Source organism: Bradyrhizobium sp. 2TAF24 (assembly GCF_052115025.1).
Taxonomy (GTDB): Bacteria; Pseudomonadota; Alphaproteobacteria; order Rhizobiales; family Xanthobacteraceae; genus Bradyrhizobium_A.
In genome coordinates, this window is sequence record NZ_JBFRFW010000027.1 from 1 (window position 1) to 56,450 (window position 56,450).

At 68.0% G+C, this 56,450-nt stretch carries 51 protein-coding genes (1 of these 51 running past the window's edge); 33 read left to right on the forward strand and 18 right to left on the reverse strand.

Annotated elements, in window-relative coordinates:
* Positions 1-609 precede the first annotated feature (609 nt).
* The 6 genes from gcl to AB4Z37_RS29605 all read left to right on the forward strand — a co-directional run bounded on the left by gcl (position 610) and on the right by AB4Z37_RS29605 (position 7,960).
* Positions 610-2,370, forward strand: a complete 1,761-nt coding sequence (gene gcl / locus AB4Z37_RS29580; RefSeq protein ID WP_441520294.1) for a glyoxylate carboligase — start codon at positions 610-612, stop codon at positions 2,368-2,370.
* A gap of 165 nt (positions 2,371-2,535) precedes the next feature.
* A complete protein-coding gene (gene hyi, locus AB4Z37_RS29585; RefSeq protein ID WP_441520295.1) occupies positions 2,536-3,318 on the forward strand; it encodes a hydroxypyruvate isomerase in 783 nt (260 codons plus the stop codon).
* Positions 3,319-3,464: 146 nt separating this feature from the next.
* Positions 3,465-4,346: a 2-hydroxy-3-oxopropionate reductase gene (locus AB4Z37_RS29590; protein ID WP_441520296.1), complete on the forward strand. Its 882-nt coding sequence runs from the start codon at positions 3,465-3,467 to the stop codon at positions 4,344-4,346.
* Between the two features lie 490 nt (positions 4,347-4,836).
* Positions 4,837-6,255 (forward strand): pyruvate kinase, encoded by a 1,419-nt coding sequence (gene pyk, locus AB4Z37_RS29595; RefSeq protein ID WP_441520297.1) that lies wholly within the window; start codon positions 4,837-4,839, stop codon positions 6,253-6,255.
* A gap of 295 nt (positions 6,256-6,550) precedes the next feature.
* Positions 6,551-7,639: a rhomboid family intramembrane serine protease gene (locus AB4Z37_RS29600; RefSeq protein WP_441520298.1), complete on the forward strand. Its 1,089-nt coding sequence runs from the start codon at positions 6,551-6,553 to the stop codon at positions 7,637-7,639.
* 156 nt (positions 7,640-7,795) lie between these two features.
* Entirely contained in the window at positions 7,796-7,960 is a 165-nt protein-coding gene (locus tag AB4Z37_RS29605) for a DUF3309 family protein (RefSeq protein WP_211963388.1), read from the forward strand.
* A 71-nt stretch (positions 7,961-8,031) separates the two neighbouring features.
* Here the strand turns inward: AB4Z37_RS29605 and AB4Z37_RS29610 are convergent, their stop codons facing one another.
* On the reverse strand, positions 8,032-8,613 hold the full coding sequence (locus AB4Z37_RS29610; RefSeq protein WP_441520299.1) for a hypothetical protein: 582 nt from the start codon (positions 8,611-8,613) through the stop codon (positions 8,032-8,034).
* 48 nt (positions 8,614-8,661) lie between these two features.
* Entirely contained in the window at positions 8,662-9,507 is an 846-nt protein-coding gene (locus tag AB4Z37_RS29615) for a LysR family transcriptional regulator (RefSeq protein WP_441520300.1), read from the reverse strand.
* Positions 9,508-9,609: 102 nt separating this feature from the next.
* On the opposite strand from AB4Z37_RS29615, the gene AB4Z37_RS29620 reads away from it, so the two are divergent.
* The 3 genes from AB4Z37_RS29620 to panD all read left to right on the forward strand — a co-directional run bounded on the left by AB4Z37_RS29620 (position 9,610) and on the right by panD (position 11,526).
* Positions 9,610-10,164, forward strand: a complete 555-nt coding sequence (locus AB4Z37_RS29620) for an MFS transporter (RefSeq protein WP_441520301.1) — start codon at positions 9,610-9,612, stop codon at positions 10,162-10,164.
* Positions 10,165-10,185: 21 nt separating this feature from the next.
* Positions 10,186-11,049 (forward strand): hypothetical protein, encoded by an 864-nt coding sequence (locus tag AB4Z37_RS29625; protein WP_441520302.1) that lies wholly within the window; start codon positions 10,186-10,188, stop codon positions 11,047-11,049.
* A gap of 120 nt (positions 11,050-11,169) precedes the next feature.
* Positions 11,170-11,526, forward strand: coding sequence for an aspartate 1-decarboxylase (gene panD, locus AB4Z37_RS29630; protein ID WP_441520303.1), 357 nt, complete (start codon positions 11,170-11,172; stop codon positions 11,524-11,526).
* On the opposite strand, the gene AB4Z37_RS29635 is transcribed toward panD, so the two are convergent.
* Positions 11,523-13,085 (reverse strand): MFS transporter, encoded by a 1,563-nt coding sequence (locus AB4Z37_RS29635; RefSeq protein ID WP_441520304.1) that lies wholly within the window; start codon positions 13,083-13,085, stop codon positions 11,523-11,525. The two genes, panD and AB4Z37_RS29635, sit on opposite strands and share 4 nt — an antisense overlap.
* Positions 13,086-13,198: 113 nt before the next feature.
* Between AB4Z37_RS29635 and AB4Z37_RS29640 the strand changes: the two genes are divergently transcribed.
* Both AB4Z37_RS29640 and AB4Z37_RS29645 read left to right on the forward strand, forming a co-directional pair.
* On the forward strand, positions 13,199-14,086 hold the full coding sequence (locus tag AB4Z37_RS29640; protein WP_441520305.1) for a LysR family transcriptional regulator: 888 nt from the start codon (positions 13,199-13,201) through the stop codon (positions 14,084-14,086).
* 284 nt (positions 14,087-14,370) lie between these two features.
* Positions 14,371-14,670 carry an HU family DNA-binding protein gene (locus AB4Z37_RS29645; protein WP_441520306.1) on the forward strand — a complete coding sequence of 100 codons (300 nt, stop codon included), beginning with the start codon at positions 14,371-14,373 and terminating at the stop codon, positions 14,668-14,670.
* A gap of 85 nt (positions 14,671-14,755) precedes the next feature.
* On the opposite strand, the gene AB4Z37_RS29650 is transcribed toward AB4Z37_RS29645, so the two are convergent.
* On the reverse strand, positions 14,756-15,925 hold the full coding sequence (locus AB4Z37_RS29650) for a cytochrome P450 (protein ID WP_441520307.1): 1,170 nt from the start codon (positions 15,923-15,925) through the stop codon (positions 14,756-14,758).
* 616 nt (positions 15,926-16,541) lie between these two features.
* A complete protein-coding gene (locus AB4Z37_RS29655) occupies positions 16,542-17,390 on the reverse strand; it encodes a helix-turn-helix transcriptional regulator (RefSeq protein WP_441520308.1) in 849 nt (282 codons plus the stop codon).
* A 182-nt stretch (positions 17,391-17,572) separates the two neighbouring features.
* Here AB4Z37_RS29655 and AB4Z37_RS29660 point away from each other — a divergent pair, with 182 nt between their 5' ends.
* Genes AB4Z37_RS29660 through AB4Z37_RS29675 form a run of 4 tightly spaced genes read left to right on the forward strand, consistent with a single transcriptional unit; the run spans position 17,573 to position 22,285 of the window.
* On the forward strand, positions 17,573-18,610 hold the full coding sequence (locus tag AB4Z37_RS29660) for a branched-chain amino acid ABC transporter permease (protein WP_441520309.1): 1,038 nt from the start codon (positions 17,573-17,575) through the stop codon (positions 18,608-18,610).
* Positions 18,610-20,391, forward strand: a complete 1,782-nt coding sequence (locus AB4Z37_RS29665) for a branched-chain amino acid ABC transporter ATP-binding protein/permease (RefSeq protein WP_441520310.1) — start codon at positions 18,610-18,612, stop codon at positions 20,389-20,391. The genes AB4Z37_RS29660 and AB4Z37_RS29665 overlap by 1 nt, the downstream gene beginning before the upstream one ends.
* A complete protein-coding gene (locus AB4Z37_RS29670) occupies positions 20,388-21,110 on the forward strand; it encodes an ABC transporter ATP-binding protein (protein WP_441520311.1) in 723 nt (240 codons plus the stop codon). Before AB4Z37_RS29665 ends, AB4Z37_RS29670 begins: the two co-directional genes overlap by 4 nt.
* 26 nt (positions 21,111-21,136) lie before the next feature.
* Positions 21,137-22,285, forward strand: a complete 1,149-nt coding sequence (locus tag AB4Z37_RS29675) for an ABC transporter substrate-binding protein (protein ID WP_441520312.1) — start codon at positions 21,137-21,139, stop codon at positions 22,283-22,285.
* A 705-nt stretch (positions 22,286-22,990) separates the two neighbouring features.
* Here AB4Z37_RS29675 and AB4Z37_RS29680 read toward each other — a convergent pair.
* The 4 genes from AB4Z37_RS29680 to AB4Z37_RS29695 all read right to left on the reverse strand — a co-directional run bounded on the left by AB4Z37_RS29680 (position 22,991) and on the right by AB4Z37_RS29695 (position 25,314).
* Complete coding sequence (locus tag AB4Z37_RS29680; RefSeq protein WP_441520313.1) at positions 22,991-23,860, reverse strand: lysozyme inhibitor LprI family protein; 870 nt, start codon at positions 23,858-23,860, stop codon at positions 22,991-22,993.
* Positions 23,861-24,083: 223 nt separating this feature from the next.
* Complete coding sequence (locus AB4Z37_RS29685) at positions 24,084-24,350, reverse strand: PilZ domain-containing protein (protein ID WP_441520314.1); 267 nt, start codon at positions 24,348-24,350, stop codon at positions 24,084-24,086.
* 125 nt (positions 24,351-24,475) lie between these two features.
* Complete coding sequence (locus AB4Z37_RS29690; protein WP_441520315.1) at positions 24,476-24,697, reverse strand: hypothetical protein; 222 nt, start codon at positions 24,695-24,697, stop codon at positions 24,476-24,478.
* A gap of 41 nt (positions 24,698-24,738) precedes the next feature.
* Positions 24,739-25,314, reverse strand: a complete 576-nt coding sequence (locus tag AB4Z37_RS29695; RefSeq protein ID WP_441520316.1) for an HdeD family acid-resistance protein — start codon at positions 25,312-25,314, stop codon at positions 24,739-24,741.
* Between the two features lie 315 nt (positions 25,315-25,629).
* Between AB4Z37_RS29695 and AB4Z37_RS29700 the strand changes: the two genes are divergently transcribed.
* Both AB4Z37_RS29700 and fdhF read left to right on the forward strand, forming a co-directional pair.
* Positions 25,630-27,351 carry an NADH-ubiquinone oxidoreductase-F iron-sulfur binding region domain-containing protein gene (locus AB4Z37_RS29700; protein WP_441520317.1) on the forward strand — a complete coding sequence of 574 codons (1,722 nt, stop codon included), beginning with the start codon at positions 25,630-25,632 and terminating at the stop codon, positions 27,349-27,351.
* On the forward strand, positions 27,348-30,134 hold the full coding sequence (gene fdhF, locus AB4Z37_RS29705) for a formate dehydrogenase subunit alpha (RefSeq protein WP_441520318.1): 2,787 nt from the start codon (positions 27,348-27,350) through the stop codon (positions 30,132-30,134). The genes AB4Z37_RS29700 and fdhF overlap by 4 nt, the downstream gene beginning before the upstream one ends.
* Before the next feature lie 216 nt (positions 30,135-30,350).
* Here fdhF and AB4Z37_RS29710 read toward each other — a convergent pair whose 3' ends face one another.
* A complete protein-coding gene (locus AB4Z37_RS29710; RefSeq protein WP_441520319.1) occupies positions 30,351-31,139 on the reverse strand; it encodes a serine O-acetyltransferase in 789 nt (262 codons plus the stop codon).
* A gap of 435 nt (positions 31,140-31,574) precedes the next feature.
* Here AB4Z37_RS29710 and AB4Z37_RS29715 point away from each other — a divergent pair, with 435 nt between their 5' ends.
* Together AB4Z37_RS29715 and AB4Z37_RS29720 are read left to right on the forward strand one after the other, a co-directional pair.
* Positions 31,575-32,702: a molybdopterin-binding protein gene (locus AB4Z37_RS29715; RefSeq protein ID WP_441520320.1), complete on the forward strand. Its 1,128-nt coding sequence runs from the start codon at positions 31,575-31,577 to the stop codon at positions 32,700-32,702.
* A 2-nt stretch (positions 32,703-32,704) separates the two neighbouring features.
* The gene (locus tag AB4Z37_RS29720) at positions 32,705-34,651 is read left to right on the forward strand and encodes a molybdopterin biosynthesis protein (RefSeq protein ID WP_441520321.1); all 1,947 of its coding nucleotides are present in this window, start codon (positions 32,705-32,707) and stop codon (positions 34,649-34,651) included.
* 11 nt (positions 34,652-34,662) lie between these two features.
* On the opposite strand, the gene mobA is transcribed toward AB4Z37_RS29720, so the two are convergent.
* Positions 34,663-35,289 (reverse strand): molybdenum cofactor guanylyltransferase MobA, encoded by a 627-nt coding sequence (gene mobA / locus AB4Z37_RS29725; RefSeq protein WP_441520322.1) that lies wholly within the window; start codon positions 35,287-35,289, stop codon positions 34,663-34,665.
* Positions 35,290-35,509: 220 nt separating this feature from the next.
* Between mobA and mobB the strand changes: the two genes are divergently transcribed.
* Positions 35,510-36,043, forward strand: a complete 534-nt coding sequence (gene mobB / locus AB4Z37_RS29730) for a molybdopterin-guanine dinucleotide biosynthesis protein B (protein ID WP_441520323.1) — start codon at positions 35,510-35,512, stop codon at positions 36,041-36,043.
* Between the two features lie 4 nt (positions 36,044-36,047).
* Positions 36,048-37,304, forward strand: a complete 1,257-nt coding sequence (locus tag AB4Z37_RS29735) for a molybdopterin molybdotransferase MoeA (protein WP_441520324.1) — start codon at positions 36,048-36,050, stop codon at positions 37,302-37,304.
* A 145-nt stretch (positions 37,305-37,449) separates the two neighbouring features.
* On the opposite strand, the gene eno is transcribed toward AB4Z37_RS29735, so the two are convergent.
* Positions 37,450-38,745 carry a phosphopyruvate hydratase gene (gene eno, locus AB4Z37_RS29740; RefSeq protein WP_441520325.1) on the reverse strand — a complete coding sequence of 432 codons (1,296 nt, stop codon included), beginning with the start codon at positions 38,743-38,745 and terminating at the stop codon, positions 37,450-37,452.
* A gap of 211 nt (positions 38,746-38,956) precedes the next feature.
* Between eno and AB4Z37_RS29745 the strand changes: the two genes are divergently transcribed.
* The 5 genes from AB4Z37_RS29745 to AB4Z37_RS29765 all read left to right on the forward strand — a co-directional run bounded on the left by AB4Z37_RS29745 (position 38,957) and on the right by AB4Z37_RS29765 (position 43,752).
* Entirely contained in the window at positions 38,957-39,859 is a 903-nt protein-coding gene (locus AB4Z37_RS29745; protein WP_441520326.1) for a LysR substrate-binding domain-containing protein, read from the forward strand.
* A gap of 339 nt (positions 39,860-40,198) precedes the next feature.
* Complete coding sequence (locus tag AB4Z37_RS29750) at positions 40,199-41,035, forward strand: ABC transporter ATP-binding protein (RefSeq protein ID WP_441520327.1); 837 nt, start codon at positions 40,199-40,201, stop codon at positions 41,033-41,035.
* The gene (locus AB4Z37_RS29755; RefSeq protein WP_441520328.1) at positions 41,032-41,832 is read left to right on the forward strand and encodes an ABC transporter permease; all 801 of its coding nucleotides are present in this window, start codon (positions 41,032-41,034) and stop codon (positions 41,830-41,832) included. Before AB4Z37_RS29750 ends, AB4Z37_RS29755 begins: the two co-directional genes overlap by 4 nt.
* Positions 41,829-42,599: an ABC transporter permease gene (locus AB4Z37_RS29760; protein WP_441520329.1), complete on the forward strand. Its 771-nt coding sequence runs from the start codon at positions 41,829-41,831 to the stop codon at positions 42,597-42,599. Before AB4Z37_RS29755 ends, AB4Z37_RS29760 begins: the two co-directional genes overlap by 4 nt.
* A 169-nt stretch (positions 42,600-42,768) precedes the next feature.
* Positions 42,769-43,752, forward strand: a complete 984-nt coding sequence (locus AB4Z37_RS29765; RefSeq protein ID WP_441520330.1) for an ABC transporter substrate-binding protein — start codon at positions 42,769-42,771, stop codon at positions 43,750-43,752.
* A 187-nt stretch (positions 43,753-43,939) separates the two neighbouring features.
* Here the strand turns inward: AB4Z37_RS29765 and AB4Z37_RS29770 are convergent, their stop codons facing one another.
* The gene (locus AB4Z37_RS29770) at positions 43,940-44,869 is read right to left on the reverse strand and encodes a LysR family transcriptional regulator (protein ID WP_441520331.1); all 930 of its coding nucleotides are present in this window, start codon (positions 44,867-44,869) and stop codon (positions 43,940-43,942) included.
* 123 nt (positions 44,870-44,992) lie between these two features.
* Here AB4Z37_RS29770 and AB4Z37_RS29775 point away from each other — a divergent pair, with 123 nt between their 5' ends.
* Together AB4Z37_RS29775 and AB4Z37_RS29780 are read left to right on the forward strand one after the other, a co-directional pair.
* The gene (locus AB4Z37_RS29775; RefSeq protein WP_441520332.1) at positions 44,993-46,420 is read left to right on the forward strand and encodes an MFS transporter; all 1,428 of its coding nucleotides are present in this window, start codon (positions 44,993-44,995) and stop codon (positions 46,418-46,420) included.
* A 183-nt stretch (positions 46,421-46,603) separates the two neighbouring features.
* The gene (locus tag AB4Z37_RS29780) at positions 46,604-46,846 is read left to right on the forward strand and encodes a hypothetical protein (protein ID WP_441520333.1); all 243 of its coding nucleotides are present in this window, start codon (positions 46,604-46,606) and stop codon (positions 46,844-46,846) included.
* A gap of 60 nt (positions 46,847-46,906) precedes the next feature.
* Here AB4Z37_RS29780 and AB4Z37_RS29785 read toward each other — a convergent pair whose 3' ends face one another.
* Positions 46,907-47,884, reverse strand: coding sequence for a flavin reductase (locus AB4Z37_RS29785; RefSeq protein WP_441520334.1), 978 nt, complete (start codon positions 47,882-47,884; stop codon positions 46,907-46,909).
* Positions 47,885-48,089: 205 nt separating this feature from the next.
* On the opposite strand from AB4Z37_RS29785, the gene AB4Z37_RS29790 reads away from it, so the two are divergent.
* From AB4Z37_RS29790 to AB4Z37_RS29810, 5 genes are all read left to right on the forward strand, one after another.
* Positions 48,090-49,136, forward strand: a complete 1,047-nt coding sequence (locus AB4Z37_RS29790) for a peptidase M29 (protein WP_441520335.1) — start codon at positions 48,090-48,092, stop codon at positions 49,134-49,136.
* Between the two features lie 167 nt (positions 49,137-49,303).
* Complete coding sequence (locus tag AB4Z37_RS29795) at positions 49,304-49,867, forward strand: tautomerase family protein (protein ID WP_441520336.1); 564 nt, start codon at positions 49,304-49,306, stop codon at positions 49,865-49,867.
* A 36-nt stretch (positions 49,868-49,903) separates the two neighbouring features.
* Complete coding sequence (locus tag AB4Z37_RS29800; protein WP_441520337.1) at positions 49,904-50,905, forward strand: GlxA family transcriptional regulator; 1,002 nt, start codon at positions 49,904-49,906, stop codon at positions 50,903-50,905.
* A 126-nt stretch (positions 50,906-51,031) separates the two neighbouring features.
* On the forward strand, positions 51,032-51,487 hold the full coding sequence (locus AB4Z37_RS29805) for an SRPBCC family protein (protein WP_441520338.1): 456 nt from the start codon (positions 51,032-51,034) through the stop codon (positions 51,485-51,487).
* Positions 51,480-51,812: an ArsR/SmtB family transcription factor gene (locus AB4Z37_RS29810; protein WP_211963503.1), complete on the forward strand. Its 333-nt coding sequence runs from the start codon at positions 51,480-51,482 to the stop codon at positions 51,810-51,812. The genes AB4Z37_RS29805 and AB4Z37_RS29810 overlap by 8 nt, the downstream gene beginning before the upstream one ends.
* Positions 51,813-52,370: 558 nt before the next feature.
* Here the strand turns inward: AB4Z37_RS29810 and AB4Z37_RS29815 are convergent.
* From AB4Z37_RS29815 to AB4Z37_RS29830, 4 genes are all read right to left on the reverse strand, one after another.
* Complete coding sequence (locus AB4Z37_RS29815) at positions 52,371-53,354, reverse strand: 3-hydroxybutyryl-CoA dehydrogenase (RefSeq protein ID WP_441520339.1); 984 nt, start codon at positions 53,352-53,354, stop codon at positions 52,371-52,373.
* The gene (locus AB4Z37_RS29820) at positions 53,351-54,445 is read right to left on the reverse strand and encodes an NAD/NADP octopine/nopaline dehydrogenase family protein (protein WP_441520340.1); all 1,095 of its coding nucleotides are present in this window, start codon (positions 54,443-54,445) and stop codon (positions 53,351-53,353) included. Before AB4Z37_RS29820 ends, AB4Z37_RS29815 begins: the two co-directional genes overlap by 4 nt.
* Before the next feature lie 144 nt (positions 54,446-54,589).
* Complete coding sequence (locus AB4Z37_RS29825; RefSeq protein ID WP_441520341.1) at positions 54,590-56,116, reverse strand: class I adenylate-forming enzyme family protein; 1,527 nt, start codon at positions 56,114-56,116, stop codon at positions 54,590-54,592.
* Positions 56,117-56,435: 319 nt separating this feature from the next.
* Positions 56,436-56,450, reverse strand: partial view of an acyl-CoA dehydrogenase family protein gene (locus AB4Z37_RS29830; protein WP_441520342.1) — the end only. Its footprint extends 1,263 nt past the window's final position; only the last 15 of its 1,278 coding nucleotides appear in the window; its start codon lies beyond the right edge, outside the window — the gene reads right to left on this strand; the stop codon is at positions 56,436-56,438.

Sequence of the window (56,450 nt, forward strand, 5' to 3'; positions counted from 1 at the left end):
CTCCCGTCGTTGCTCCATCACCGACACCTTGCGCCATGGCATGGACCGACTCCCTAACAGCCTGTCCATGTATTGTGATGTGTCGGCTATGTCTCCGAACACCCGTCGGTGATGTCCCCGGACTGAACACTTGATCCGGCAATCCAGCTGACGTGTGACACAACATGAGGCCGTTGAAGCTGGATCCGTAGCAACTCGGCTGTGCCGAGTTGCGTTCTTTTGTTGGCCCAAGCCGGAAACATCCGGCTTGGGCTGTCTCGACGCTTCGCGTCGGCCCGGTGATGACGCTGAAAATGTAGCACGTCTCCGCGTCTCAGATCTTCCCCTCATCCAGAGGAGCAGGCGCAGCCTGCGTCTCGAAGGATGAGGCCCCATGCCCCGCCGGCGATCACGCTTCCGTTCCGCCACCCGCACGCGCCCTGTGATCACACCCCGGCGCAATCGCGCATTTCGTTTTTCATCGCTCCACCGCTCTAACAGCTTGATCCGCCACCGATTTCAGAATCGCTTCCACGACGCGGGAAACGCCGACGTCGCGATTGAGAAGCGCTGTGCCGCGGCGCAATGCTCTGCCCATCGAACAACAGACAACGTCGGTGAGGACAAGCCATGGCCCGGATGCGAGCGGTCGATGCAGCAGTGCGCGTGCTGGAGAAGGAAGGCATTTCGTGCGCGTTCGGCGTGCCGGGTGCCGCGATCAATCCGCTGTATTCGGCGATGAAGGCGCGCGGCAGCATCCGCCACGTGCTGGCGCGCCATGTCGAGGGCGCCTCCCACATGGCCGAGGGATACACCCGCGCCGTCGCCGGCAACATCGGCGTGTGCATTGGCACGTCGGGCCCCGCCGGCACCGACATGATCACCGGGCTTTATTCCGCCTCGGCGGATTCCATTCCGATCCTGTGCATCACCGGCCAGGCGCCGCGCGCCAAGCTCTACAAGGAAGACTTTCAGGCCGTCGACATCGAGTCGATCGCCAAGCCCGTGACCAAGTGGGCGGTGACGGTGCGCGAGCCAGCGCTGGTGCCGATGGTGCTGCAGCAGGCGTTCCACCTGATGCGCTCGGGCCGGCCGGGCCCGGTGCTGGTCGACCTGCCGATCGATGTGCAGCTCGCCGAGATCGAGTTCGACGAGGACACCTATGCGCCGCTGCCGGTCTACAAGCCGCGCGCGACACGCAAGCAGATCGAGAAGGCGCTGGACATGCTCAACGCGGCCGAGCGGCCGCTGATCGTCGCCGGCGGCGGCATCATCAATGCGGACGCGGCCGAGGAACTGGTCGAGTTCGCCGAGCTGACCGGCATCCCGGTGATCCCGACGCTGATGGGGTGGGGCGCGATCCCCGACGACCATCCGCTGATGGCCGGCATGTGCGGCCTGCAAACCAGCCACCGCTATGGCAACGCCACGCTCTTGGCCTCCGACTTCGTCATCGGCATCGGCAACCGCTGGGCCAACCGCCACACCGGCTCGGTCGAGACCTACACCAAGGGCCGCAAGTTCATCCACATCGACATCGAGCCGACCCAGATCGGCCGGGTGTTCGGCCCGGACTTCGGCATCGTCTCGGACGCGCTCGCCGCCCTCGACCTGCTGATTGAGGTGGCGCGCGAGCGCAAGGCGGCGGGCAAGCTGCGGGATCGCGGCATCTGGGCGCGCGAGTGCGCCGCGCGCAAGGCCAGCATGCCGCGCCACACGCACTACGACCAGGTGCCGCTCAAGCCGCAGCGCGTCTATGAGGAGATGAACGCCGCGTTCGGCCGCGACGTCTGCTACGTCACCGCGATCGGCCTGTCGCAGATCGCCGGCGGGCAGCTGCTCAACGTCTATCACCCCCGGCACTGGATCAATTGCGGCCAGGCCGGCCCGCTGGGATGGACGCTGCCGGCCGCGCTCGGCGTGCGCGCCGCATGTCCGGACAAGACCATCGTCGCGCTGTCCGGCGACTATGACTTCCAGTTCCTGATCGAGGAGCTCGCGGTCGGCGCGCAGCACAAGCTGCCTTACCTGCATGTGGTGGTGAACAACTCCTATCTCGGCCTCATCCGCCAGGCGCAGCGCGGCTTCAACATGGACTTCGAGGTGTCGCTGGCGTTCGAGAACGTCAACACCGACACCGGCGGCTATGGCGTCGACCATGTCGCGGTCGCCGAAGGTCTCGGCTGCAAGGCGGTGCGGGTGCGCAGCCCCAACGAGTTCAAGGATGCGTTCGCGCGTGCCGAAGCCTTGATGCGCGAGCACCAGGTGCCGGTGGTGATCGAGTTCATCCTCGAGCGCGTCACCAACATTCCGATGGGCGTGGAGATCGACGCCATCAACGAGTTCGAGGAAGCCCCGCTCACCGAACGCGTGCTCACGCCGGCGGAATGAAATGCCTCGTCCTGAGGAGCGGCCGTCTGGCCGCGACTCGAAGGACGAGGCCCCCGACGCCGGGGCCTCATGGTTCGAGACGCGCGGCGATGCCGCGCTCCTCACCATGAGGGTCTGAGACATTCACACAAGAAACTGCAACCAAACACAACGAGGACAACCGCCGTGCCGAAATTCGCTGCCAATCTCACCATGCTGTTCAACGAGCTGCCGTTCGTCGAACGCTTCGCCGCCGCGAAGGCCGCCGGCTTTTCCGGCGTCGAGTATTTGTTTCCCTACGACTTCGACAAGGCCGAACTGGCCGGGCAGCTGCAGCAGCACGGCCTGACGCAGGTGCTGCACAACCTGCCGGCCGGCAACTGGGCCGCGGGCGAGCGCGGCATCGCGGTGCTTCCCGACCGCATGCAGGAATTCCGCGACGGCGTCGGCCGCGCCATCGACTATGCCCGGGCGCTCGACTGCCGCCAGCTCAATTGCTTGGTCGGCATCCTGCCGGCCGGCGCCAACGCCGCGACCGCCCATGACACGCTGGTGGAGAACCTGCGCTTTGCCGCCGCCGCGCTGGCGAAGGAGAAGATCCGCCTGCTGGTCGAGCCGATCAACACCCGCGACATCCCCGGTTTCTTCCTCAGCCGCACCGACCAGGCGGTGAAGCTGATCGGCGATGTCGGCTCGGACAACCTGTTCATCCAGTACGACATCTATCACATGCAGATCATGGAAGGCGATCTGGCGCCGACGCTGAAGCGCCATCTCGGCCGCATCGCCCATGTCCAGCTCGCCGACAATCCCGGCCGCAACGAACCGGGCACCGGCGAGATCAACTATCCGTTCCTGTTCAGGTATCTCGACGACATCGGCTACCGCGGCTGGGTCGGCTGCGAATACAAGCCGAAGACCACCACGGCCGAGGGCCTTGGATGGTTCGCGCAACTGGCGGCGGCGTGACCAGGACCGCGCCGCGTCGGGCGCCGCACGCTCCCGACGTCGAGGCGCGGCGCACGCATCCGCCGCAAGGCACCGGCCTGTTGCTGCGCATGAAGCGCAAGGGCCGGCTCAGACACCTGATCAAACAACCGAAGGGAAGACACACCATGAGCAATCTCGGATTCATCGGCCTCGGCATCATGGGGCGCCCGATGGCGGGCCACCTGCTGGCGGCGGGCCATCGCCTCGCCGTGCACGACGTCAATCCGGTGCCGGGCAACCTGCTGGAAGCCGGCGCGGTCGCCTGCAAGTCAGCGAAGGACGTCGCCGAGCAGTCGGACATCGTGTTCATCATGGTGCCGGATACGCCGCATGTGAAGGCGGTGCTGTTCGATGCCGGCGGCGTCGCCGAGGGGCTGTCGCCGGGCAAGATCGTCGTCGACATGAGCTCGATCGCGCCGCTCGCCACCAAGGAGTTCGCCAAGGCCATCAACGAGCGCGGCGTCGACTATCTCGACGCGCCGGTGTCCGGCGGCGAGGTCGGCGCCAAGGCGGCGTCGCTCACCATCATGGTCGGCGGCCCGGAGCGCGCCTTCGAGCGCGTCAAGCCGCTGTTCGACAAGCTCGGCAAGAACGTCACCCGGGTCGGCGGCAATGGCGATGGCCAGACCACCAAGGTCGCCAACCAGATCATCGTCGCGCTGACCATCGAGGCGGTCGGCGAAGCCCTGCTGTTCGCCTCCAAGGCGGGCGCGGATCCGGCGCTGGTGCGCCAGGCGCTGATGGGCGGCTTTGCGTCGTCGCGCATCCTCGAGGTCCATGGCGAGCGCATGATCAAGCGCAACTTCGAACCGGGCTTCCGCATCGAGCTGCACCAGAAGGATCTCAACCTCGCCCTCGACGGCGCCCGCGCGCTCGGCATCGCGCTGCCGTCGACCGCGATCGCCCAGCAGCTCTTCAACGCCTGCGCCGCCCAGGGCGGCAAGGCGTGGGACCACTCGGCGATGGTCAAGGCGCTGGAGCTCGCGGCAGGGCACGACATCGCGTGAGGGGTCTGATCTAGGTCTCGGGGCTGTATCTGGGGCGCTGCTCGGGCCGTCCATCCTTCGAGGCTGGCTCCGATCGCACCTCTGGATGACGGGACGGGAGCTGCTGGCCGTAGCTACATTCTCCGTTCTGGCCGGGCGCAACTTCTCTCCTCATGGTGAGGAGGCGCGTCAGCGCCGTCTCGAACCATGAGGCCCGCGCCTCGGCTCTCATCCTTCGAGACGCCCGCTGCGCGGGCTCCTCAGGATGAGGGGAGAAGGCTGCCGGTCGACGAAATACGGCAAGACGCCGCCCATACTCCTCATGGCCGGGCAGCGCGATCCGTCTTCGACGGATCGCCAGGACGAAGGTCTCCCGGGCATCCACGTCTTCCTTGCTGAGATGTCGTGAAGACGTGGATGCCCGGGACAAGCCCGGGCATGACGAAGAAATAAGGGGCGCGACCGCGCCGACGACCATATCCAATCCGCATCACACACAGAGGCCTCGCCCATGCGCCGCTCCCGCAATGCCAAGATCATCGCCACCCTCGGTCCGTCGAGCTCGTCGCCGACCATGATCCGCGCGCTGTTCGAGGCGGGGGTCGACATGTTTCGGCTGAACTTCAGCCACGGCAGCCATGACGACCACCGCGAGCGCTTTCGCATCATCCGCGAGGTCGAGCGCGAGGTCGGCCGTCCCGTCGGCATCCTGATGGACCTGCAGGGGCCGAAGCTGCGGGTCGGCAAGTTCGCCGATGGTCCGGTCGAGCTGGTGCGCGATGCGCGCTTCCGCCTCGACCTCGATCCGGTCGCCGGCGATGCCAGCCGCGTGACGCTGCCGCATCCCGAGATCTTCGCCGCACTTGCCGCCGGCACGCCGCTGCTGCTCGACGACGGCAAGATCCGTCTTTCGGTCGAGAGCTGCGGGCCGGATTTCGCCGAGACGCGGGTGGTGGTCGGCGGCCGTCTGTCCGAGCACAAGGGCATCAATGTGCCCAGCGTCATCCTGCCGATGTCGCCGTTCACGCCGCGCGACCGCCGCGATCTCGCCTTCGGCCTCGACATGGGCGCCGACTGGGTGGCGCTGTCGTTCGTGCAGCGGCCGGAGGACATCGACGAGGCGCGGGCGCTGATCGGCGACCGCGCGCTGGTGATGGCCAAGATGGAAAAGCCTGCGGCGATCCACAACCTCGACGCCATTGTCGCCCGCGCCGACGGCATCATGGTGGCGCGCGGCGATCTCGGCGTCGAGATGCCGCCGGAGCAGGTACCGGTGATGCAGCGGCGCATCGTGCGTGCCTGTCATCGCGAGGGCAAGCCGGTGGTGGTGGCCACCCAGATGCTGGAATCGATGACCAGTGCGCCGGTGCCGACCCGGGCCGAGGCGTCCGACGTCGCCACCGCGGTCTACGAGGGGGCTGACGCGGTGATGCTGTCGGCGGAATCCGCCAGCGGGCAATACCCGCGCGAGGCAGTGGCGATGATGGAGTCCATCATCAGGGGCGTCGAGGCCGATCCGCACTACCGCACCCTGGCGGATGCGCAGCACGAGGAGGCGCGCACCACCCATGCCGACGCGATCTGCCGGGCGCTGCGCCATGTCGCGCGCCAGATCTCGGCCAAGGCGACCGTCACCTATACGTCATCCGGCTTCACCAGCATCCGCGCCGCGCGCGAGCGCCCGGTCGCGCCGATCCTGTCGATCACGCCGTCGGTCGCGACCGCCCGGCGGCTCGCGCCGGTGTGGGGCGTGCACTCGGTGGTGATCGCCGAGGAGATCGAGAGCGAAGCGGCAATGACCAAGGTCGCCTGCGACACCGCGCTCGCCGAGCGTTTTGCCGCGCCCGGCGACAGCATCGTCGTCACCGCCGGCATTCCCTTCGGCGTCGCCGGCACCACCAACCTTCTGCGCATCGTGGCGCTGCCGTAGCCGGCGGCCAGCCCTGCGGCAGGATCGTCATGAACGGCCGGTTCAGCGCTCGTCCCACGGCGATGACGGCGGGGCAGGCGCAGCCGATCCATCGCGTGCAGCCGTGCCTGTCGCGTGTTGCTTTGGCCATGAGCACGGGGACGATGGCGCCGCGGTCGCGATGGCCGATGCCAGGATGGTGGATGCCGTGACGATTCTGATCGGCGCGTCGCCGGATTTGCGCGGCACCGATTGTCAGGGATGCGCCGTATGGCGTAGCCTCGCCGCGAGTTTCGTTCTCGCCGGATTGTGACGCATGCCCACTCCCCGAAGCCGCTGGCAGGCTTTTGAAATCCCCCATTTCGCTGTCTACCTGCTGCTGACGGCGAATCTCCTCGCCTATGGTCTGTGCCTTTCGAGGTCGGGCACCGGAACGATGACGGCCGAGGTGCTGTATCGTAGCGGCGCGATCTATATCGGCGCGCTCGACCGCCATGAATACTGGCGCCTGCTGGTGGCCGGCTTTCTGCACGTCAATCCGCTGCATCTCGGCACCAACATGCTCTGCCTCGTGCTGTGGGGCGGCCTGCTGGAAAAGCGCATCGGCTCGCTCTACTTCCTGATTGTCTATGTCGCGGCGGTGGTCTGCGGCAACGTCGTCAGCATCGCGACCCACGACGCGCCATTCCTCACCGTCGGCGCGTCCGGCGGCGTCGCCGGCATTCTCGGGGCGCTGCTGTGCCTGAGGGTCCTCGGCAAGGTCGACCTCGCGCCCAATTTCTTTGTCATCAACATCGGCCTCAACGTCGTGCTGACCCTCGCGACGTCGGCCATCGACTGGCGGGTGCATCTCGGCGGCTTCGCCGCGGGGCTGATCGCCTGCGCGCTCCTCGATGGCGCGGAGCGTGTCGGCGGGCGTGTGCTGAGTTGCAGGTTCCCCGAGGCGATCAAGGTCAACATCGTGCTGATCGTTGCGGCGGTGCTGCTGGTCGCCGGCGCGGCGCTGTCCCGGCCGGATGCCTGGATGGCGCTGGTCGCGGGTCTCGCCGCCGGTGCGGTGGTGGTCGCGCTGGTCGATCGCCTGCTGCCGTTGCGCAAGGGCCTCGCCATGGCCGTCGTCGTCATGGCGGTCATGAACATGATGCTGGTCGTGGCCGCGGGCGTGGTGCTTGCGCCGGCGTGGACGGCGAGCTGCGTCGCCTATGCCCGCGGCGTCACGACACCGATCGATCCGTTGCTCGGCCTTGGCTGCGGCAACGGCGAGATCATGCTCGCCGCAGCCGCCGCGGGCGTGCTGCTGCTGTCGCTTCTGGTGCACGGGCCGGAGCTGTCGCGCGGCTTGCGCGACGTCGGATTCGCCGGCGCGTCGTTTCGGGCCGAACGCAAGCGGCGCGTGGGATTGTAATGGGATTGTAGGCCCGCACGGTCGGCGCACCGTCGATCAGTTCCTCGTGCACGCCGAAAATTTTCATCTGCACAGGCGCAATCGATCGGCCTTCGCGCCGGAACCATGGTTCGGGGCCCGGGTTACCGTGGCGATTTCATTGCACGGAGACCATGAATGTCGATCGGTACCATTATTCTGATCATCCTGATCATCGCGCTGCTCGGCGGATTCAGCGGCCTCGGCGGCGGCCCGTTCTACGGCACCGGCTACTATGGCGGTGGCGGCCTCGGGCTGGTCATCGTCATCCTGCTGATCCTCGTGCTGCTCGGCCGCATCTAGGCGCAGATTCAATGGCTGCTTGTTACCGGGAGGAGTTCTCGCGAGGCGGGAGCGCCTCTCGGTGGTGGCACTCAAGTGACAAACAGATCGATCGTTTCGACGCGTCGCCATCTGCCGTCCATCTTCCTGTAGATGGCGACATATCCAACCGCTTGTACGGGCAGGTTTTTGACGCCTCCGGGTGATCGGACCCACTCCTGAAGGTCGTGGGATACAATCAGAGCCGCCAGTGTGTAGTCGTTGCTAAAGACTGGAAACGTGTAGCCGGAGTGTTTGATCTCCAGATGGTCCCCGCTGCCGGCTTCAAATTTTCTTCGCCGATCGTGGTCCAGCAATTTTTGTTTTGCCCCGCTGCATACATACTCTTCGCGCTCAGCAATATCGACAATCCTGCTGAGACTGCCTCCAGCGACTGGCGGTACGAGCTCCGCACGCACTGTTGAACCAAAATAATGCCGGGCAATGGGCTCAGGAATTGGAGAGCTTTGCCATGCTGGCTGGAGTTCGCAGCGTTGCAAAGGTATTTCGTCTGCAATCACCGTCTGGAAGAGGAGCCTTGCCTCTGCGGTGAGGCTGCTGTCGTCATCAGCCTTTGCGGCTCCAAAGCAGATGGCCAGGCCCAAAAGCCAGACAATCCCTTTCCACTTCGCCATCGGTCGCCTCCTGCCAGGAAGAAATAGCCCGAACCGCGTTTGGCCCGGTCAGCGATGCTCGCGAAACGCGGCGGCGAGCGTGCGCAGCGCGCCGCGCGAGCGCGCATCGGTCAGGCGCGCATGCAGCACGATGGTCGACGGCGGCAGGGCCGGCAAGCCAAGGCGCTCGCCGACCTCGACGCTGCCGGCGGGCGCGACCCGCTGCGCCAGCGCGGCGACCGCAAGGCCGGCCGACACTGCAGCGGTGACCGCGGTGGTGCCGCCGCCCATGAACACCTCCATCCAGGCGATCCCCGCGGCATCGAGTGCGCGGCCGGCGATGTTGCGCACGCCGCAGGACGGCGCCAGCGAGGCGAGGCGGAGCGCTTCGCCGTCGCGGCGCACGAACGACGGCGCGGCGAACCAGCCGACGCGCTCGCGTCCCAGCACCTCGCCGTCGCGGCGGTCGTCCTCGCAACGCACGATCGCCGCATCCAGCGTGCCGCCATCGAACGCATCGAGCAGGGCGCGCGAGGCGCCGATCTCCACGGTGATCAGCAGCGCCGGATCGTAGGCGTGCAGTCGCGCCAGCAGCAGCGGCAGCTCGGGCCCGGCGACATGGTCGCTGATGCCGAGCGTCAGGGTTTGCGGACGCGACGACAGTTCGGTGATCGCGCGCTCGTGCGCGGCGATGAAGTCGCGGGCGCTGTCGAGGAAGGCGGCGCCGCGCGCCGACAGCCGCACCGAGCGCGGCGTGCGCTCGATCAGCTTGTGGCCGAGCCGCTCCTCCAGCCGCTTGAGCTTGACGCTGACGGCGGCCTGCGAGGTGCCGAGCGCATCGGCGGCGCGGGTGAAGCTCTGCAGATCGGCGACCAGCACGAACGCCTGCACGGCGTCGACATCGAGGGTGGTCATGTTAGATGCCGTATCGTTATTTCTAATATATCCAATCATATCATTATAATATGATCAAGCCGGCACTAGCTTGCCTCCGACGGCGCCATCGGGAGAGCAGGCATGAGCAGTCAGACGGACGAGATCACCATCGCGGCCACGGGGTGCCGCAGCGACGCCGGGGCCGGCGACCCCAGACGCTGGCTGGCGTTGCCGGTGCTGCTCACCGGCGCCTTCCTGCCGATCCTCGATTTCAACGTCGTCAATCTGGCGCTGCCGGCGATCCGGCAAGGGCTGCATGCCAGCGCCGGCGACCTGCAGTTCGTCATCTCCGCCTATGCCGCGACCTATGCGGTGTTCCTGATCACCGGCGGCCGGCTCGGCGACTGGCTGGGACGGCGGCCGATGTTTGTCACCGGCGTCGCCGGCTTCACGCTGGCCTCGGTGCTGTGCGGCTTCGCCTGGTCGCCGCAGGTGCTGATCGTCGGGCGCATCCTGCAGGGGCTGACGGCCACCCTCATGGCGCCGCAGGTGCTGGCCTCGATCCGCGTGCTGTTTCCCGCCGCCGAGCAGGGCCGGGCGCTGGCGCTCTACAGCGCGACCTTCGGCCTCGCCAACATCGTCGGCCAGATCCTTGGCGGCGTGCTGGTGTCGTCGCAGCCGTTCGGCTGGACCTGACAGGCGATCTTCCTCGTCAACGTGCCGATCGGCCTCGTCGCTTTCGTCGGGGGCCTCACCGTGCTCGGCGACTCCCGCGCGCCGCAGGCGCAGCGGCTCGATCTCGGCGGCGTGGTGCTGCTGTCATTGACGCTGGCGCTGCTGGTCTATCCGCTGATCGAAGGGCGCGAGAGCGGCTGGCCGGTGTGGATCGTCGCCATGCTGATCGCCTGTCCGGCGATGCTCGCGGTCTTCATCGCCTTCGAGCGCCGCCTCGCCGCGCGCGGCGGCGCGCCGCTGGTGGAGCTGTCGCTGTTCGCCAACGGCAGCTTCGTGCTCGGCGTGCTGATGGCGCTGGCGCTCTATCTGCTGGCGTCGTTCTATCTCACCTTCGCGGTTTACCTGCAGAGCGGCCGTCAGCTGACGCCGCTGGCGGCGGGCGTTGCGATGCTGCCCTATGCCGGCGGCTACTTCGTCGCCTCGCTGGCGTCGGCGGTGGTGATGCAACGCCTGCGCGCCCGCGCGCTGACGCTCGGCTTCGCCCTGCAGGTGCTCGGCTTCGGCAGCGTCGCGCTGACGGTCGCGGGGATCGTCGCGGTGCCGCTGTCCGCGGGGCTCGCCTGCGCCGGCATCGGCTTCGGTCTCGTGATGCCGTCGGTGATCAAGGTGGTGATCGGCGGCGTCGATCCGCGCCATGCGGGCCTTGCGTCGGGGATCGCGATCTCGACCTTCCAGATCGCCTCCGCGCTCGGCGTCGCCGTCATCGGCGGTGTGTTCTACACCGTGCTCGGCGACGGGCGCGACCTTGCGGCCTATGCGCACGCGTTCGCCCTCGCGCTCGGCTGCAACGTCGTGCTGCTGGCACTCGGCGCGCTGCTGTCTCTGGGGTTGTGGGACGAGGCATGACGTCGATGCTGTGATCACAGCGCGGGCCATCGACATCGGCGATCGACCGCCCTAGGTTCGCCGCCCACACGGCCGCGCCGCCGTCGGTCGACACCGGGAGGATGTTCCTTGCGCTTCGTCATGCGTTCGAAGATTCACAACGCCACCGTCACCGAGGCGAACCTCGCCTATGTCGGCTCCATCACCATCGACAAGGATCTGCTGGAGCGCACCGGCCTGTGGGCCGGCGAGCGCGTGCTGGTGGTGTCGAACACGTCCGGCGCGCGGCTCGAGACCTATGTGATCGAGGGCGAGCGGCATTCCGGCGCGATCTGCATGAACGGCGCGGCGGCGCATCTCATCGGCGAGGGCGAAGAGATCATCATCATGGGCTTCGAGCTCGTCGAGCAGCCGATCGTTCCGAAGGTGATCCTGGTCGATCGGCAGAACCGTTTTGTCCGCGATCTCACCGAAACGCCGCTGACCCCGGTCGCCTAGGACGCTTGCGAAGCCTGCGACGCATCGAGCGCGCCGGCGCCCCGATCGTCCGCGCTGACCTGCGGTGGACGCAAGCAGGCGAGCACGACCACGGCCGCGATCACCGTTACCGCCGCGAGCACCCACAGCAGGGTCTGGAACGCCGTGGCGTAGCTCGCGATCAGCAGCGGCCGCACCGACGGCGGCAGCAACTCCGCGGCATGGCCGAGGTCGCCGGTGGCGAGGCGCGCCGCCGCGGTGGTGATGGCGGACGAGGCGACGCTGCCGGGCAGCGCCGCGCGCAGCTGCTGTGCGGACAGGCCGGCGAGCACGGCGCCGGCGATCGCCAGCGCGATGCCTTCGCCGGCAACACGGATGGTGTTGAAGATGCCGGTGGCCATGCCGGCGCGCTCGGTCGGCACCACGCTGATGGCAAGGCCATCCATCAGCCCCCACGGCAGGCCGGCGCCGCAGCCGATCAGCAGCAGCGGGCCGATCACATGCAGAACGGGGCCGCCGGGATCGATGGCGCTCAGCCAGACGAGGCCGGCGGCGGCGACCAACAGGCCCACGGCGGACACGAGGCCCGCGGGCGCGATGCGGGTCAGCGCCGCGGCCAGCGAGGGCACGACCAGCATCGGCACTGACAGCGCCACCATCAGCCAGCCGGCATCGATCTCGCGAAACCCTTCGATCCCGATCAGGCGCAGCGGCAGCAGCACCAGCAGCACGATGTAGCAGGCGCAGGTCGCGACCGGCAGCATCTGCACGCCGACGAAGCGCGGATAGCGGAACAGCGACAGGTCGAGCATCGGCCGCGCCACCCGCCGTGCGGCGACAATGAAGATGACCAGCAGCACCAGCGCAGCCATGAGCAGGCCGGCGACCAGCGGATCGCGCCAGCCCCGGCTCGGCGCCTCGATCACCGCCCAGGTGAACAGGCTGAGCATGGCGGTGAAGCTGATGGTGCCCACCCAGTCGAGGCCGCGCGCGTCGGGATCGCGGCTGTCGCGCATCCGCCGGGCGCCGAAGGCGAGCGCGACGGCGCCAACCAGCGCGGTCGACAGGAACACCGCGCGCCAGCCGAACGCCTCGATCAGGGCGCCGGCGAGCAATGGGCCGAAGGCGAGGCCAAGGCCGAAGGTGGTGCCGAGCAGGCTGAAGGCGCGGGTGCGGGCGTGGCCCTCGACATCCTGGGCGAGCGCCGCGGTGCCGCCGGCGAGCGTCGCGGCGGCGGCGAGCCCCTGGGCGGCGCGCAGGAGATCGAGCAGCAGGATCGAGGAGGCACAGGCGAGCAGCAGCGAGATGATGGTGAAGGCGGCCACCCCGGCGACAAAGGCGCGCTTGCGGCCGAAGGTGTCGGCGAGGGTTCCCGCGGCCATCAGGCTGCCGCCGAACGTCAGCATGAAGGCATTGGTGATCCAGGTCAGCGCCGCGGCGCTGCCGCCGAGGTCGCGGCCGATCGCCGGGGTGGCGACAGCGCCGCCGGAAAAGCTCATCGGCAGCACGATGGCGGCGAGGCAGACCGCGGCGAGCACGGCGGCATGGCCGCCGGACGAAGAGGGAGCATGAGACGTCATGGCTGTCCTTGGCGTGGCGAGGAAGGTCAGCCGCGAGCTAATATGGATCGAACGGTTGATAAACGCGCTCTATCTCCATTGATTACGGAGTAAAACTCTTTAATTTGCCGACGATGGACAGTCTGAGCGGCATCATTGCCTTCGTGCGCGCGGCCGAGACCCTGAGTTTCGTGGCCGCCGGGCGCGCGCTCGGGATCTCGGCCTCGGCGGTCGGAAAGAGTGTCGCCAAGCTCGAGACGGATGTCGGCGTGCGGCTGTTTCATCGCAGCACCCGCCGCGTCAGCCTGACCGACGAGGGCGCGCTGTTCTATGAGCGCTGCCGCCGCGTGCTCGACGAGCTGCAGGAAGCCGAGGCGATGCTGGCGCAGTCGGCGACGACGCCGCGGGGCAAGCTGCGGGTCAGCCTGCCGACCATCGGCTACCGCTTTTTGATGCCGCTGCTGCCGGAGTTCAGCGCGCGCTACCCCGACATCGAGCTCGACCTCGATTTCGCGGACCGCCTGGTGGATGTGATCGAGGACGGCTTCGACGTCGTGGTGCGCAGCGGCGACCTGCCGGATTCCACGTTGATGTCGCGGCGGCTCGCCGCCTTCCGCTTCGTGCTGTGCGCGTCGCCGGCCTATCTTGCAGGCCATGGCACACCGCGCACGCCAGTCGATCTCGCCGGCCATCGCTGCCTGCGCTTTCGCTTTCCGACCACCGGCAAGCTGCAGGAATGGCTGCTGAAATCGAAGGCGGGCGCCGAGCTGCGGCTGCCGACGGCGCTGATCTGCAACAACATCGAGGCGCTGCGCGCCGCGGCCATCAGCGGCTACGGCATCGCCCACATGCCGGACTTCCTCGCCCGCGACGCCATCGCGCGCGGCGAGCTCGTCACCATGCTGGACCCCTACCTGATCAACCCCGGCCAGTTCTGGGCGGTGTGGCCGGCGAGCCGGCACTTGTCGCCGAAGCGGCGTGTGTTCGTGGACTATCTCGGCGCGCGGTTGTTCGCGGCCTGAGGCGGCATGAAACATGGCCGGCGCGGTGCGACAGCGCACCGCAGCGGGCAGGGGCGACTCGCCCGAACAGCTGATTCTCACGTCCGCCGTGCGCCCTTCCGGATGTCCAAAACACCTTGGATGACAGGCTTTGCGCTGTTCCCCTCCGCTCCGAATCGCCAAAAAGGCGTTTTTTTCGGGTTTTTTGGCCAACAAAAGCTGTGCAGATCGCGTTTGGGCTATGTTTCAAGGCGGATTCCGCCATATGGTGACGATGTCCGAATCACTTTTTCCCAGGAGACACAATGGCCGCTCAACTCACGAAGTCGCAGCTCATCGAGCAGATCTCGACGCAGACCGAACTCGCGAAGAAGGACGTCAAGGGCGTTCTCGAGATCCTCACGACCATCGGCTACAAAGAGCTGAAGAAGAACGGCGTGTTCGTGGTTCCCGGCTTTGCCAAGTTCGTCGTCATCAAGAAGCCGGCGACCAAGGCTCGCAAGGGCACCAACCCGTTCACCGGCGAGCCGATGACCTTCAAGGCCAAGCCGGCCCGCAAGATCGTGCGCGCCCGCCCGGTCAAGGCTGCCAAGGAAGCGGTGTAAGCCGTTATCCGCTCCGCATTCGCGGACGACGAAAAGGCCCCCGTTTCGGGGGCCTTTTTGTTTGCCGAAGCGCCAGCCGCGCCTCTCAGGCGTCCCACGTCACCGGCAGGTTGAGCAGGCCGCGGAACGCCCAGCCGCCAATGCGTACGGGTTCGCGGTCGACGAGGCGCAGGTTTTTCAGCCGCGCGAACACGGTCGGCAACGCGACATCGGCGACCATGGCGCGCGAGGCGAAGGCGCCAGCGCAGAAGTGCGGCCCGGCGCCAAAGGCGATGCTCTTGCCGGCGTCGCGGCGCACGTCGAAGGCTTCGCCATTGTCGAAATGGCGCTCGTCGCGGTTGGCCGAACCGAACATGAAGAACACGCGATCCTCGGGGGCGAATTCGACCTCGCGGATGCGCCAGGGCTTCGCCACCCGCCGCGGCGACATGCCGATCGGCGAGATCCAGCGCGCATACTCCTCGAAGGTCTGCAGCCACGACACTTCGCCCGCCTGCGCCAGCGCCAGCTGGTCGGGATGGGTCAGCAGCGCCCACACCGTGCCGGCGACAGCGTCGCGCGGCTCGTTCTGGCCGCCGCTGATCGCGAGCTTGATGTTGGCGCGCACGCTGTCCATCGGCATGCCGGCGGCGAGACTGACGCCGAGCAGGCTGAGGTCCGGCGCCGCCTGCAGCGCCGGCAGGCGTTCGTCGATCGCCGCGTCGATGCCGGCGGTGGCGGCATGGCAGCGCGCCTCGACGGCGGGATCGCCGGTGTAGTTGGCGATGCCGTCGATCATCGCCTGCGACCACGCGTTCATGTCCTGGAAGCGCATGTTGACGAGGCCGGTGATCGACTTCAGGCACTCGGCCGAGAACGGCAGCGCGAAGTCGCGCACGAAGTCGATGTCCTGCCGCGGATCGAGGGCATCGATGATGCGATCGGCATGGCCCTGGAACTGGGCGGTCCAGTGCGCCTTCACCGTCTTCGGCGACACCGCCGGGAAGACCATCTTGCGCTCGGCGAGGTGCGCCTCGCCGTCCTTGCGCATCATGTTGTGGCCCATCAGCCTGTTCATCAGCCCGTCGGGCTGGTGCGAACTGAACACGTCGATCTGTTTCTCGGACACGAAGATATCGTCGCGATGGGTGAACACCGTGCTGCCGAGCTGCGGAATGAATGCGATCGGCGCCTCCGCCCGCAGCCGCTTCAGCGTCGGGTAGGGATCGGCCCAGAACGCGGGAACGTCGATGTCGAAGCGCGGTGCGGTGCTCACGGAGGCCCTCTCGGTATGATCTCCGGAGGATAGGCGGGGGCTGCATGGGCGTCTGTCCCCTGCCGTTGGGACAGGAGGGCGGGCGATCTGATCTTCCGGCGAACAAGGTTGCCCCTCATGGTGAGGAGGCGCTTGAGCGCCGTCTCGAACCATGAGGTCGAGGCGCTTCACCGCAGGGCCTCATCCTTCGAGACGCAGGCTGCGCCTGCTCCTCAGGATGAGGGGAAAGGTTTCGCGTGATCAACCTCGCAGGACCGACTGTTGTCTTATTCTGCGTCATCACCGGGCCGGCGCGCAGCGCCGTGACCCGGTGATCCAGCCTCATGGTGTGACGTAGGCCGAAAGAAAGCTGGATGCGCGGGTGACCTTAGTCCTGGCGATCCGTCGAAGACGGATCGCGCTGCCCGCGCATGACGCCGAGTGCGGGGCGCGGCGGCGAAACATTCGGCCGCAAAGTATTGCATTCCCCCTCATGGTGAGGAGCGCGGCATCGCCGCGCGTCTCGAACCATGAGGCCGAGGCGTCTCTGCACGGGCCTCCTCCTTCGAGACGCAAGCTGCGCTTGCTCCTCAGGATGAGGGGAGACGTCGGGGCGCGGCGTGTCGCGAACGCCCCCTCAGTTCAGCCGCCGCTCCGCCGTCAGCAGCCCCAGCACGATGCCGAACAATTCGTTCTGCGACGAGATCCTGAGCTTGTCGTAGGCGCGCTTGCGGTAGGTCAGCGTCGAATGGATGCTGATATCGAGGTCGGCGGAGATCGCCTCCGAGCTGTAGCCGGAGAGGATGCGCAGGCACACCTCCTTCTCGCGCCCGGTGAGGGCTTCGAAGGTCGCGTCATGGGCGAACAGCGCCGCGAGGCTGCCGCGGGCGCCCGGTGCCGGCGAGGCGTCGATGGCTGCCGGCATCTCCGCGGCGTCGAAATGCCGGGCGACGGCCGCGCTGACCGCCGGCGCGACGCGGCGCAGCCGCTCGGTCTGGGCGCGGCTGAAGCGGCCCTGCGCCGTGATGCGGTAGAAATTGACATAGAAGCAGGTGTCGCCGACCCAGATCGCGGTCGCGAACTTGTCGACGATGTCGGAGTCCTCGAAGAACAGCTTGCGGTAGCTGTCGTCGTACATGCGCCGCGCGAAGGTCGGCAGCACGATCGGGGTCGGCGCCGCCTGGCCGCCGAAGATGGCGTCGCGGTTGGGGTCGGCCTGGTGGAAATGCTGGGAGTAGGCGACGCCGAGATCGCCGCCGGTCGGGATGTTGCCGATGTCGAGCAGGCAGCGCGCCGAGCGCTCGCCGGCGAACGAGAACACCATGCAGTGGCCGACGCCGGCGACGCGTCGCAGCGCGCCGATCAGGGCTTGCGGAAAGGCCGGCCGGCCGATGGCGAGCACGGCGCTGGTGATATCGGTCCGCGTGATGTCGTCGGCCGCGCGGGCGCCGCGCGAGATGCCGTCGATGGCCGGTCGCCCTGCCATGGTCTCCTCCCAAACGTCTTGTTTTCCCGAATCCTAGCAGCAAGGCGGCGGCCTCGGAAGCGCCGAGGTGGCCTCCCGCCGGTCTGTCTTGTCGCAATCCCTAGGGACAGACGCTCGCCGGGGCCGCGGCGTAGGTTTGGGGTCCCCGCGCCGCCGCGCGGGCAAGGGGAGACGCCGCCAACGTGGACGCCACCATCTTCCTGTTCCTGATGCAGGACGGCATCATCAACGGTGCGGTCTATGCGCTGGTGGCGCTCGCGCTGGTGCTGGTGTTCGCCGTCACCCGGGTCATCCTGATTCCGCAGGGCGAGTTCGTCGCCTTCGCTGCGCTGACCGCGGCAGCGCTGGAGAATGGCCGCCTGCCGGGCACGGTGTGGCTGCTGCTCGCCCTCGGCGGCCTTGCCGCGGTGTCCGAACTGGTGCTGCACCGGCGCGAGATCACGCCGCGGCGGCTCGTTCGCATCCTGCTCGCCGACCTCGCGCTGCCGGCCGCGCTGGTGGCGCTGACGCTGCTGCTCGCGCCCCTCAAGATCGGTCCGGTCGCGGCGGGCGCGCTGACCGTGGTGCTGATCCTGCCGATGGGGCCGATGCTCTACCGCATCGCCTTCGATCCGATCGCCACCTCCAGCGTGCTGGTGCTGCTGATCGCCGCGTTCGGCGTGCACTTCTCGCTGATGGGCCTTGGCCTGGTATTCTTCGGGCCTGAAGGTGTCGGCACTACGGCGCTGGCCGCGCAGTCGTTCGATGTCGGCACGCTGGTCGTCTCCGGCCAGAGTCTCGTGGTGCTGATCGTCACCGTCGTGCTGCTCGCCATCGTCGGCGCGTTCTTCCGCCTTTCGCTGTTCGGCAAGGCGCTGCGCGCCTGCGCCTCCAACCGGGTCGGTGCGCGGCTGTCGGGCATCCCGACCGGGTTCGCCGGCCAGATTGCGTTCGCCATGGCGGCCGGCCTCGGAGCGGTGTCCGGCGTGCTGATCGGGCCGCTGATGACGGTGTATTACGACAGCGGCTTCCTGATCGGCCTCAAGGGGTTTGTCGCCGCCATCCTCGGCGGCCTCGTCAGCTATCCGTTGACCGTGCTGGCCGCGCTCGGCGTCGGCATTGCCGAGGCGCTGTTCTCGTTCTGGGCCAGCGCCTTCAAGGAGGTGCTGGTGTTCAGCCTGATCATCCCGGTGCTGATGTGGCGTTCGCTCGCCCGCGCACCGGGCGGAGGGCACAACTGATGCGCCGGCTGCTCCAGCGCCACCGGCGCGCCGCCGAGGCGGTCGCCGCGCTCGCCATCCTCGCGCTGCCGTTCTCGGGCCTCGTCTCGGATTACGGCGTCGCGCTGATGACCGACATCGGCATCGCCAGCCTCATCGCGCTCGGCCTCGTCATCCTCACCGGCGTCGGCGGCATGACGTCATTCGGCCAGGCGGCGTTCGTCGGCTTCGGTGCCTACACCAGCGCCGTGCTGACGACGCAGTTCGGCTGGTCGCCGTGGCTGACGCTGCCGGTCGCCGTCGTCGTGACCATGGCCTGTGCGCTGCTGATCGGCGCCGTCACCGTGCGGCTGTCGGGGCACTACCTGCCGCTCGGCACCATCGCCTGGGGCATCTCGTTCTACTACCTGTTCGCCAATATCGAGGGGCTCGGCGGCCATGACGGCCTGTCCGGCATCCCGCCGCTGCGCATCGGCGAGCACGCGCTGACCGGCACGCGCGACTACTTCGTCGTGGTGTTCATCGCGGTCGCGCTGGCGGTGGTGGCGACGCGCAATCTGCTGCGCGGCCGCATGGGCCGCGCGGTGCGGGCGCTGCGCGACGATTCGCTCGCCGGCGCGGCGTTTGGCATTCAGCCGGCCACCGTCAAGCTCGGCGTGTTCGTCTACGCCGCGCTGCTCGCCGGCGTCGCCGGCTGGCTCTACGCCCATTTCCAGCGTTCGGTGTCGCCGGGGCCGTTCGGCATCACCGCCGGCACCGAGTATCTCTTGATGGCCGTGCTCGGCGGCGCCGGCCGCATTCCCGGCGCGCTGCTCGGCGCCGCGCTGGTGATCGTGCTGCGCGACCAGCTGCAGTCGGTGCTGCCGCACCTGATCGGCAGCGCCGGCAACTATGAGACCATCGTGTTCGGCGCGGTGCTGGTGCTGCTGCTGCGCAACGCCAGCGACGGGCTGTGGAGCCGCTTCGCCGGGCCGCCGCAGCCGCCGGATTTCGGCACCGCCGGCGGCGTCGTCACCGCCGGCCACCGCGCGCGGCCGGAACGCGACACGCCGCTGATCGAAGTGCGGGCCCTGCGCAAGGCGTTCGGTGGGCTCATCGCCGTCAACGATGTCGGCTTCGCGGTGCCGGCCGGACGCATCGTCGGCCTGATCGGCCCCAACGGCGCCGGCAAGAGCACGACCTTCAACCTCATCACCGGCGTGCTGGCGCCGACCGCGGGCGAGGTGCTGTTCCGTGGCGCGCCGCTGCACGCCCCGACGCCGCAGCAGATGGCGCGCCTCGGCGTCGGCCGCTCGTTCCAGCATGCTGCCGTGGCGCCGGAGATGAGTGTGATCGAGAACGTCATGCTCGGCGCCCATCTGCGTGGCCGCGCCGGCATGGTCGCCGCCGTGCTCGGCCTCGACCGCAAGGAGGAGGTGGTGCTGTTCGAGACCGCGGCGCGCGCCCTCGAGCGCACCGGCCTTGCGGATGTTGCGGCCGTGCCGGCCGGGGCGCTGTCGCTGGGTCAGTTGCGCCTGGTCGAGATCGCCCGCGCGCTCGCCCTCGATCCGCTGGTGCTGCTGCTCGACGAACCGGCTGCGGGCCTGCGTGTCGGCGAGAAGAAGGCGCTGGCGCGACTCTTACGCGAGCTGCGCCAGGAAGGCATCAGCGTGCTGCTGGTCGAGCACGACATGGACTTCGTCATGAGCCTTGCCGACCATCTCGTCGTGCTCGATTTCGGCACCCGCATCGCCGAGGGCGACGCCGGCGCGATCTCCGGCAACCCGCGGGTGATCGAGGCCTATCTCGGAGGCGTCGAATGAGCACGCTGCTTGCGGTCGACGATCTCCATGTCGGCTATGGCCCGGTCACGGTGGTGCATGGCGTGTCGCTCGCCGTGCCTGCCGGCAGCCTCGTCACGGTGATCGGTGCCAATGGCGCCGGCAAGACCACGCTGCTCAATGCGCTGATCGGCCTGATGCCGGCGCGCGGCGCCATTGCTTTCGATGGCGCTGCGGTCGCGGCGCAGCCGCTGGAGCAGCGCGTCGGCCGCGGCCTTGCGCTGGTGCCGGAGCGGCGCGAGCTGTTCGCCGACATGAGCGTCGCCGACAATCTGCTGCTCGGCGGCTTCCGCCGCTCGCGCGGCGAGCGGGCGGACGCGCTGGCCGAAGTGCTGGCGCGCTTTCCGCGGCTGCGCGAGCGTCATCGTCAGCTCGCCGGCACGCTGTCCGGCGGCGAGCGCCAGATGCTGGCGATGGGCCGGGCGCTGATGGCGCGGCCGAAGCTGTTGATGCTGGACGAGCCGAGCCTTGGCCTCGCGCCGCGCATCATCCGCGACGTCTTCGACATCCTCGTCGCCTTGCGCGCGGCCGGCGTCTCGATCCTGCTGGTCGAGCAGAACGCCCGCGCCGCGCTCAAGATCGCCGACCACGCCTATGTCATGGAGCTGGGCCGCGTCACCGCGCAGGGCACGCCGGCGGAGATCGCCGCCGACCAGCGCCTCGTGGAGAGCTATCTCGGCTTCGGCAAGAACGCTTACTGACAACAACACAACAGGGGAGGATGACGATGGGCAGGAACGGGCGGACGGGATGGCTGGCGGCGGCGCTGCTGCTCGGCGTCAGCGCGGCGCAGGCCGACATCAAGGTCGGCGTCACGGTGAGCGCGTCCGGCCCGGGCGCGGCGCTCGGCCAGCCGCAGATGAAGGCGGTGGCGGCGCTGCCGAGGGACATCGGCGGCGAGAAGGTGACGTATATCGCGCTCGACGACGAGTCCGATCCGACCAAGGCGGCGCAGAACGCCCGCAAGCTGGTGCTCGACGAGAAGGTCGACGTCCTCTTGGGCTCGTCGCTGACGCCGGTGTCGCTACCGCTGCTCGACATCGCAGCCGAGAGCCGCACGCCGCTCCTCACCATGGCAGCCTCCAATGTGCTGGTGGCGCCGGTCGACGACAAGCGGCGCTGGGTGTTCAAGGTGGTGCCCAACGACGACATCATGGCGACGGCGATGCTGACCTACATCGCGAAGTCCGGTGCAAAGACCATCGGTTTCATCGGCTTCTCGGACGCCTATGGCGAGGGCTACTACAAGGTGCTGGCGGAGCTGGCGCCCAGGCTCGGCGTCACCATCGCCGGCAAGGAGGTCTATGCCCGCGGCGACGCCAGCGTCACGGGCCAGGTGCTCAAGATCCTGTCGGCCAAGCCCGACGCGGTGTTCATCGCCGCCGCCGGAACGCCGGCGGTGCTGCCGCAGAAGGCGCTGCGCGAGCGCGGCTACAAGGGGCCGATCTACCAGACCCATGGGGTCGCCACTGACGACTTCATCAAGCTCGGCGGCAGGGATGTCGAGGGCGCGATCTTCGCCGGCGAGGCCTACACTGTCGCCGAAGATCTCGATCCGTCCAGCCCGTTCCACAAGGTGACCGCGGCCTATATCGAGGCCTACCGCAAGAGCCAGAACCAGCCGCCGGTGATCTTCGGCGCTCATGTCTTCGACTCCATGCAACTGGTCGCGAATGCGTTGCCGGCGGCGCTCAAGGCCGGCAAGCCGGGCAGCGCCGAATTCCGCGCCGCGCTGCGCGATGGCCTCGAGCAGACCAGGGACGTCTATCTCAACAACGGCCTCGCCAACATGAGCCCGACCGACCACAACGGCTACGATCAGCGCTCGGCGTTCATCATCAAGGTCGACGGTGGTCGCTTTCGCCTGGTGAAGTAATGGTGTGCCGCCTCTCATGGGGCGTTTGTCTTTGAACTCGTCATTGCCGGGCTTGACCCGGCAATCCAGCTTTTTCTCACACCGACGTCAGCCTAAGCTGGATCACCGGGGCGAGCCCGGTGATGACGCCGTGGGTGAGGAGCGGCCATTGGTTCACACAGTCTCGTCGCCCGGATGAGCGCAGCGATATCCGCGATGCGTCATGCTTCCACCCCGCATATCGCTTCGCTCATGCGGGCTACGCCTCTACGCTGACGCTGTCTGCGAATGGTTTGATCTCAGTGCTCGTCCCACCCACTGTGTCATGGCCGGGCGATCCGTCTTTGACGGGCGCGCGGCGGGCATAGCGGCATCTGGTGTCGTGGCTGCGCGCCGTGATGTAGGGCGCGTACTCATAAATTCGTCGACAGCGCTCGCTAGACGCCCTCAACCTCTATCTATCATCCAGCGGTTCACCGCTTGATGAAAATTAAGCGGGCCAGGAACGGTCATGTGCGTCTTAACGTACCTGAAACCAGCCTTTTGCAGCGCGCGGTTCGATGCCGCATTGAACGCATTGGGCTCGTCCACGCCCTAACTGGAGCGTTCGCGCCGCGCGGGCAGGGACCGGACATCGTGCATCACACTTGCGAGGAACCGAGCTGAATCAGAAAGACGTTGGCGCCGATCTACCCGCTCAGATCAAACTCGCACCAAGTCTATTGTCTAACGACCGGATGCGTCACTTTTTGAACCGGGCCGGCTCGCGTCGGACGGAGGGTAAGGTGAGCTGAAGAGGCAGTCGTGCATCCAGGAGCGATCAGCTTCGTCTGGATCGCCAATATCGGGGTCGAATTTCCATAGATTGGTCACGTGAGACGTTGGCGCATATTCGGACGGATTGGGAGCCTTGTTCCAATGCATATCCAGCTTGCTGCCAACGTCGTCGCTGGCGACAGGGCACTGCTCGCGCGTCGTGGCGTCGCCAGTTGAACACGTCGCGAGGGTCTCTGGCTGGTAATTTTTCAAGACGCTGACAATCCGGTGCTCGGTCATGTGGCCGCTCGCCCACTCCTTTACCGAGCTGCAAATCCTGTCGTTGTGCTGGCGGATGGTGTCGCCCCAGCATTCGTAGGTCCAGCGTCCGTAAGGCGGTGGCTGGAGGACGCAGAAGGTTCGAAAGCCGGCGAATGTGCCGCCGCTGTCTTGCGACGTGATCTTGCGTTCCCGCTCCATCACGTGGATGGGCTCGGCGGTCTGCAAGAAAGCCAGCCGATCGCGCGTCATCTTGAGCAAGATCTCGCGATCATCCGTCTTGTCGTCATTGGCATGTCCAAATCGGTCAGGGCCGGACGAACGTACCTTTAGCCATCGTCGCTGGCTTTTGATCAGGCCATCGCGAAATTCGACGTCCGAGGTTTCGCGCAGGAGCTTGAAATAAGCCGCGCTCATCGTTTCGTCTGCCGTTCTTAATTCCGGTGTCGCGCAGATGAGCTTGTCGATCGGCGAAGACGCCTTTGTGCAGTCGAAGGCGTTTGCGGCGGCCGGGCAGGTCAGAACAAAGACGACAAAAGGCAGGAAGAAAATGGGTTTCATTGCAATCACCGAAAGGAGCTATAATAGAACGATTAGCAGCTCGTGCCTGTGAATGCAGCCGGCGGGAAAATTTGCTGATCTCGGTGCTCCCGTTGCCAGGGCATCGGTGCCAATGGCTATTCATTGCGGGTGAAATAGCCCGCCATGGGCCGGTTCATGGCTTGCGGATATGTCGACCGGTGCTCCATCGATCTTGGCACTCCGAATTCAGGAGCGCGCGGTTCTAGACCGCCACCATGAACTCGACGCCGATGATCGACTCGTCGCGCCACACCAGGCGGCAGCGGGTGATCTTGCGGACGTCCTTGGAGAAGGCGAGATGCATCTTGCCTTTCACCGGCGCCGCATCATGCACCTTGATGCGCGCGCCGCCGCTCGACAGGTCGAGCACGGTGCAGTTGCGCTTGGCGAAGCCGCCGTCGAGCGTCATCCAGGCGTCGTGGTCGGTCTTCACTCTCTTCTTGCGGGCTTCCTTGCGGATCGTGGCCATGGTCGCTGCTCCGTTTCCAGAGCCTTGTCATAGCGGACAACACTTGCGGAAAATTTGAACCAATTGCGACCAGGACGGAACTGCGTTTAACGATTCGATAACCATGATGACCGGCACTACTGGCGTCAGCCGTCGCTGCGCGACGCGGTGTAGGAGCGGCGCAGCAGCGCCAGCACGCTGCCGCCGGTCGCCGTTCCCAGCAGGTAGATCAGGATGACGAGGACGCCGAGCGGCAGCCGCGCGCTGAAGCCGAGGAACGACATGGTGACCATCGCAAGGTTCTGCAGCGCGAAGACGACGGTCACCAGCGCAAACAGCACGATGATGCACAGATGGACCCAGCGCATGGCCGCTCTCCGTTGCCGCGTGGTGACGCGCGCCGCGCGCGTCAGTGATGGCGGCGCAGGCCGAAGCCGAGGCTGATCCAGCTCACGCCGGCGAAGATCAGGTCGATGCCGAGGAACATGCCGAGGATGTACAGGCTTGACACCGGCCAGCGCGCCAGGATCAGAAGGCCGAGCACCGCGGTGATGATGCCTGACACCACGACCCAGCCCCATGGCGTCTGCTCCTTCATGCTGAAGGCGAGCACGATGCGCATGATGCCCGAGGCCACCAGCGAGGCACCGAGGATCAGTGTCAGCAGTGCCGCGGCGAGCAGCGGGTTCTCGAAGGTCACGAAACCGGCGATGACGTAGAGCACGCCCAGCAGCGCCCACAGCAGGAACTTGCCCCAGCTCTTGAACTGGAAGGCGCCGATCACCTCGGCGACGCCGGCGACGATCATCATCGCGCCGACCACCAGCACGCTGGCGACGGTGGCCATCACCACGCTGCCCAGCGCAATGATGCCGGTGATCAGGTAGACGACGCCGAGGGCGACGATCCAGCCCCACTTGGCGCGCAACGGGGCGATCCCGGAGCGCAGGTCGTTCGGTTGCAGGTTGTCGGTTGCGCTGGTCATGACGATCCTCCGATATGAAATGATCCGGATCTACGTCTCAGGGCTCGCCGCGAGACTAGCCAACAAGCCGGATCGGTGACAGAGGGATTTTTTCTCAACAACCCTGTGGTGTGCGATGCGCTGGATCAAAGGCGGCGCCCGCGCCGGCGGGTCACACCCGCATGTGTCGGGGAAGGGATCGCAGGAATCCCCCGCGGCGGTTAGGCTGGCTCTGCTTGGGCGCTCGTCTGGCGGTTCGGGCGAACAGAAGTGGCTTGGCATCTGGCATGCCAGAAGTTAGAATTGTTCAATGGTCGCCGCAGTGAGCCCGTCCCGATGAGCAGCAATGACGTTCATAAAGTCCGCCCCTTCGAACATCCCGGGGAGGGACGGCGGCGGGCCAAGGCGACGCCCAAGGGCCGTCAGGTCGATCCCCAGGCGGCGCACGACATCGCGGAGCTGCTCGGGGAGCGGCCGCGCCGGCGGGATCTCCTGATCGAGCACCTGCACCTGATCCAGGACACCTATCACCAGATTTCCGCCGCCCATCTCGCGGCGCTCGCCGACGAGATGCGCCTGTCGTTCGCCGAGGTGTTCGAGACCGCGACCTTCTATGCCCATTTCGACGTGGTGAAGGAGGGCGATCCCGCGATCCCGCCGCTGACCATTCGGGTCTGCGACTCCCTGACCTGCGCCATGCTCGGCGGCGAGACGCTGCTGCGCCAGTTGCAGGACGCCGCCGGTCCCGGTGTCCGGGTGGTGCGCGCGCCCTGCGTCGGCCGCTGCGACACCGCGCCCGCGGCCGAGGTCGGCCACAACTTCATCGACCATGCGACGGTGGCCAGTGTGCTCGCGGCGGCGAAGGCGGGCGACACCCATGCGCATGTGCCGGCAGCGATCGGCTACGACGCCTATGTCGCTGGCGGAGGCTATCAGACCCTGCAGCGGCTGCGCGCGGGAACGCTGTCGCGCGACGACGTGCTCAAGGTGCTCGATGATGCCAGCCTGCGCGGGCTCGGCGGCGCCGGCTTTCCGACGGGGCGCAAGTGGCGCGCGGTGCTCGGCGAGCCGGGGCCGCGCCTGATGGCGGTCAATGGCGACGAGGGCGAGCCCGGCACCATCAAGGACCGCTACTATCTCGAAACCGATCCGCATCGCTTTCTCGAGGGCATGCTGATCGCGGCCCATGTGGTGGAGGCGGCCGACGTCTACATCTACCTGCGCGACGAATATCCCGCGGCGCGCGCCATCCTGGAGCGTGAGATCGCGCTGCTGCAGCAACACCTGCCCGGCGGCCCGGTGCTGCATATGCGGCGCGGTGCCGGCGCCTATATCTGCGGCGAGGAATCCTCGCTGCTGGAAAGCATCGAGGGCAAGCGCGGCCTGCCCAGGCACAAGCCGCCCTATCCGTTCCAGGTCGGGCTGTTCGGCCTGCCGACGCTGATCAACAATGTCGAGACGCTGTTCTGGGTGCGCGACCTCCTGGAGAAGGGCGCGGCATGGTGGACCTCGCACGGCCGCAACGAGCGCAAGGGGTTGCGCAGCTTCTCGGTGTCGGGACGGGTGAAGACCCCCGGCATGAAGCTCGCGCCCGCCGGCATCACTGTGCGCGAGCTGATCGACGAGTTCTGCGGCGGCATGGCCGAAGGCTACAGCTTCCGCGCCTACCTGCCGGGCGGCGCGTCCGGCGGCATCCTGCCGGCGTCGATGGCCGACATCCCCCTCGATTTCGGCACGCTCGAAAAATACGGCTGCTTCATCGGCTCGGCGGCGATCGTCATCCTGTCCGACAAGGACGATGTCAGGGGCGCCGCGCTCAACCTGATGAAGTTCTTCGAGGACGAGAGCTGCGGCCAGTGCACGCCCTGCCGCGTCGGCACCCAGAAGGCGGCGCTGCTGATGCAGCAGCGGGTCTGGGATCGCGACCTGCTGGAAGAATTGAGCCAGGCGATGCGTGATGCGTCGATCTGCGGCCTTGGTCAGGCGGCCTCCAATCCGCTGACCACGGTGATCAAATACTTTCCTGACGCGTTTGCGCCCAAGGAGGCCGCCGAATGAACAAGGCTCCGAGCAAAACCCCGACCATCGCGTTCGAGCTCGACGGCCACAAGGTCGAGGCGGCGACGGGCGAGACCATCTGGCAGGTCGCCAAGCGTCTCGGCACCGAGATCCCGCACCTCTGCTATTCGCCGCAGCCGGACTACCGCGCCGACGGCAACTGCCGCGCCTGCATGGTGGAGATCGAGGGCGAGCGTGTGCTGGCGGCGTCGTGCAAGCGCACGCCGACGGTCGGCATGAAGGTGCAGAGCGTCAGCAAGCGCGCCGTCGCCGCACAGAAGATGGTGATGGAGCTGCTGGTCGCCGACCAGCCGGCGCGCGAGACCGCCCATGATCCGGACTCGAAATTCTGGCACTGGGCCGACAAGGTCGGCGTCACCGAGAGCCGCTTTCCGGCGGCCGAGCGCTGGGCCGGCGACGCCAGCCATCCGGCGATGCGCGTCAATCTCGATGCTTGCATCCAGTGCGGCCTGTGCGTGCGCGCCTGCCGCGAGGTGCAGGTCAACGACGTCATCGGCATGGCCTACCGCAACCACGACGCCAAGATTGTGTTCGACTTCGATGATCCGATGGGCGAATCCACCTGCGTCGCCTGTGGCGAGTGCGTGCAGGCCTGCCCGACCGGCGCGCTGATGCCATCAGCGCTGCTCGACGACCAGCAGACCCGTGCGGTCTATGCCGACCGCGAGGTCGACTCGCTGTGCCCGTTCTGCGGCGTCGGCTGCCAGGTGACCTATCAGGTCAAGGACGAGAAGGTGATCTACGCGGAAGGCCGCGACGGCCCCGCCAACCACAACCGTCTGTGCGTCAAGGGCCGCTTCGGCTTCGACTACATCCATCACCCGCATCGCCTGACCAAGCCGCTGGTGCGGCTGCCGAACGCGCCGAAGGACGCCAACGACCAGGTCGATCCGGCCAATCCCTTCACCCATTTCCGCGAGGCGACGTGGGAGGAGGCGCTGGACATCGCGGCGAGGGGCCTTGTCAGGATCCGCGACGAGCAGGGCGTCAAGGCGCTCGCCGGATTCGGCTCGGCGAAGGGCTCGAATGAAGAGGCTTACCTGTTCCAGAAGCTGGTGCGCACCGGCTTCGGCTCCAACAACGTCGACCACTGCACGCGGCTGTGCCACGCCTCGTCGGTTGCGGCACTGATGGAAGGCCTCAACTCCGGCGCGGTGTCGGCGCCGTTCGCGGCGGCCATGGACGCCGAGTTCATCCTGGTGATCGGCGCTAACCCCACGGTCAACCATCCGGTGGCGGCGACCTACATCAAGAACGCGGCGAAGCGCGGCGCCAGGCTCGTGGTCGCCGACCCGCGTCGCCAGACGCTGTCGCGCCATGCTTACAAGCATCTGCAATTCAAGCCCGGCAGCGATGTCGCGATGCTCAACGCGATGCTGCACACCATCATCACCGAGGGCCTCACCGACGAGCAGTACATCGCCGGCTATACCGAGGGCTTCGACGAGCTCAAGGAGCGCATCAAGGATTTCCCGCCGGAGAAGATGGAAGCGATCTGCGGCGTGCCCGCCGAGACGCTGAAGGAGGTCGCGCGGCTCTATGCCACCTCGCGCGCCTCGATCATCTTCTGGGGCATGGGCATCAGCCAGCACGTTCACGGCACCGACAACGCGCGCTGCCTGATCGCACTGGCGCTGACCACGGGGCAGGTCGGCCGGCCCGGCACCGGGCTGCATCCGCTGCGCGGCCAGAACAACGTGCAGGGCGCCTCCGATGCTGGCTTGATCCCGATGTTCCTGCCGGACTACCAGCCGGTCGGCCGCACCGATCTGCGCGAGCCGTTCGAGCATCTGTGGCAGCAGGAGCTCGATCCGGTGCGCGGCCTCACCGTGGTCGAGATCATGAACGCGATCCACGACGGCCAGATCAAGGGCATGTACATCGAGGGCGAGAACCCGGCGATGTCGGACCCGGACCTGCAGCATGCGCGCGAGGCGCTCGCCATGCTCGACCATCTCGTGGTGCAGGACCTGTTCGTCACCGAGACCGCGTTCCACGCCGACGTCATCCTGCCGGCCTCGGCGTTCGCCGAGAAGGACGGCTCATTCACCAACACCGACCGCCGCGTGCAACTCGCCCGCCAGGTCGTCAAGCCGCCGGGCGACGCGCGGCAGGATCTCTGGATCATCCAGGAGATCGCGCGGCGCATGGGGCTCGACTGGTCGTATGCCGGCCCCGCCGACGTGTTCTCCGAGATGGCGCAGGTGATGCCGTCGCTGCAGAACATCACCTGGGAGCGCCTGGTGCGCGAGGGCGCGGTGACTTATCCCGTCGACGATCCCACCAAGCCCGGCAACGAGATCATCTTCACCACCGGTTTTCCGACCGCGAGCGGCCGCGGCAAGATCGTGCCGGCCCATGTCGTGCCGCCGGACGAACTGCCGGATGCCGAGTATCCGATGGTGCTGTCCACGGGCCGCGTGCTGGAGCACTGGCACACCGGTTCGATGACGCGGCGTGCCGGCGTGCTCGACCAGATCGAGCCGGAGGCGGTGGCGTTCATGACGCCCAAGGACATGCGGCGCATGAACATCGCGCCCGGCGATTTCATCCGCCTGGAAACGCGGCGCGGCGCCGTCGAGATCAAGGTGCGCTCCGACCGCGACGTGCCGGAGAACATGGTGTTCATGCCGTTCTGCTATGCGGAGGCGGCGGCGAACCTGCTGACCAACCCCGCGCTCGATCCGTTCGGCAAGATTCCGGAATTCAAGTTCTGCGCCGTGCGCGCCGAGCGCGTGCCGATGCGGACGGCGGCGGAGTAGGGACGTCTACTGCAGGGTGCACGCTCTTTTCCTCATCCTGAGGAGGCGCCTCGCGCCGTCTCGAAGGATGAGGCCTCCGCGGTTGCTGCCTGTTCCGGGCCTCATGGTTCGAGACGCGCGTGACGCGCTCCTCACCATGAGGGGATGGGATGGAGCGACGGCGGTGCCCGTAGCCCGGATGAGCGTAGCGACATCCGGGTGAGCCGCGCCGTAGTCCTACGGCAGCGACTGGTCCATGCTCGAAGCGGGGCGGGCGTCGGGGGAGCAGTTGACGAGCCGCGTCGGTACGCCAACCGCGGTGCAGCCGGACGGCACCGAGGCTGTGACCAGCGAGCCGGCGCCGACCTTGGCGTAGTCGCCGATGGCGATCGGTCCCAGCACGATGGCGCCGGCGGCGAGCAGCACGCCGTGGCCGATGCGCGGCGCGCCGCGGGCGTCGATGGCGTGATCCACGGTCACGCCCTGCAGCATCGAGAGGTCGTCGCCGATCACCACGTCCTCGCCGACGGCGATCCCGGTGCCGTGGTCGATGAACGCGCCGCCGCCGATCACGGCGGACGGGTGCAGGCTGACATGCAGCGCGCGCGCCGCCCGCACCGACAGGTCGCGCGCCAGCTCGACGCGGCCATCCAGCCACAGCCGGTGCGCGATGCGATAGGCCTGCAGCGCGAGATAGCCCTTGAAGTGCAGCAGCACATGCAGCGGCCCTGGGCAGGCCGGATCGCGCGCCAGCGGCGCGGCGAGGTCGCGGTGCGCGGTCGGGATCAGCGTGGGATCGCTGCGATAGGCGCCCTTCGCGATCCGGCGAACCATGGCGCGATCGTCGCTGTCGCTGCCGAGCGCCACCGCGATCAGCTGCGCCAGCGCGCCGCCGAGATCGTCGTGGTTGAGGATCGCCTCATGCATCCAGGCCGCGAAGGCGGGCTCGCTGCGCGCGAGCGCCTGCGCGTCATCGCGGATGACGTCCCACAGCGAGGCGTGTTCGGCGGCCCTGGCCAGCGCCATTCTCTAACATCTCCCGGCGGGGGTATCCCGCGGCGCGGGACACTAGTGTGGCGTCGCGCAATTGCCTACCCCGTTTCAGCAAATCTCTCATAGGCAATTGCGAGGCATAAGCCACACCAGCTCTTTGACCTTGCTGGTGTCCTTCATGTCTCCGAATGACCGTGCGAGCTTGCGGCAAATTGGGCGGTCATTCGGAGACAGGACACTAGCACGGTGCGCTGGCCTGCCAACGCTGTTCGCGACGGGCAGCCCTGCGCCGAATTGGGGGCGGCCGGCCACATGGCCTGCACACTTGGCCTGGACACTTCGACCGGACACATGGACTGGACTCATGGGCTTGCCGTCAACACCATGCGATAGTGCCAGGGAGGTAGGATTGAGGATTCGCATGACCACGGCGCACATCCCAGGTTCCGGCGCGACCGGCAGGGCGCCATGACGGGCGTCCAGCGCCAGGCGGTGACACTGACCGGGCTCGACACAGCGCTTGCGCTGCTGCTCGCCGATCTCGCACCGGTTGCACCGATCGAGCTCGATGTCGCCGATGCGCTCGGCAGTGTCGCGGCCGCGATGCCGCCGCTGGCATCGGCGCTGCCGGCGCACAGCATTGCCATGGTCGACGGCTGGGCGCTGCGCGCGGTCGATCTCACCGGCGCGTCCTCCTACACGCCGGTACCGCTGCCGCTGGCGCCGGCCTGGGTCGAGGCCGGCGATCCCCTGCCGCCGGGTTGCGATTGCGTGCTGGATGCGAGCGCGGTCGAGCAGGCCGGGCCGTTGGCGCAGGCGGTGGTGGACGCGCTTCCGGGCGCCGGCGTGCGCCGCCTCGGCGAGGATCTGCCGGCCGGGGCGGATGCGCTTGTCGCAGGCCGTCGCATCGGCGTCGTCGATGAAATGATCGCGCGCCGTGCCGGCCGTGCCGAGGTCAGGGTGCGCCGGCCGCGGGTGCGCATCATCGACGTGCCGGCGGCGGGCGGCAATGCCACCACCATCGGCCTCGTTGCGGCGCAGCTGCGCGGCGCCGGCGCCCAGCTCGATCGCACCGTCGCGGCCGGGCGTGATGTCGCGTCCGTCGGCAAGGCGATCGCCGGCGCGGATTGCGATCTCCTGATCACCGTCGGCGGCACCGGCGCGGGCCGCAACGACGCCGCAGTCACCGCGCTCGCCACCCATGCCACGCTGATCCACGGCCTTGCGCTGCAGCCCGGCCGCACCGCGGCGGTCGGCCGCATCGGCGCGATGCCGGTGGTCGCCGTGCCCGGCGCGCCCGACCAGGCGCTGGCGGTGTGGTGGATGCTGGTGCTGCCGGTGCTCGATCGCCTCAGCGGCCGCACGCTCCGCCGCGCGGCCGTCAAGCCGCTGGTGCGCAAGATCGCCTCGACCGTCGGCATGACCGACCTCGTGCTGCTGCAGGACACGCCGGACGGCTGGCTGCCGCTCGCGATCGGCGACCTGCCGTTGCGTGCGCTCGCCGCCGCCGATGCCTGGCTCGCGGTGCCGGCGGCGAGCGAGGGGTTTGCCACCGGCGCGCCGGTCGGCGGCTATCCCCTGCGCGAAGGGCTGTGACCATGTCCGCCCCCGTCATCCCGCCGCACGGCGCCCGCGACCAGGACCAGTTCCTCACCGTGCTGTCGCGCGAGGACGCGCTGGCACGGTTCGAGGCGGCGCTGTTTCCGCGGCCGCTGCCGCGCGAAACGCGCCCGCTCGCGGCGGCGCTCGGCCTGCCGCTCGCGGCGGATGTCGTCGCGCCGCGTGACGTGCCGCCGTTCGACCGCGCCAATGTCGACGGTTTTGCGATGCGCGCCGCGGACACCGCCGCTGCTGGCGAAGCATCGGCGGTCGTGCTCGCGCTCACCGGCGAGACCATCGCCTGCGGCGTCGCGCCGACCCGTGTGGTGACGTCGGGACAGGCCACCACCATCGCGACCGGCGGCCCTGTGCCGCGCGGTGCCGATGCGGTGATCATGGTCGAGCACACCCAGCCGCACGGCGCCGACGCCATCGAGGCGCGCCGTGCGGCGACGCCGGGGCAGTTCATCGCCTATGCCGGTTCCGATATCGCCGAGCGTGAGACGCTGCTGCGCGCCGGCACGCTCATCGGCTCGCGCGAGATCGGCATGCTGGCGGCGTGCGGCATCGCGGAGGTCGACGTCGTGCGCCGGCCGCGCGTCGCGGTGCTCTCCACCGGCGACGAGCTGGTGCAGCCCGGCGTGCCCCTGCGCCCGGCCGCGATCTACGACACCAACGGCGCCATCGTTACCGCGGCGGTGATCGAGAACGGCGGCGACGCCGTTTTCCTCGGCGCCGTCCCCGACAATGCGGCGGTGCTGGAGGCGGCGCTGCGCGAGGCGGTCGCTGGCTACGACATGGTGATCCTGTCCGGCGGCACCTCGAAGGGTGAGGGCGATCTCTCCCACCGCATCATCGGCAGCCTCGGCGCGCCGGGCATTGTCGCCCATGGTGTCGCGCTCAAGCCTGGCAAGCCGCTGTGCCTTGCGGTGTGCGAGGGCACGCCGGTGGTGGTGCTGCCGGGCTTTCCGACCTCGGCGATGTTCACCTTCCATGACATGATCGTGCCGGTGCTGCGACGGATGGCCGGCCTGCCGCCGCGCACCGATGCGAAGGTCGACGCCGTCGTGCCGGTGCGCATCGCCTCCGAGCTCGGCCGCACCGAGTTCGTCATGGTGTCGCTGGTCGCGGGCGATGCCGGGCTGATCGCCTATCCCTCCGGCAAGGGCTCCGGCGCGATCACGTCGTTCGCGCAGGCCGACGGCTTCCTCAAGATCGACGCGCTCGCCGACCACATGCCGGCGGGAACGGCGACGCAGGTGACGCTGTTCACGCCCCATGTGCGCGTGCCCGATCTTGTCGTGGTCGGCAGCCACTGCACCGGGCTCGACATCGCCACCGCGCCGCTGGCGCGCGCGGGGCTGCTGGTGCGCAGCATCGCGGTCGGCAGCCTCGGCGGCCTCGCGGCGGCGAAACGCGGCGAGTGCGATCTCGCCCCCATTCATTTGTTCGATGACGCCAGCGACAGCTACAACACGCCGTTCCTGACGCCGGGTCTCGACCTGGTGCCGGGCTGGCGGCGCATGCAGGGCCTCGTGTTCCGCCCCGGTGATGCGCGCTTCGAACACCGCACGCCGCAGGCGGCGGTCGCCGCGGCACTCGCCGATCCGTCATGCCTGATGGTCAACCGCAACCAGGGCGCGGGCACGCGCATCCTCATCGACCGCCTGCTCGGTGGCGCACGGCCGGACGGCTACTGGAACCAGCCGCGCTCGCACAATGCGGTCGCCGCCGCGGTGGCGCAGGGCCGCGCCGACTGGGGCGTCACCATCGCGCCGGTGGCGAGGGCGGCCGGGCTCGGGTTCATCGCACTGGCGGAAGAGCATTACGACTTCGCGCTGGTCGCGGCACGCCGGCCGCGCGCGCCGGTGCAGGCGTTTCTTGCGGCGCTCGCGGCGGAGCAGACGCGGCAGGCCCTGCGCGACGCCGGCTTCACGCCGGCATGACGATGGCGGCGTCAGTGTGGATTGCGGGTGGCGAGATGTTCGGCGGCGTCGAGGTCGTCGGTGGTGTTGGCGTTGAAGAACGGGTCGAGCGGCACGTCGAGCCAGTCGACCACGGCAAGCTTGTAGCGCGCGGTGAAGCGATGCACCGCGCGGCACTCGTCGACCATCAGCGCGTGGCGCAGCTCGCCGCGCAGCGACACGTTCCACAATCCGATGGTGTGATGGGTCTGTCCGCCGGATGCCGCGACCGCGATCTGCGCATTCTGCTCGCGCCGCCCGCGGTGCAGCCGCGCCACCAGGTCGCGCGGCAGGAACGGGCAGTCGCCGGCCGCGCTCAGCATCCAGGTCACGCCGGGCTGGTTGGCCGCCACCCAGTCGAGGCCGGCGAGGATGCCGGCGAGCGGTCCCGGAAAGTCGGAGATGGTGTCGGCCACCACCGGGCGCTCGAACGGCGCGAAGCGCCGGGGATCGCCGTTGGCGTTGATGACGAGGCCGGCACATTGCGGATCGAGCCGCTCGATGACGCGGTCGAGGATGGTGCGGCCGCCGATGGTGCGCATCGGTTTATCGCCGCCGCCCATGCGGCGGGCGAGGCCACCGGCGAGAACCACGCCGGGCGTTGGTGGGAAGTCCGCCATGAAGTCCGCCATGGCGATTGATAGAACCTTGCCGGCGGCCTTTGCAATGGCCTTATTCCGCCGGTGTGATCCGCCAAAAGAGGGAAGGGAAAGGTGCAGCGTGCGACGGCTTCTCCGGGGGCTTGTGGAACCCGGCGTTATCGTGTTGCGTCCGGCATGGACATCCGCAGGTGTGTGCTCCGGATCGTCTTCAACGTGAGCGATTGAGGCAGGTGCAGGCATGAGAGTGGTCGGACTGGCGGGCTGGAGCGGGGCGGGCAAGACGACGCTGTTGACGCGCCTGATCCCGCATCTGGTCGCGCAGGGCCTGACGGTTTCGACCATCAAGCACGCCCATCATGCGTTCGATGTCGACGTGCCCGGCAAGGATTCCTGGCAGCACCGGCAGGCCGGCGCGAGCGAGGTGCTGGTGTCGTCAGCCCGGCGCTGGGCGCTGATGCACGAGCTGCGCGGCGCCGACGAGCCGCCGCTCGGCGCCCTCCTGCAGAAGATGTCGCCGGTCGATCTCGTGATCGTCGAAGGCTTCAAGGCGGCGCCGCATCGCAAGATCGAGGTGCACCGTGCCGGCAACGGCAAGGGGTTTCTGTTTCCCGATGATCCCGGAATTGCCGGCATTGCAACCGACGCGGCCGTGGAGACCAACTTGCCCGTGGCGCATCTCGACGACATCGTTGCCGTCGCTAGGCTGATCGAGCGATCAGCAATGCCGATCGCGGATGTGCTGGCCGGAAGAAGTCCGGACCTGTTAGACTAGGGGCATGGCACAGCTGTCGCAGGATTGTTTCGCTTTCGGCGGACCGATGCTCTCGGTCGACGACGCCGTGGCGCTGATCGCGGCGCGGGTCACGCCGGTGGCGGATACCGAGACGGTCGCGCTCAGCGCTGCCGATGGGCGGACGCTGGCTGCCGACGTGATCGCACCGCTGCCGCTGCCGCCCTTCACCAATTCCGCCGTCGATGGTTACGCCGTGGCGAGCCGCGATCTGCCGGTGACCGAGGCGCAGGCGCTTGCGGTCGCGGGACGGGTGGCCGCCGGCGGCACCGCGCCCGATCAGGTGGCGGCGCGACATGCGGTGCGCATCTTCACCGGCGCGCCGATGCCGCAGGGCACCGACACCGTGTTCATGCAGGAGGACGTGCAGCTCGACGCGGAGGGCCGCGTGGTACTGCCGCCCGGGCTCAAGGCGGGCGCCAATGTGCGCCCCGCCGGCGAGGACATCGCCGCGGGGGCCGTGGGAGTGCGCGCCGGCACGCGGCTGCGGCCGCAGGATGTCGCAGTGATCGCCGCGTTCGGCCTCACGCACGTCACCGTGCGCCGGCGCATCCGCGTCGCACTGCTGTCCACCGGCGACGAGGTGGTGGCGCCGGGCGCGTCGCGCGGCGCGGCGCAGCTCTATGATTCCAACCGCGCCATGCTGGCGGCGCTGCTCCGGCGGCTCGGCTGCACCGTGAACGATCTCGGCATCGTCGGCGACGATGCCACAGCGCTTGCCGCGGCGCTCGCGGCGGCGGCCGCGCACAACGACCTCATCGTCACCTCCGGCGGCGTCTCGACCGGCGAGGAGGACCATGTCAGGGCGGGACTGGAGAGCGTCGGCAATCTCGTGCTGTGGCGCATGGCGATCAAGCCCGGGCGGCCGGTGGCGATGGGTGTCATCGAGGGCGCGGCGCTGATCGGCCTGCCGGGCAATCCGGTGGCAAGCTATGTCACCTTCGTCCATGTCGTGCAGCCGGCGATCGCGGCGCTGTCGGGCGGGGTGTGGCGCAGGCCGATGGCCATGCCGGTGCGCGCGGCGTTCGCCTATCGCAAGAAGGGCGGTCGGCGCGAATACGTCCGCGTCCACCTGCGGCGTGGTGACGACGGTGTGCTGGAGGCGGTGAAGTTTCCTCGCGAGGGCGCGGGGCTGCTGTCGTCGCTGGTCGAGACCGATGGTCTCGTCGAGCTCAGCGAGGATGTCACTGAGGTCGCGCCCGGCGATATCGTCGGCTTCCTGGCCTACGCGACGCTGACCTGACGGCCGACGCGGTTCGGTCACGGCCGTCACGAAGGAATGGTATTCCGCTTCTCTCCGTCATGGCCGGGCGGCGCGACTCTGAGGCTGGAATCTCCTGGGCTGTGCTTGTGATGCCTGGGTGCTGATGCGCCGTCTTGCAGCTCCTTCAGCTCGCCCAGGCTGGCAGGGTGACATTGAAGGCGTCGCGTCCGGCGTAAATCGCCTCCGTGCCCAGCTCGCGGGCGATGCGCAGCAGGCGGTTGTACTTGGCGGTGCGGTCGGAGCGCGACAGCGACCCCGTCTTGATCTGGCCGCAGCCGGTGGCGACCGCGAGGTCAGCCACCGTGGTGTCCTCGGTCTCGCCGGAGCGGTGCGACATCACGACGGTGTAGCCGGCGCGGTGCGCGCGCGTCACGGTGTCCAGCGCTTCCGTCAGCGTGCCGATCTGGTTGACCTTGACGAGGATCGAGTTGGCGATGCCGTCGCGGATGCCGGCGGCGAGCAGCGCGGTGTTGGTGCAGAACACGTCGTCGCCGGTGAGCTGGCAGGTCTTGCCGAGCGCGTCGGTGACGAGCTTCCACCCGGTGTGGTCGTCCTCCGCCGTCGGGTCCTCGATCGAGCACACCGGATACTGCCGCACGAGATCGACGAGGTACTGCACATGCGTCTCGACCGATCGCACGATCTTCTCGCCCTTGTAGTGATACGCGCCGTCCGTGAAGAACTCCGACGACGCCGGATCGATGACGAGGGCGATGTCGGCGCCCGGACGATAGCCGGCCTTGACGATCGCGGTCATGATCAGCTCGATGGCCTCATGGGCGTTGCGCACGTTGGGCGCGAAGCCGCCTTCGTCGCCGACATTGGTCTGGTGGCCGGCGCGCGTCAGTTCGCCCTTGAGGGTGTGGAACACCTCCGCGCCCATCCGCACGGCCTCGGCGAAGTCCGGCGCGCCGAGCGGCATGATCATGAACTCCTGGAAGTCGAGCGGATTGTCGGCATGGGCGCCGCCATTGATGATGTTCATGCCCGGCGCCGGCAGCCGCCGCGCCGTGGTGCCGCCGAGATAACGATAGAGCGGCAGCGCGCGCGCCGCGGCGGCGGCTTTGGCCACCGCGAGCGACACGCCGAGAATTGCATTGGCGCCGAGACGGCTCTTGTTGGCGGTGCCGTCGAACGCGATCATCGCCTGATCGATGCGGCTCTGGGCGAGGGCGTCGAACCCACGCAACGCATCGCGGATCTCGCCGTTGACCGCGCCGGCGGCCTTGAGCACGCCGCGTCCGAGATAGCGCGCCCCGCCGTCACGCAGCTCGTGGGCCTCGTTCCGGCCGGTCGAAGCGCCTGATGGCACCGCGGCGCGGCCACGGGCGCCGCCATCGAGCGTGACCTCGACCTCGATGGTGGGATTGCCGCGGCTGTCGAGAATCTCGCTGCCGACGATGTCGATGATGGCTGTCATGGGGCTCCTGGGAAAATCGGGCGTGCAGGATCGTCAGCGCCGCGGGCGGCTCTGTGATCAGAATGCACAATGTGGGCCTGCGGGCGGCCGAGGCGGGAAGCGCGCCGTCGCGTCGCAAGCGGATGGATGCATGTTCTTACGAATGGCCGGGTGGATTGGCTATCGAGTTCGGCTGATGTATCTGTGAGCAAAATTCACAGATGAGGCCGCCATGTCCCGCCGCCTGCCGCCGCTGTCCGCCCTGCGCGCCTTCGAGGCGACTGCACGCCTGGGATCGGTGACGCGCGCCGCCGACGAGCTCGGCCGCACCCATGGTGCGGTCAGCCGCCAGATCCGCGCGCTGCAGGACCATGCCGGCGGCGCGCTGTTCGACAAGGCCGGCACCGGGCTGCGGCTCAACCATCAGGGCGAGGCACTGCGGCTGGTGGTGGCGCAGGCGCTCGACCAGCTCGAGCAGGGCTGGCTGCGGGTGCTGGACGAAGCACGCGGTGCTAGCGTCCATGTCGCCTGCAGCGCGACGTTCGCGATGCGCTGGCTGGTGCCGCATCTGCCTGGCTTCTATCGCGGGCATCCCGATGTGAAGGTGCGCCTGTCGATGACGTCGGCGCGCGAGATCCGCCATCAGGGCGCCGATCTCGTGATCGCCTGGGACCGTCTGTCCTATCCCGGGCGCGATCAGGCGCGCGCGATCCGGCTCTCGGATGTGGCGTTCGGGCCGGTCTGCGCTCCCCGCTACAAGGCCGCGGTCCGGCAACGGCGGCTCGTGTGTGCAACACGGATCGTGCACGAGCATACCTCGCGCGCCTGGACGGTGTGGCAGGACAACAGCGGTCATGTCGTGAAGACCGAGGCGGAACTGAGCTTCCCGCACACCCATCTGTGCATCGAGGCGGCGCTGTCGGGCCTCGGCGTCGCGCTGGTCGAGCGGCGCATGGTCGCCGACGACCTTGCGGCGGGGCGGCTGATCGCGCCCTGCGGCTTCGTGCCGTTCGCCGATGGTCTCGCAGCGGTGCCCGCGTCCGAGCGCGCGGCGTCGCCGGCTGCGCGTGCCTTTGTGGCATGGATCACGCGGGAGCTTGCGGCAAGCGATGCCGGCCGTGATGCGCGGTGCTGAGCATGATCGATAGCGGCATAGGCGGTGAACGATCGCGGCGGCGCGAATGCACCCGGCTTGGCGCGCGACGCCATGCACAGGGACATTGTCGGCGGATTTGCCCCTGGCGTGTCGATATGACAGGTTGCGCCCCGCCGCGCCCCCGGCGACCTGCCCAGTCTCCCGGCATATGGGATGGGCAGGGCGCGTTAATTTTAATCTTAAAACAAATCGCGGATTGCGCTACAGTGAGGAAAGTTCGGGAGGAGAGCGGATGGTGAAACCGACGGTCCTGATGACGACGGTCCTGATGATATTGGGCCCGATGACGGCAGGCTTGCCGACCGGCGAGGGGCGCCTATGAGGCCGGTGCCGCTGCGTCAGGATGTTCCGCCTCCGGCCGCGGCGCCTGCGCCCGCGATGATCGAGATCGCCGGCGTCTCCCAGAGCTTCCAGACCGCGGGGCGCAAGAGCCACCTCGCGCTGTCCGACATCTCGCTGTCGATCGCCGAGGGGGCCTTCGTCTCCATTCTCGGGCCGTCGGGCTGCGGCAAATCGACCTTGCTTTATATTGTCGGCGGCTTCGTCAAGCCGACCGCCGGCACCGTCAAGGTGAGAGAGCGCCTGATCACCGGCCCCGGGCCGGATCGCGGCCCGGTGTTCCAGGAGTTCGCGCTGTTTCCGTGGAAGACGGTGCTCGGCAATGTCACGTACGGCCTGCGTCAGCAGGGCGTCGGACGGGCCGAGGCCGAGGAGCGCGCGCGCCGCCTCATCGGCATGGTGGGCCTGAAGGGCTATGAGAATTTCTACCCCAAGGAATTGTCCGGCGGCATGAAGCAGCGCGTGGCGATTGCTCGCACGCTCGCCTACAACCCTGCCGTGCTGCTGATGGACGAGCCGTTCGGCGCGCTCGACGCCCATACCCGCACCCGGTTGCAGAACGACCTGCTCGATATCTGGGAGCGCGACCGCAAGACCGTGCTGTTCGTCACCCATGCGGTCGACGAGGCGGTCTACCTCTCCGACAAGGTGGTGGTGATGACCCGCTCGCCGGGACGCATCAAGCAGGTGATCGACATCGACCTGCCGCGGCCGCGCCGCCGCGCCGAGCTGCTGCTCGACCCGCGCTACCAGAAGTACATCGTCGACATCGAGCGCCTGATCGAGGACGCCCCCGAAGACGAGCTGCACGCATGAGCGCGGCCACCGACCCGCGCCGGGTCTGGATCGCGCGCCTCGCGCCGGCCGCCGCCTGCCTCGGCCTCTTGGTGGTGTGGCAGATCGGTGCACTGCTGCTCGCCACCGACAGCGTGCCGTCGGCGCTCGACGCGCTGCGCGCCGTGCCCGGCCTGCTCGGCGACCGCGAGACGCTCGTCAACATTCTCGATTCGATCCGCCGCATGGTGATCGGGCTCGGCGCAGCGGTCGTCGTCGGCATCCCGCTCGGCCTCGCCATGGGCCGCGTCGACGCGGTGGCCTCGTTCTTCAATCCGCTGCTGATGGTGACCTATCCGGTGCCCAAGGCGGCGTTGATGCCGATCATCATGCTGTGGCTCGGCGTCGGCGACCTGTCGAAGACGCTGGTGATCTTCCTCGCGGTGACCTTGCCGATCATCTACCACAGCTTCCAGGGCGCCCGCGCCGTGGAGGAAAAAATGATCTGGTCGGGCGCGGCGATGGGCATGTCGGGGCTGCAGCGCATGCTGCGCGTGGTGCTGCCGGCGGCGCTGCCGGAGATTCTCGCCGGCTGCCGCACCGGCCTCGTGCTGGCGCTGATCACCATGGTCACCAGCGAGATGATCGCGCGCAAATCGGGTGCCGGCAACATCCTGTTCAATGCCCTCGACATGGGGCAGTACGATACCGTGTTCGGCATGATCATCATCATCGGCGCGCTCGGCATCGTGCTCGATGCGGCGTTCGACGCGCTGCGCCGCTCGCTGGTCGCCTGGTCGGAGACGGCGCGCGAAGACCTGCCGTTGAGCTTCACATGAAGGCGCAGGGCATCGCGCGCGACGTCGCGCTCGGCATCATCCCCATCGCGCTGCTGCTGGCGCTGTGGCAGGCCATTGTCGCCTTCGGCTACGCGCCGCAGGCGCTGCTGCCGCCGCCGACCCTGGTGTTCACCCGCCTCATCGCGCAGCTGACCTCCGGCGGCGACTTCCTGGCGCAGGCCAGCGCGACGCTGCTGCGGCTGTTCGTCGGCTTCTCCGTCGCGGTGATCCTCGGCGTCGGCATCGGCCTGTCGGCCGCTGTCAACCGCACGGTCGGTGCGGTGGTGCGGCCGATCGTGCGCGTGCTGGCGCCGGTGCCCAAGGTTGCGCTTTATCCGGCGCTGCTGCTGCTGCTCGGCTTCGACCATGCCTCGAAGATCGCACTCGTCGCCGCCGATGCGCTGTTTCCGATCCTGCTGTCGACCTACTACGGCGCCACCATGGTCGAGCAGAAGCTGGTGTGGTCGGCGCTCGCCGCCGGCACCAGGCCGCACCAGATCCTGTTCAAGGTGGTGCTGCCCGCCGCGCTGCCGTCGATCCTGACCGGCTGCCGCATCGGCCTCGTCATCTCCTGCATCGTCGTGTTCCTCGCCGAGATGATCTCCTCGACCGACGGCCTCGGCTACCTGCTGGTGCGCGCCTCGCGCAGCTTCCTGACCGTGGACATGTTCGTGCCGCTGATCTCGATCTCACTGCTTGGCCTCGCGCTCAACGGCCTGCTGTATGGCGCGCGCAAGGTGCTGCTGCGCGGCTTCCCGGATGCATGACGACGATCATGCGACAGGCCGGCGGTCGCGACACGAAATTGCTGGTTGCCGGGCCATTTGAAGCATGAAACACTCGCTGCCTCGCGAGGGGCGGGCAGCTCGAAGACAGCACTTCTGATGAACAGCGTGATCAAAGGCACGTCTGAGAACAAGGGTTGAGGGGATGAACATGCGCGACACCGTCAGAGGCATCATCATCGCGGCGTCGGCCGCCTGCGCCATCGCCGGCGCGACAGCGGCGTCGGCACAGCAGACCATCCGTGTCGGCTGGACCATTCCCGCGGAGGAATCCAAGTACTGGATGATGCGCCGGCCGGACAAATTCCCCGACCTCGGCAAGAAGTACAACATCGAGTGGACCCAGTTTCAGGGCACGTCGCCGATGACCCAGGCGCTCGCCGCCGGCGCGCTCGACTGCGCGACGCAGGGCGTGCTGTCGCTTGCCAACGGCGCCGTCAACGGCGGGCTGAAGGCCTACATCGTCGCCCAGCACGTCTATGAGAAGCCCGGCGGCTTCTCGGTGTACTGGGCGGTGAAGGACGATTCCCCGATCAAGACCGTCGCCGATCTCAAGGGCAAGACCATCGGCATTTCGGTGCTCGGCGGCGGCACCTACGGGCCGTTCGCGATGATCCTCAAGAAGGCGGGCGTCGATCCGGAGAAGGACATCAAGCTGGTCGAGGTCGGCTTCGCCGTGTCCGAGGACGCGCTGCGCCAGGGCCGCGTCGACGCCGTCAACATGAACCAGCCGTTCGCCGCGCGCGCCGAGGCCAAGGGCGGCATGCACAAGCTGTTCGCGCTGTCGGAGGCGATGCCCAACATCGTCCACATCCTCGAGGCCTGCCGTGCCGACTTCGTCGACAAGAACCCGGATCTGGTGAAGGCCTATGTCGCCGACATCACCCGCGGCATGAAGATGGCGCTCGCCGATCGCGAGGAGACCATCAAGGTGGTGTCCGAGGTGATCAAGGCGCCGCCGGCGGTGCTCGAAACCTATCTGCTGAAGAACAACGATTTCGGCCGCGACCCCGGCGCCGCGCCGAACTTCGAGGCGATCCAGGCGATGCTCGACATCTATGCCGCCACCGGCATGCTGCCGAAGATGAATGTCGGCCAGTTCCAGCACGCCACCATCGTCGCGCCGATCAACTGAGCGCGTTGAGATCGTATCGGCCGCCGCAGCCCCGCGCTGCGGCGGCTTTTTCTATTGTGCGGCCACAGCGTTTGGGCCGGTGCCTGCGGGCGCTCACGCTGCTGGAGCTCGACGAAATGATGGCCCGCTATGCGAGCTATGAGCGGCTTGTTACCGTCATCCGTCACCGCTTCCGGCGACCGACTGCTCACAGCCGCTGCGCGGCAGCGTCCGTCGCTGTCCCGAACCGTGTCGTCACGAACGCAATGAAACTCTGCAGCTTCGGCGTCATGCGGCGGTCGCGCAGGTAGACGACGTGCATCGGCCGCGGCGGGAATTCGTGCTGCGGCAGCACCCGCACCAGGCGGTGCGTCGCGAGGTCGTCGCGGGCCACCATCTCCGGCAGCATGGTGATGCCCATGCCCGCCAGCGCCCCGCGGCGCAGCGCCTGGGAGTTGTCGACCTGCAGCCGCCCGGCGATCGGAATGGTGATCTCGCCGCCGGGCCCGATCAATCGCCATTCCGGGCGCGCCGACCACCACTCCGATCCATGGGTGAAGCTGAAGGTCAAGCAGGTGTGGCGGCTGAGTTCTTCCGGGCGCTGCGGCTTGCCCTGCTGCGCGAGGTAGGCAGGCGCGGCGCAGAGGATCGTGCGATAGGGCGCGAGCGGGCGCGCGACGAGGTTTTCGTCATAGACCGGGCCGATGCGGATGGCGGCCTCGAAGCCGCCTTCGACCAGATCCGTGACGGCGTCGGCGAGATTGATGTCGAGATCGACCGCGGGATAGGCCGCGGCATAGTCGGCGAGCGCGGGCATCAGGCCGTCGATGCCGAACGACACCGGGGCGGTGATCCGCAGCCGTCCCTTGGGAGCTGCATGGGCCTGCTGCGCCAGGGCATCGGCATCGGCGATCAGGCCGAGGATATCGAGGCAGCGCTCGTAATAGACCTCGCCGAACTCGGTGAGATGCTGCCGCCGGGTGGTGCGGTTGAGCAGGCGCGTGCCGAGCCGGCACTCCAGCGCCTGCACGTAGTTGCCGACCATGGTCGCGGACATGTCGCAGTGGTGGGCGGCGGCGGTCAGGCTGCCGGCATCGACCACGCTGACAAAGACCTGCATCGCCCGGACGATGTCCATTCCAAATCCCTGGTTGGGATTGATCCAATATTCTGCAAGTTTATCCAGTTTTGATTGGTGAATACAAGATCGCAGGGGATGCGATCCGACTGGCCAGCCTCCCGAACCATCGAGAGAGTGACCATGCGCGATCCCGCAGCTGCCGACCGTTCGTCCCCGACCCTGACCCTGATCGCCACCGGGATCGGCGTCACCCTGATCATCCTCGACGTCACCGTGGTGAACGTCGCCCTGGAGCGCATCCAGGCGACGTTCGCAACCTCCGTCACCGGACTGCAATGGGTGATGAATGCCTACACGCTGGCGTTCGCCAGCCTGATGCTGACCGCGGGCGCGCTCGGCGACCGGCTCGGCGCCAGGCGCGTGTTCGTCGCCGGCTTCGTGCTGTTCACACTGGCCTCGCTCGCCTGCGGCATGGCGACGGGCCTTGCGATGCTGGTCGTGGCGCGGGTGGTGCAGGGGATCGGCGCCGCGCTGTGCCTGCCGTCGTCGCTGGCGCTGCTCAGCGTAAGTTTTCCGGCCCCCGCGGCCAAGGCGAAAGCGGTTGCGATCTGGTCGGCGATCGGCGGGCTCGCGCTCGCGGCCGGCCCGGTGGTGGGCGGCATTCTGGTCGATCGGTTGGGCTGGCCGAGCATCTTCTTCATCAACCTGCCGTTCGGCGCCCTCGGGATCTGGCTGACGCTGCGTTACGCGCCGCCTGCGGCGCGGGCCGTGCGTCGCGGCCTCGATCCCGCCGGGCAGATCCTCGCCATTGTCGCACTGTGCGGCCTGACCACGCTGTTCATCCAGAGCGGTCCGCTCGGCTGGCTGCACCCGCTGGTGATCGCGAGCGGCGTGATGTTCGTGGTCGCGGCGGCGACGTTCATCGTCGTCGAAAGCCGCAGTCCCGATCCGATGCTGCCATTGATGCTGTTCCGCAGCGGCGCGGTGAGCGCATCATGCATCGTCGGGCTGCTGACCAACTTCGCATTCTACGGCTTGATGTTCGTGCTCAGCCTGTTCTTCCAGGTGGTGAAGGGGTTTTCGCCGCTGCAGGCCGGGCTCGCCTTCCTGCCGATGACGGCGCTGGTGACGATCGGCAATCTCGTGGCCGGCTGGCTCACCGCGCGCTATGGCGCGCGCCTGCCGATGGTCGCGGGGCAGGCACTGGCGGCGGCGGGCTATCTCGCGCTCGCAAGCATCGGCAGCGACACGTCTTATGCCGCCATCATCGCGCCGCTGCTCGCCGCGGGCTTCGGCACCTCGCTCACGGTGCCGTCGATGACCACGGCAGTGCTCGCCCATGTCGAGCGCCAGCGCGCCGGCATCGCTTCGGGCGTGCTCAATGCCGCGCGCCAGATCGGCGGCGTGATCGGGGTCGGCGCGTTCGGCTCCCTGATTGCGGCGCATGGCGGCGATCTCATCGGCGGCATGCGCCTTGCTCAACTTGCGGCCGGTGCGGCGCTGGTGCTCGGCTGCGGGGTCAGTGCGTTTGGCCTTCCGGTGCCTGCACGGTCGCGGCCCTGTCCGGAGGGGGCACGGCCTTGCCCGGTTTCCGATGACGTCATGTAGCGCAGCAGCGCTTCGCGTTCGCGGACGCCACACCACATGCTGTGCCGCGGAACAAATTTTGTCCGCGCGCGGGCGGTCTTGCTCTGCATCAATTTCGTCTCGTCGTCGAATGGGTAGCTTGCAACTGTGGGTGCGGCAGTGAACACTTGCGCCGCACGGTGTTGCACAGGACGAGGCGAAGTCATGATCGTTTCCGACGTTGCGTGTCAGTGTGGAGCTGCCTATTGGCGCGCTGAAGCAAGTTCGCTCAAGGGCCATTGCGGCCAGTTCCACTGCGCCTGCTGCGGCGCGCTGGTGGAGAGCTGGGACCAGCCCAAGGCGCGCGTCTATCGCCTCGTGATCTCGACCGAGCGGCTGTATCAGCATCCCAAGCCACCGCCGTCACCGCTGACCGGCTACGCGCAGGCCCGCGCCGACGCCGCCTGAGGCGGTGCGCGCGGTCGTGCGCCAGTCGTCCTGCGCGGTCCGTCCGGCGCAGTCCGTCCTTCAGTCGTCTTGAGGTGAGCGGGCGTCGATCAGAAGATCGAGCGCGTGCTTGATGATCGCACGCTCGTCTTCCGAGAAGCGCTTGAGCAGCTCGGTTTCGTGTTGCTTTGCGGCGCGCAGCACCGGCTTGGCGAGACCGCGGCCCTTGTCGGTGAGATGAATCAGCGTGCGGCGGCGATCATCGGCCGTGCCGCCGCGTTCGACGAGGCCGTCGGCTTCCATGCGGTCGAGCACCTTGGTCAGGCGCGGCTGCTTCATCAGCGCCATCGCGGCGAGTTCGCCGACCGGCAGCGCCTCGCCGTCCATCAGGCAGGCGAGTACGCGCCATTCCGGCACCGACAGTTTCCAGCCCTTGAGCTGGGCGTGGAATTCGTTGGAAACGATGAAGCTCGCGCGTGCCAGGAGGTAGGCGAGGTAGCTGCGCGCAAAGCTGCCATCGCGCGGCGCCGGCGGCCGGCGCGGGCCGGCGGCTTCGATCCGGCGCAGCACGCCGGAATGAAACAGCAGCGGATCGTGCGCGCGCTCGACAAGGCGCAGCACCTCGCCGACCAGGATGGTGTGGTCGCCGCCGTCGTAGCGCGCCCAGGTGCGGCATTCGAAGATCGGCGCGAGCTCGGCGAGCAGCGGCGCACCGGTGGTGCCGGTGGTGAACGCGATGCCGGCGAACTTGTCGGTGCCGCGGCCGGCGAAGCGCAGCGCCAGCTCCTGATGCTCGGCGCCGAGAAAGTGCACGGCGAAGCCCGATGCGGCGACGAAGGCGTCGTGGCTCGGTGCGCTCTTGGCCGCGCTCCACAGCACCAGCGGCGGATCGAGCGAGACCGAAGCGAAGGAGTTGGCGGTCATGCCGAGACGGCGGTCGCCATGACTGGCGGTGACGATGGTGACGCCGGTGGGAAACTGGCCCAGCGCCTTGCGGAACGCCGCGGGATCGGGCCGCGTGGCGGCGACGGTATCATCCCTGATCGGTTTGACGGCCAAGCGAACCTCGTGGGTTGAATGTTCTGCAGATCCTTGTCTTGATGGGACAAGGACGGGACGCCATTTCCTTCAACTCTAAAAATATTCCTTTTCATATAACATGAAACCGCCTACGCTCCAACGTCAAATGACGCGCGTGCGGAGAGGGAAGGCCGCGGCCTGATCGTTCTGCACTGCAGCGAATGCAAGGAGCGAGGAGCACGCCATGCTGGCCGACCGGATCGAGGCGAAGTGGATCGACGCGTTCTGCGAGGTGTTCGAGCGTTGCGCGGTCAAGCCCGGTGACACCGCGGCCATTCTCTCCGAAACGCAATCGCGTGCCCTCAACGTCCACCTGTCCGAACTCGCGCTGCTGCGCATGGGCGCAAAGCCCTTTCATGTGGTGGTGCCGACGCCGCGCAACCGCCATATCGTGCCGGTGCGTTCGACCGGCGCCAGCGAGGCGATCCAGCGGCTCGGGCCGGTGATCACGGCGCTGCAGCAGGCAGGCTTCGTGGTCGACTGCACCATCGAAGGCCTGATGCATGCGCCGGAGACGCCGGAGATTCTCAAGGCCGGCGCGCGCATCCAGGTGATTTCCAACGAGCATCCCGAAGCGCTCGAGCGCATGCGCCCGGACTCGGCGCTGGAGAAGCGCGTGCGCGCGGCGGCGAAGATGCTGCGCGGCACCAAGCGCATGCATGTCACGTCGGCAGCGGGCTCCGATCTCGACGTCGTGATGGAAGGCGCGTCCACCGTCGGCGTGTGGGGCTGGACCGACAAGCCGGGCACGCTGGCGCACTGGCCCGGCGGCATCGTCGTCAGCTTCCCCAAGAGCGGTTCGGTCAACGGCACGCTGGTGATGGCGCCCGGCGACATCAACCTGACCTTCAAGCGCTATCTCGCCTCGCCGATCCATCTCACGCTCAAGGACGATTACATCGTCGACCTCAAGGGCGAGGGCGCCGACGCCATCATGATGCGCAACTACCTCGCCGCCTGGGGCGACCGCGAGGCCTATGCGGTGTCCCATGTCGGCTGGGGCATGAATCCGGCGGCGCGCTACGAGGCGCTGACCATGTACGACCAGCGCGACACCAACGGCACCGAGCTGCGCGCGGTGTCCGGCAACTTCCTGTTCTCGACCGGCGCCAACGAGTTCGCCGGCCGCTACACCGCCGGCCATTTCGATCTGCCGATGATGGGCACCACCATCGCCCTCGACGGCGTGCCGGTGATCAAGGACGGCGTGGTGCAGGACGTGTTCGGCTAAACCGCGAAACACGATTGTCGACCTTGTCGCCACGCGGGCCCGCCCGCGTGGCGATTTCTTTTCGTGACGGCGTGTCCGAAATTCATCGAAAGATGGCAATTCTGCCACTCCCGTGGCATCATGGCGGCAGCTAGCGTCCGGACATCGCAACCGGAGAAGTTCAAGCCATGCCCATGATCGACGCGTGCATTCCTGAAGGCGCCCTCAGTGCGGAGGCCGAAGCCCGCCTGATGGCGGAACTGACCACCATCCTGATCGGCCACGAGGGCCTCGATCCGACCAACCCGCGCACCCTGAGCTCGACCTGGGTGCTGCTGCACCGGGTGACGACCTATCAGGCCGGCGTGCGCAGCAAGGCGCCGCTCTATCGCATCGTGCCCACGGTGCCGGAAGGCCAGTACACCGACGCGGCGCGTGCCGGTCTCGTCCGCGACGTCACCGCCGCGATCGCCCGCGCCGAGGGCGGCGATCCCGCCGAGGTCGCGACGCGGGTCTGGGTGTTCCCGACCGAGATTTTTGACGGCGGCTGGGGTGGCCGGGGCGTCATCCGCCACCTGCCGGACATCATGGCTTATTTCGGCGGCGCCGAGGCCGACGTGTTCCGCCGCGAGGGCGAGGCGCGGCTGGCTGAAAAGCGCCGCGGCGATCTCGTTGCGGGCTTGCGGACGCTGCTCGCGGCACTCGATGTGCCGGTGCCGCCGCAGCGGGTGATGCGGACGGATGCCACCTGAGCGGCAGCGCCGCGCGATCGGGCGAGGAGGACGACGATGAAGGACGTGCGGGTGTGGGTGTTCGACGGCATTCTCGCGTCCAGCGTCGCCGGTGTCATTGACGTGCTCACCACCGCCAACCTCGTGCTCGGCCGGCAGGGCGCGCCGGCCGGGCAGCGTCTGCGCTGGCGGATCGAATCCGTCGACGGGCGCGCGGTGACCACGGTCTCGGGACAGGTGATCGCGGTCGATGGCGCGATCGCCGCCCGGGCGCGCGCGGACGTGGTGGTGGCCGCCGCGCCGTTCGTCGGCGACATGACGGATTTCTCGGTTCGGGACCGCCGGCTCGAGCCGCTGCTGGCCGGGCTGCGTCAGCAGCATGGACGCGGCGCGATCATCGCCTCGTACTGCACCGGCAGCTTCCTGCTGGCGGAGGCGGGGCTGCTCGACGGCCGCATCGCCACCACCCACTGGGCGAAGGCGCGCGCCTTTCGCGAGCGCTATCCCGCGGTCGAGCTGCGCGCGCACGAGATCATCACCGAGCAGGACCGCATCGTCTGCAGCGGCGCGGTCACGACCGCGCTCAACCTCGCGCTGCGCCTTGTCGAGATTCTCGCTGGTGGCGCCGTGGCGACGGAGGCGGCGCGGCTGTTGCTGGTCGACATGAACCGTGTGTCGCAGGCGTCCTATGCAGTGGCCGACGACGTCGCGCACGACGACGAACTGGTGACGCGGGCGCAGCGCTGGATGCAGCGCCACCTGCGGGACAGCTTCCACCTCGGCGATCTTGCCGCTCACCTCGGCGTCAGCGAGCGCACGCTCAACCGCCGGTTCAAGGCGGCGCTCGGCGAGGCGCCGCTGCATCACCTGCAGAAGCTGCGCATCCAGGTGGCCCGCAAGCTGCTGGAGACGCGCCGCGTTGGCAGCCGTCTTGGCATCGACGATGTCAGCGCCCGGGTCGGCTATGGCGATGTCAGCACCTTCCGCCAGCTGTTCAAGCGCGAGACCGGCGTGTCGCCGCGCGAGTATGAGCGGCGTTTTTCGACCCGGCCGCACTAGGCGGCAACCATTTCTGACATGTCGGTGTCGGCCTCGCCCCGCGGCGCGGTGCGTGACGATGCGCAACGAAATGGTTGCGCATCGCGGGGTGGCGGTCTATATGGATACGCAACCAGGAGGTTGCGTATGAGTGAAACCGATCGCATCGAAAAATCCATCGAACTGAAGGCGCCGCTGTCGCGGGTCTGGAAAGCGCTGACCGATCACGAGGCATTCGGCACCTGGTTCCGCGTCAAGCTGGACGGGCCGTTCGTCCCCGGGGAGGTCTCGCGCGGCCGCGTCACCTATCCCGGTTTCGAGCATGTCGAATGGCAGGCGGTGGTGCAGAAGATGGAGCCCGAGCGGCTGTTCTCGTTCACCTGGCATCCCTACGCGGTCGATCCGAATACGGATTATTCCCAGGAAACGCCGACGCTGGTGACCTTCACGCTCGGGGCGACGGCGACCGGCACGCTGTTGCGGGTGGTCGAGAGCGGCTTCGACAAGATCCCCGCCTGCCGCCGCGCCGAGGCGTTCCGGATGAACGATGGCGGCTGGGCTGAGCAGGTCAGGAACATCGCGGAGTATCTGGCCCATGGCTAGATCAGCCGCCGCGCTCAGGCAGCGTGCGTCGGTGTTCGCTGCGCTCGGCGACGAGACCCGCCTGTCGGTGCTGGGCCGCCTCAGCGCTGGCACGCCGCAATCGATCACCCGCCTCACCGAAGGCACCCGCTTGTCGCGGCAGGCGGTGACCAAGCATTTGCGCGTGCTGGAAACCGCCGGCGTGGTGCGCAGCATCAGGGCCGGACGGGAGAACCTGTTCGCGCTGGAGACGAAGCGCCTCGCGGACGCGCGCCACTATCTCGACGAGGTCTCGCGGCAGTGGGACGACGCCCTGCAGCGCCTGCGGGCGTTCGTGGAGGAGTGAGACGGGAGGTCGGAGCGCTGCACTTCGACATTTTCAATCGTCATCACCGGGCCGGCGCGTAGCGCCGAGACAGCTCAAGCCGGATGCGCGGGTCAAGCCCGCGCATGACGATAGTGGTTGCCGAAGTGCTTCGCCATTCCCTGCGTCATGGCCGGACTTGTTCCGGCCATCCACGTCTTTCTTGCGGCAAAGCTCTAATGACGTGACTGGACTAGCCGCGACCTGTCTCCTCATGGTGAGGAGCGCAGCGCAGCTGCGCGTCTCGAACCATGCGGCCGTGGTCCAGCCGTGTGCTCAGCATCGTAGCCCGGATGAGCGTAGCGATATCCGGGGCTGCGAGCATGGCCCGCATGATCGCAGTTGCATCATCGCTGTCATCCCGCATGCCACTACGCTCATGCGGGGTAAGTTACGGATATCGATCCGGGTGCCTCGGCCTTATCCTTCGAGACGCGCGCGGTGCGCGCTCCTCAGGATGAGGGGACGAGAGAGGCGCCGGAAAAGCGGGTCATCGAGGTACAGCAGGCAGGCCGTAGACGTTGTGCCCGCGTGCTTCCATCAATCCAGCACCGGCGGCTTCGCCAGGCCCATGCGCTTGAGCTGCTCGGCAAGTTCGGCGAGGCGGGATTCGCGATAGGCGTCGACGTCCATGCCGGCGTAGTCGAGGAAGCCCTGGCCGGTGCGCAGGCCGATGCGGCCCTCGGCCATGTTCTTCTGGATGATGTCGGGCGCGACATAGCGCTCGTGGCCGAGCGCGCCGGAGAGATAGCGGCTGGCATAATAGAGAATATCGCCGCCGCCCCAGTCGATGAACTCCAGAAGGCCCAGCACCGCGAAGCGGAAGCCGAAGCCGTACTTGATCGCCTTGTCGAGATCGGCGGCGCTGGCGACGCCTTCCTCGACCATGCGCGCGGCCTCGTTCATGGCGAGCGCCTGGATGCGCGGCACGATGTAGCCGGGCCGTGCGGCGCAGGTCACCGGCACCTTGCCGATGCTCTCCAGCAGCGCGGTGAGCCGCGCGGTGACATCCGGCGAGGTTTTCTCGCCGGGGGAGAGCTCGACCAGCGGCACGAGATGGGCGGGATTGAGCCAGTGGGCGTTGAGAAAGCGCAGGGGATGGGCGACCGCCGGCGAGATGTCGTCAACGAGAATGGTGGAGGTGGTCGAGGCGATGATCGGGTCCGGTCCGGCGAGTTCGGAGGCCCGTGCCAGCGCCTCGCGCTTGAGATCGACGACCTCGGGCACGCCCTCGAAGATCACGGCGGCCGAGGACAGCGCCGGGCCCGCATCGCTTTCCGGCACCACGTGAATGCGCGCCATCAGCGTATCGATGTTCGCCGGGGTGAGGTCGTTGAAACGGCCGAGGCTTTCAAACGTCTTGCGGATCTCGGCGCGGGCGTCCGCCGCCAGCGTATCGAAGGCCTCCTGCGGCCGGGCCTTGAAGTCGACGATCGAAACCTGATGGCCGGCATAGGCGAAGGCGACGGCGATGCCGCGGCCCATCCGTCCGGCGCCGAGGCAGGCGATGCCAGCGCGGCTCATCGCGGGAAACCTTCCTTCAGAAGCTTTTGCAGCGCCGCGCGATCGAGGCCGCCGAGGCCGACGCTCTCCAGCGTGCGGCCGTCGGCAAGGAAGTTCTCGCCGCAGATCGCGCCGCCGATGGCGAGGAAGGCGCTGGCGAGCGGCGTCGCCACGCCGGCGAGCCGCGCTACGGATGTGAGGAACGACAGCCCGACGCGCAGGTCCTCGCGCATGTAGCGGTGTTCGGTCAGCACCAGCTGTTCGCGCCAGTCGCCGGAGTCGGTGAGGCGATCATGCGAGCCGCGGCCGTACATCCATTCCTCGCCTTCTTTGGCGTAGTGGTGGGCGAGCGGGAAGTGCGGAGCGCCATAGCCGAGGCGCTCGCGGATGGCGATGCGCTCGGCGTCGAGCGCGTCGGTGACGCGGCGGATCGCGGCCTGCGTGCCTTCCTTGTGGATGTCCCAGCGCTCGAAATGTTCGATCGGGCCGGCGTTCATCACGATCAGCGGCGGATGGATGATGCAGCCGGCATTCATCAGCGCGCCGGACAGCGCATCGCCGCAATCCTCGATGACGCCGGGGAAAGCCTTGCCGATCACGGCGAGGGCATAGGGCGCGCTGCGCCGGGGGAACACGCCGGTCGGCAGCCGCCTGGCGCGGATGGTGATGGCGACCTCGAACGGGCCGTGCTTTCGGGTCAGCCACGGCAGGGTGCCGGTCTCGGCGAAGGCGACATCGGCGCGGTTGCCGGCGTCGTGCGCGGCCTTGGCGAAGATGAACGAGCCAAAGGTCGCCGGCGGCAGGTACACCACCTGGCCGTCGGCGAGATGCGGCGCCAGCGCGCGGGCGATGTCGTGCTGGGCGAAGGCCGGCGCCGGGCAGACGATCAGCTCGGCGCCGCGCACGGCCTCGGCGATGTCGGTGGTGACGAGGGCGAGCTGCGCGTCATGGCGGCCGCGCGCGTCCTTGACCGCGATGCGTGATCCTGCGGCGCGGTGCTGCGCCACGGCCTCCGTGTCGCGCCGCCACAGCCGCACCTCATGGCCCTGCAATGCGAAGTCGCCCGCCGCCGCGAACGAGCCGTTGCCGCCGCCGAGAACCGCTATCTTCACTTGGCTATCCTCTTCATCCAGACGCGTTTATTCTTGTCGATGCTTCACTCCGTCACCCTGAGGTGGCCGCGCTGACAAGCGCGGCCCTTGAAGGGCGGCGGCCCGGCTGCCCCGGACGTGGCTTTGCTGATCCACGTGACGGACTCAGTCTCTCCTCACGCTTTCCTTCAACCTGAAATGCTGCACCTTGCCGAGCGCGGTGCGCGGCAGGTCGTCGACGAACACGACGTCGCGCGGCACCTTGAAGCGGGCGAGCTCGGCCTGGACATGGGCGGTGAGCGCGACCTTGAGCGTGTCGGGCGCGACCGTGCAGCCGGTGCGGCGCACCACATAGGCCACCGGCACCTCCTGCCACTTCGGATCGGGCACGCCGATGACGCCGACATCGGCGACTTCAGGATGCTGCAGCAGCACCCGCTCGATCTCGGCAGGATAGATGTTCTCGCCGCCGGAGATGATCATGTTCTTCTTGCGGTCGTGCACCCAGACATAGCCGTCGGCATCGCGGGTGCCGATGTCGCCGGTGCGGTACCAGCCGTCGTGCAGCGCGTCGCGCGTCGCCTGTTCGTTACCCCAGTATTCGAAGAACACGTTGGGGCCGCGCACCACGATCTCGCCGGCGGCGCCGGGCGGCACTTCCGCGCCGTCGTCGTCGACCACGGCCGCCTCGCACCACAGGCCGGGCAGGCCGGTCGAGCCGCGCCGGCTGAGGTCGCCGCCGATGCGGGTGTAGATCGCGATGGGACAGGTCTCGGTCGAGCCGTAGACCTGCAGCACCGGCACGCCGCGCGCGGTGAAGCGGTCGATCAGCGCCGGCGGCACGATGGTCGAGCCGGTGGCGATGGCTTTGAGCGACGACAGATCGGTGTCCGCCCATGCCGGATGGTCGAGCACCGCCTGCATGGTGGCCGGCACCAGCACGGTCAGGGTCGGGCGTTCCTGCGCGATGGTCGCGAGCGTGTGGTCGGGCGTGAAGCGGTCGTGGATGGTGACGGTGGCGCCATGATGCAGCGCCGGCGTGGTCTGGATATTGAGCCCGCCGACATGGAAGAACGGCAGCACGGTCAGCACATGGTCGTCGGACGTCAGGCCATGCATGTGCTGGCTCATCATCCCGTTCCACAGCAGCGCCTCCTGGCGCAGCACCGCGCCCTTCGGCCGGCCGGTGGTACCGGAGGTGTAGACGATCAGCAGCGGACAGGAGAGGTCGGTGTGCGGGTTGCGGCCATCGCCATGCGCCCGCGTCAGCAGCGTGTCGAAGGACAAGCCGCGCTCGGGCGTGAAGTCGAGGCCGACCGGGCGGGCGTCAGGCAAAGCGGCGGTAAGAGGCGGCAGCAGCGTGGCGAACGCCTGCTGCAGCACCACCACCTTCACCGTGGCGTCGGACAGGATGAACACCTGCTCGGCGACCGCGAGCCGCCAGTTCAGCGGCACCAGCATGGCGCCAAGCCGCGCGCAGGCGTACAGCAGCACGAGATAGTCGGGATGGTTGAGGCTGAGGATCGCGACGCGATCGCCGCGGCCGACGCCGTATTCCGCCTTGAGCGCCTGTGCTGTCGTTGCGATGCGCTGCTGCAGCTCCGCATAGGTCAGCGTCCCGCCGTCGAACCGCAGCGCCGGCTTGTCCGGAGTGAAGGTGGCGTTGCGTTCGATGAGGTGCGAGAGATCCACGGCGTTTGCTCTACATCGCAGCAAGGATGGGAGAAGCGGTTGCGGTCAGTGTCCGCCATGCCGATGAGAGGCGCTCACCGCATGAATCAGCGCTTCTGTGATATTTTGCGTCATCACCGGGCCGGCGCGTCAGCGCCGTGACCCGGTGATCCAGCTTAAGGTGGGCGAGCGCTGTGCGAAAGCTGGATTGCCGGGTCAAGCCCGGCAATGACGCCGAGAGTGGAGTGCGGCTCACCGTCCCAGACACCGAAGTCCCATTTATGCCGGTTGTCCCGGACGCGCGGTCGAACCGACGATCACTGTGTCCGGGCATGGCGTGTCACTCATCCGTCTC

Coding starts and splice junctions, on each gene's coding strand:
- gcl (WP_441520294.1), top strand. CDS start 610: ATGGCCCGGATGCGAGCGGTCGATGCAGCAGTGCGCGTGCTGGAGAAG.
- AB4Z37_RS29590 (WP_441520296.1), top strand. CDS start 3,465: ATGAGCAATCTCGGATTCATCGGCCTCGGCATCATGGGGCGCCCGATG.
- pyk (WP_441520297.1), top strand. CDS start 4,837: ATGCGCCGCTCCCGCAATGCCAAGATCATCGCCACCCTCGGTCCGTCG.
- AB4Z37_RS29600 (WP_441520298.1), top strand. CDS start 6,551: ATGCCCACTCCCCGAAGCCGCTGGCAGGCTTTTGAAATCCCCCATTTC.
- AB4Z37_RS29605 (WP_211963388.1), top strand. CDS start 7,796: ATGTCGATCGGTACCATTATTCTGATCATCCTGATCATCGCGCTGCTC.
- AB4Z37_RS29610 (WP_441520299.1), bottom strand. CDS start 8,613: ATGGCGAAGTGGAAAGGGATTGTCTGGCTTTTGGGCCTGGCCATCTGC.
- AB4Z37_RS29615 (WP_441520300.1), bottom strand. CDS start 9,507: ATGACCACCCTCGATGTCGACGCCGTGCAGGCGTTCGTGCTGGTCGCC.
- AB4Z37_RS29620 (WP_441520301.1), top strand. CDS start 9,610: ATGAGCAGTCAGACGGACGAGATCACCATCGCGGCCACGGGGTGCCGC.
- panD (WP_441520303.1), top strand. CDS start 11,170: ATGCGTTCGAAGATTCACAACGCCACCGTCACCGAGGCGAACCTCGCC.
- AB4Z37_RS29635 (WP_441520304.1), bottom strand. CDS start 13,085: ATGACGTCTCATGCTCCCTCTTCGTCCGGCGGCCATGCCGCCGTGCTC.
- AB4Z37_RS29640 (WP_441520305.1), top strand. CDS start 13,199: ATGGACAGTCTGAGCGGCATCATTGCCTTCGTGCGCGCGGCCGAGACC.
- AB4Z37_RS29645 (WP_441520306.1), top strand. CDS start 14,371: ATGGCCGCTCAACTCACGAAGTCGCAGCTCATCGAGCAGATCTCGACG.
- AB4Z37_RS29655 (WP_441520308.1), bottom strand. CDS start 17,390: ATGGCAGGGCGACCGGCCATCGACGGCATCTCGCGCGGCGCCCGCGCG.
- AB4Z37_RS29665 (WP_441520310.1), top strand. CDS start 18,610: ATGCGCCGGCTGCTCCAGCGCCACCGGCGCGCCGCCGAGGCGGTCGCC.
- AB4Z37_RS29670 (WP_441520311.1), top strand. CDS start 20,388: ATGAGCACGCTGCTTGCGGTCGACGATCTCCATGTCGGCTATGGCCCG.
- AB4Z37_RS29675 (WP_441520312.1), top strand. CDS start 21,137: ATGGGCAGGAACGGGCGGACGGGATGGCTGGCGGCGGCGCTGCTGCTC.
- AB4Z37_RS29680 (WP_441520313.1), bottom strand. CDS start 23,860: ATGAAACCCATTTTCTTCCTGCCTTTTGTCGTCTTTGTTCTGACCTGC.
- AB4Z37_RS29685 (WP_441520314.1), bottom strand. CDS start 24,350: ATGGCCACGATCCGCAAGGAAGCCCGCAAGAAGAGAGTGAAGACCGAC.
- AB4Z37_RS29690 (WP_441520315.1), bottom strand. CDS start 24,697: ATGCGCTGGGTCCATCTGTGCATCATCGTGCTGTTTGCGCTGGTGACC.
- AB4Z37_RS29695 (WP_441520316.1), bottom strand. CDS start 25,314: ATGACCAGCGCAACCGACAACCTGCAACCGAACGACCTGCGCTCCGGG.
- AB4Z37_RS29700 (WP_441520317.1), top strand. CDS start 25,630: ATGAGCAGCAATGACGTTCATAAAGTCCGCCCCTTCGAACATCCCGGG.
- fdhF (WP_441520318.1), top strand. CDS start 27,348: ATGAACAAGGCTCCGAGCAAAACCCCGACCATCGCGTTCGAGCTCGAC.
- AB4Z37_RS29710 (WP_441520319.1), bottom strand. CDS start 31,139: ATGGCGCTGGCCAGGGCCGCCGAACACGCCTCGCTGTGGGACGTCATC.
- AB4Z37_RS29715 (WP_441520320.1), top strand. CDS start 31,575: ATGACGGGCGTCCAGCGCCAGGCGGTGACACTGACCGGGCTCGACACA.
- AB4Z37_RS29720 (WP_441520321.1), top strand. CDS start 32,705: ATGTCCGCCCCCGTCATCCCGCCGCACGGCGCCCGCGACCAGGACCAG.
- mobA (WP_441520322.1), bottom strand. CDS start 35,289: ATGGCGGACTTCCCACCAACGCCCGGCGTGGTTCTCGCCGGTGGCCTC.
- mobB (WP_441520323.1), top strand. CDS start 35,510: ATGAGAGTGGTCGGACTGGCGGGCTGGAGCGGGGCGGGCAAGACGACG.
- AB4Z37_RS29735 (WP_441520324.1), top strand. CDS start 36,048: ATGGCACAGCTGTCGCAGGATTGTTTCGCTTTCGGCGGACCGATGCTC.
- eno (WP_441520325.1), bottom strand. CDS start 38,745: ATGACAGCCATCATCGACATCGTCGGCAGCGAGATTCTCGACAGCCGC.
- AB4Z37_RS29745 (WP_441520326.1), top strand. CDS start 38,957: ATGTCCCGCCGCCTGCCGCCGCTGTCCGCCCTGCGCGCCTTCGAGGCG.
- AB4Z37_RS29750 (WP_441520327.1), top strand. CDS start 40,199: ATGAGGCCGGTGCCGCTGCGTCAGGATGTTCCGCCTCCGGCCGCGGCG.
- AB4Z37_RS29755 (WP_441520328.1), top strand. CDS start 41,032: ATGAGCGCGGCCACCGACCCGCGCCGGGTCTGGATCGCGCGCCTCGCG.
- AB4Z37_RS29760 (WP_441520329.1), top strand. CDS start 41,829: ATGAAGGCGCAGGGCATCGCGCGCGACGTCGCGCTCGGCATCATCCCC.
- AB4Z37_RS29765 (WP_441520330.1), top strand. CDS start 42,769: ATGCGCGACACCGTCAGAGGCATCATCATCGCGGCGTCGGCCGCCTGC.
- AB4Z37_RS29770 (WP_441520331.1), bottom strand. CDS start 44,869: ATGGACATCGTCCGGGCGATGCAGGTCTTTGTCAGCGTGGTCGATGCC.
- AB4Z37_RS29775 (WP_441520332.1), top strand. CDS start 44,993: ATGCGCGATCCCGCAGCTGCCGACCGTTCGTCCCCGACCCTGACCCTG.
- AB4Z37_RS29780 (WP_441520333.1), top strand. CDS start 46,604: ATGATCGTTTCCGACGTTGCGTGTCAGTGTGGAGCTGCCTATTGGCGC.
- AB4Z37_RS29790 (WP_441520335.1), top strand. CDS start 48,090: ATGCTGGCCGACCGGATCGAGGCGAAGTGGATCGACGCGTTCTGCGAG.
- AB4Z37_RS29795 (WP_441520336.1), top strand. CDS start 49,304: ATGCCCATGATCGACGCGTGCATTCCTGAAGGCGCCCTCAGTGCGGAG.
- AB4Z37_RS29800 (WP_441520337.1), top strand. CDS start 49,904: ATGAAGGACGTGCGGGTGTGGGTGTTCGACGGCATTCTCGCGTCCAGC.
- AB4Z37_RS29805 (WP_441520338.1), top strand. CDS start 51,032: ATGAGTGAAACCGATCGCATCGAAAAATCCATCGAACTGAAGGCGCCG.
- AB4Z37_RS29810 (WP_211963503.1), top strand. CDS start 51,480: ATGGCTAGATCAGCCGCCGCGCTCAGGCAGCGTGCGTCGGTGTTCGCT.
- AB4Z37_RS29815 (WP_441520339.1), bottom strand. CDS start 53,354: ATGAGCCGCGCTGGCATCGCCTGCCTCGGCGCCGGACGGATGGGCCGC.